The sequence below is a fragment of the Citrobacter sp. LST-B2 genome (assembly GCF_057983045.1).
Genome location: NZ_CP192598.1, coordinates 1,326,447 through 1,384,117, shown reverse-complemented (window position 1 = coordinate 1,384,117; position 57,671 = coordinate 1,326,447). Strand labels below are relative to the sequence as shown.

Genomic DNA, 57,671 nt, shown 5'->3' with positions numbered 1-57,671 from the left:
CTAGACATTCATTTTGAATATCCACAGGAATGCCTGATGCTGTGCCTTGAAAAAGACGATAGCTGTAAGTGTAAAATAACTGATAACCCTATATTAACTAACAGATATCTTGACTACCAAATACTGGAATACTCGCGATGATCATTAGTGCCAGCCGTCGCACCGATATACCCGCTTTCTACAGCGAGTGGTTAATGAACCGCATTCGCGAGGGTTTTTTGCTGACCCGCAATCCCTTTAACTATCACCAGATCTCTCGGGTGTCATTGCGGCCTGAAGATGTTGATGCGATCGTATTCTGGACACGCAACCCGACGAAACTGCTTCCCTATATCGATGAGCTCACTGACATCGGTCACCGTTTTTATTTCCAGTTTACCCTCACCGGGTACCCGCGCTTGATTGAGTCTAAAACCTTAAATCCGCATAAAGCACTCGACGTATTCAAACGACTGTCAGCAAAAGTTGGCGCTGAAAAAGTCATCTGGCGCTATGACCCTATTTTGTTTTCAAATCTCCTTCCGTTTGACGAACATATTCGCCTGTTCAGTAAAATCGCCACCGAATTAGAAGGCTATACCCGGCGCGTCGTGATTAGCTTCGCTGATTTCTATCAAAAAACAGAAAAAAACCTGAAGGCGATTGATTCGCTCATTTACAGCGATATCACACAGAACCAGCCACTCTGCTTAGCGCTGTCGCAAAAATTGGCGGATATTGCCCGGCAACATGGGCTGGATATTTACTCCTGTGCAGAAGAAGTCAATCTTACCGGGCAGGGTATTCAACACGGTAAGTGTATTGATGAGGCGCTTATTAATGACTTGTTTGGCTTATTAATACCCAACAGCAAAGATACAGGTCAACGTGAGGCCTGTGGATGTGTCAAAAGTATAGACATCGGTGCCTACAACACCTGCCTGCATGGATGTCAATATTGCTACGCGACTTACAATCAACATCAAGCCAACAGCAATTTCAAAAAGCATGATCCACAGAGTCCCTTTTTGTCAGGGGGCACAGAGGGGGTTGATCCGCTTCTGTTAGAACCGGTACGTTTCCAGCGAAATCTCTTTTGACATCGCAGGAAGCCTTAAAATCCAGCTACGCAACCGTTTTCCTTGGCGTTGTATCGTGCTATTCTCTGTGGCCTCAAAAGCAGCGTGTCCCGCACCACAGGAGTTTTCAGACGCATGTCTTCCCGCAATAATCCGGCGCGTGTCGCCATCGTGATGGGGTCCAAAAGCGACTGGGCTACCATGCAGTTCGCCGCCGAAATCTTTGAAATCCTGGATGTCCCACATCACGTAGAAGTGGTTTCTGCCCACCGCACCCCCGATAAACTGTTTAGCTTTGCCGAAAGCGCCGAAGAGAGCGGCTATCAGGTAATTATTGCTGGCGCAGGTGGCGCTGCCCATCTTCCAGGTATGATTGCGGCGAAAACGCTGGTGCCGGTATTGGGCGTTCCGGTACAAAGCGCGGCGCTGAGCGGCGTCGATAGCCTGTACTCGATCGTGCAGATGCCGCGCGGTATTCCGGTCGGTACACTGGCAATTGGTAAAGCGGGCGCGGCTAACGCGGCGCTGCTGGCGGCGCAGATTCTGGCGACGCATGATAAGGCATTGCATCAGCGCCTGAACGACTGGCGCAAGGCGCAAACGGATGAGGTGCTGGAGAATCCGGATCCGCGAGGTGCGGCATGAAACAGGTTTGCGTACTGGGCAACGGGCAGTTAGGCCGGATGCTCCGTCAGGCCGGTGAACCGCTGGGTATCGCCGTCTGGCCGGTGGGGCTGGATGCGGAACCGGCTGCCGTGCCTTTTCAGCAAAGCGTGATTACCGCAGAAATCGAGCGCTGGCCGGAAACCGCGTTAACACGTGAACTGGCGCGTCATCCGGCTTTCGTTAACCGTGATGTATTCCCAATTATTGCTGATCGCCTGACGCAAAAACAGCTTTTCGATAAGCTCGGCCTGGCGACCGCGCCATGGCAGTTGCTGACCGACAAAAGCGAATGGCCTGCTGTCTTTCACCGTTTAGGCGAACTGGCGATCGTGAAACGTCGTGTCGGTGGTTATGACGGTCGTGGTCAGTGGCGTTTACGCGCCAGTGAAACCGATCAACTGCCTGACGACAACTACGGCGAATGCATCGTTGAGCAAGGCATTAATTTCTCGGGTGAAGTGTCGCTCGTTGGCGCACGCGCGCATGACGGCAGCACGGTGTTCTACCCGCTGACGCGTAACCTGCATCAGGACGGTATTCTGCGCACCAGCGTCGCCTTCCCTCGAGCCGACGCGAAGCAACAAGCGCAGGCCGAAGCCATGCTTTCGGCCATCATGCAGGAACTGGGTTACGTTGGCGTGATGGCGATGGAGTGCTTTGTTACGCCGGAAGGTCTGCTGATCAACGAACTGGCCCCGCGCGTGCACAACAGCGGTCACTGGACGCAAAACGGCGCCAGCATCAGCCAGTTTGAGCTGCATCTGCGGGCGATTACCGGCCTACCGCTGCCGTCACCGGTGGTGGACAGTCCGTCGGTAATGGTGAATCTGATTGGCAGCGATCTGAACTACGACTGGCTGAAACTGCCGTTAGTGCATCTGCACTGGTACGACAAAGAGGTGCGTCCGGGGCGTAAAGTGGGTCATCTGAATCTGACCGACAGCGATACCGCGCGCCTGAGCGCCACGCTGGAAGCCCTCGCGCCGCTGCTGCCGCCGGAATACGCCAGCGGTATCCTCTGGGCGCAAACTCAGCTCAAGTAAGCCTAAAATGCGGGGAAGTTTAACTTATACTTCCCCGCCCTCTCGTTCCGCGCGTAAAATCCCGTCCATTGCTGTTTGTCTTCTTCAGGATTTCTCATGAACGATGGAACGGACTATCGCGCGATCCTTATCGCCGATACGCCCTTAATCGATGTCCGCGCGCCGGTTGAATTTCAGCAGGGTGCCATACCGGGCGCGATAAATTTACCCTTAATGAATGATGACGAGCGTGCCGCCGTGGGTACCTGCTATAAACGCCAGGGGCCAGAAGCTGCACTTGAGCTCGGTCATCAACTGGTCTGCGGCGAGATTCGCCAGCAGCGTCTGGCTGCCTGGCGCAAAGCCTGCCAGCAACACCCGCAGGGCTATCTCTGCTGCGCCCGGGGCGGTCAGCGTTCGCACATTGTCCAGCAGTGGCTACGTGAATCCGGCGTGGATTACCCGTTGATCAACGGTGGCTACAAAGCGCTACGCCAGGCCGCGATTGCCGCCACGGAAGAACAGGTCCAAAAACCGATCGTGCTGATTGGCGGCTGTACCGGCAATGGCAAAACGCAACTGGTGCAAAAGCAGGAAAACGGGGTAGATCTTGAGGGATTAGCCCACCATCGCGGCTCCTCTTTTGGGCGCACGCTGGAACCCCAGCTCAGTCAGGCCAGTTTTGAAAATCTGCTGGCGGTGACGCTGCTCAAAAAGCAGGCCACGCGCTGGGTGCTGGAAGATGAAGGCCGTATGATCGGCGCTAACCATCTGCCGGAATGCCTGCGCGAACGCATGACGCAGGCCGCTATCGCCGTGATTGACGATCCGTTCGGGCGCCGTCTTGAGCGCCTGCGGGAAGAGTATTTCGTGCGGATGCATCATGATTTCACCCATGCGTATGGCGAAGAGCCGGGATGGCAGGAATACAGCAATTATCTGCATCATGGGCTTTCTGCAATTCAACGGCGTCTGGGTTTGCAGCGGTTTAATGAGTTAACCGCCAGGCTGGACGTGGCGCTGGAGGCACAGCGTCAGACCGGCAGCACCGAAGTGCATTTCAGTTGGTTAGTGCCGCTGCTGGAAGAATATTACGATCCGATGTATCGCTATCAACTGGAAAAGAAAGCCGGACAGATTGTCTTTCGTGGAACATTTGAAGAGGTTGAGGCGTGGTTGCGCGGTTGAAAAACGCCGGAGGGTGATGATTTGTAGGCCCGGTAAGCGTTAGCGTCACCGGGCACAGCATCAGACTCAGAAGTCGTAACGCAGACGCACCAGGTTCATATCACCCAGGTTATCGGTGCTGGAGGTAAAGACGTGTTCGTAATCAACACGGAAACCATAATCCAGCTGGAAACTGATACCCACGCCGTTGTCGGTACGCAGGTAGTTGCGACCATTCACGTATTCAATACGGTCACCCATGAAGTACGGCTGAACGGATTTCAACGCATACTGGTTGATTGGGAATGTATAGCCCGCAAAGTATTCCAGACCCCACGCATCACCGGCAAAGTAGTCGTTAACAGACACTTTTTTGGTGGTCATAAAGTTCTGGTACCAGCCGCCGCCCAGTGAGAAGGCCCAGTTATCCGGGGTCCAGCTCAGGGCAGTACCCACGATGTTCTGATCGTACGTTTTGCTGCCGTTACCGCGCATTTCCGCACGGGTGTAGTTCCACGCCGTACCCCAGCTCAGATCGTCAGTAATGTGATAATCCGCACCCAGTGAACCACCGCCTTTACGCTTGTAGTTCAGGCCATTATTCGGGTTGTAGTCGTCGCTGAACAGATAAGATGCGTAGAGATCAACATCACCAACCGTTTTCTTATATTTCAGCATTTTGCGGGAACGGTAAGAACCATCATAGTCGCCGTTAATCCCGTTACCCGGTGCCTGACCAATCATGTCGTAGTCCCAGATATCGGTTTTCGCACCGACCACATCGTAGTAGATGCTGTTCTGTTGACCGAAGGTCAGCGTACCCCAGGTATCGCTCTTCAGACCGGTGTACAGCATACGACGCGTGGTGTCATGCGCGCCGTCAGCATAGTGATTGTCCCAGTTGAACTGCGCCGGAATGTTAACGCCCAGCTCGTAGAAGCTGATCCAACTGATGTCATCAAACAGATAGTAATCTGCCGCGAAGCGGAAACGGGTACCGCCGTCGAAGCCATTACGTTTATAGCCATTTGCGCCGTCATCGCCCGTCATGTTCTGGAACTGAGGACGAATACTCCCGCCAACGGTAAAGTTGAGACGGCTCAGCGGATTACCCGCCTGCGGATCTTGTTTCAGAACGGTGATTTCCGCCTGAGAGGCGAAAGACGTCAATGCCACTGCTGCGCCGATCGATGCCGCCAGCGCTGTTGTTTTTATAGTCATTATTTTTCCTTGATAGATTTCCTGCTAATTATTCAGCGCTTGAATATTAACTGGTATTAACACTGACGTGTTGGCGGGTTTTTAATGATTTGTGCCGTTAAATAGCGAGGGGTTATCAATTTATGCTACTAAGAAAGTACGCGCCAGCATAAAAACCGGCGCGCCATTATCACGGGATTAAACAGTAAACTGACGGAACAACGCTTTCCCTTTCAGCAGACGGACACCGAGCCAGCCCCCGCAAAGAGAAAGTAAAAGCGCGCCGCAAAGAGGCAGGACAATCCACAAGCGCCAGTCAGGTTCCCACGGGAAGTCAAACACCTGCGTTTGCAGCACCGCCAACGCGGTTTCCGCGCCGATGGACGCCACCAGCCCGGAGACCAGCCCCAGCATGGCAAATTCACACCACAGCGTAGTGCGCAGGAGTTTTTTGCCCGCGCCTAACGTACGCCAGACTACCAGTTCCTGATGGCGCTGGCGCATGCCGACCTGCACCTGCGCCAGTAGCAACAGCATGCCGCAGGCGGTTACCAGCACAACCATGACCTCCAGCGCCCGGCTAACCTGCTCCAGCACCTGCCCTACCTGCTTAAGGATCGCGCCGATGTCTAACAGGCTAATCGTCGGGAACTCACGATTAAGTTGCGTCAGCATGCCGTTGCCGTTTTCCCAGCGGAAGCTGGTCAGCCAGCTTTGCGGCTGACCATCCAGCGCGCCGGACGGAAAGATAAAGAAAAAGTTAGGGCGCAGGCTTTCCCAGTCGACCCGGCGCAAACTGGTCACCTTCGCACTGAACGCCTGAGTGTCACCCATAAAAGTGACGCTGTCGCCGAGTGAAACGTTCAACCGTTTTGCCAGCCCCTCTTCCATCGATACCTCGCCTTTTTCTGGCGGCCAGTTACCGGCGGTGATGGGGTTGTGATCCGGACGGGTATCCTGCCAGGTCAGATTCAGCTCACGATTCAGAGACTCATCTTGTCCCCCTTCTGTCGGCGTGTTGTTTATCGCCGTCAACCGCGCCCGCACGATCGGGTAGAACGCTTCCGGGATCACCTGATGCTCGGAGAGAAATGCCTTCACCTGCGGCACCTGCTCCGGGGCAATGTTGATCAGAAAATAATTGGGACTTTCCGGCGGAAGCTGCTGCTGCCAGCGATCCAGCAGATCACCGCGTAAAACCAGCAGCAGCGCCAGTAGCATAAACGACAGCGAAAACGCTGACAGCTGGCTCAGCGTCGACCACGGCTGACGTAGCAGGCGACTGACCGCGAGGCGCAGCGGCAACGACGACAGCGTCATCCCACGCAGAACGTTCAGCAGCATCCAGCCCAACACGCCGCACAGCAGCGCCAGCACGACCGCCCCCGCCAGCACCGCCCACAGCAACGGACTGCCGCCCATTAACCCGGCCAGTAACACCACCACCACCACGGTCACGATCGGCAAATAGAATTTCAGCGGCCAGACGTTGGCCGCCACGTCACGACGCAAGACGCGCAGCGGCTGGGTAGCTAATAACAAGCGATAGGGACGCAAACCGACCAGCAGCGAGATCACCGTCATGGTGCCCAACGCCCAGATCCACGGCCAGAAACTGGCAGGCGGCAGCGCGGCGGGCAGCACCGGTTTAAGCAGTACCATTAGCATCTTTTCGAATAACAGGCCGATCGCCCCGCCCGTCACGGCGGAAAGCGCCAGTACCATCAGCCACTGCCCGACAATCAGTTTTCGCAGTTGTGCCCTGCCCGCACCGAGCGTTTTCAGAATCGCCACCAGATCATAACGACTGCGACAGTAGTGATTCATCGCCACCGCCACGGCAGCGACGGCCAGCAGCAGTGTTAACAGTGCCGAAAGAAGAAGAAATTGTTGCGAACGCTCCAGGGATTTGCCTAGCGCGCCGTCGTCCTGTTCAAGTCCGTACCAGCGATGTTCCGGCTTCAGCTGCGGTAGTAGCCACTTTTCATAGCCGTCAAGCTGTTGCGGCGTGCCACCAAATTTATAGCGCCACGTGACGCGACTGCCGGGCTGCACGGCACCGGTTTTCGCAACATCCGCTGTATTCATTAACAGACGCGGCGCCATCTGGAAGGGGTTAAAGCCGGAGTCTGGCTCCTGCACCACTTCCCCAGCAATGCGCAGCGTGGCGTCGCCGACATCAATAGTGTCGCCGATTTTCAGGTTCAGCAACGCCATCAGTCGCGGCGCCAACAGTACCGTTCCCTGCTGTGGCTTGAGCCCCGGCGGATTGGTTTCCAGCTCGCCGTACATCGGATAGATGTCATCGACCGCTTTGACGTTCGCCAGCTGTGGCGTATCGCCAGCAAAGGTCATGGTGGCAAAGGTCAGTTGTTCTCCGACCTTCAGACCGCGCTGACGCGCATCGTCAATCCACGCCTGCGGCACCTCGCGTGAGCTGCGCAGTGCCCGGTCCCCCGCCATGAACTCGCGGCTTTGCTGACTTAACCCTTTTTCCATCCGGTCGCTGATGTTGCCCAGCGCCAACACGCAGGCCACCGCCAGACTCAGCGCCAGCCAGACAATCAACAGCGACGGCGAGCGCCATTCGCGCCAGAACCAGCGTGCGATCATGCCTCCTCCTGCAACTGTCCATTCACCAGGCGCAGTCGTCGGTTGCAGCGCGCCGCCAGTTGCGGATCGTGAGTCACCAGAATCAGCGTGGTGCCGTGTTCGCGGTTAAGCGAAAAGAGCAGATCGGCAATTTTTTCACCGGTCTGCCGGTCGAGGTTCCCCGTTGGTTCATCGGCAAACAGGACGTCCGGGCGACCATTAAAAGCGCGCGCCAACGCCACGCGCTGCTGCTCACCACCGGAAAGCTGCGCCGGAAGATGGTCCAGACGCTTGCCCAGACCCAGTTGTTCCAGCAGGGCTTTCGCTCCCGCTTTACTTTGTCCGCTGTTTTCGCCGCGCAGTAGTGCGGGAAGTTCGACGTTTTCCAGTGCATTCAGCGTGGGAATCAACATAAATGACTGAAAGACAAAACCGACATGCTGTGCACGCAGTTGAGCCCGGGCCTCTTCATCCATCTGATGCAACGGTTTCCCCACCAGATTGACGGCGCCGTCGGTGCCATCGTCCAGTCCGGCGAGGATCGCCAGCAGCGTAGATTTCCCCGAACCCGACTCGCCAATCAGCGCAATGGTCTCGGCGCGTTTGACAACCAGGTCAACTCCGGTAAGGATGGAAAGCTCGTGCTCCCCCTGACCGACGGACTTCTTAAGATGATGAACTTCAACAATGTTTTCCGCTGGCATTTGCCTTTCCTGTTCCTGATCCTGTTTACCTGTCGGGCCGCTGCGGCTGACACGTTGTTAATCCTCGGCGACAGCCTGAGCGCCGGGTACCGAATGTCCGCCAGTGCCGCCTGGCCTGCACTGCTCAACGACAAATGGCAGAGCAAAACCACCGTGGTGAACGCCAGCATCAGCGGCGACACCTCCCAGCAAGCGCTGGCGCGCCTGCCTGCGCTACTCAAACAGCATCAACCGCGCTGGGTGCTGGTTGAGCTGGGCGGCAACGACGGGCTACGCGGCTTTGCGCCGCAACAGACCGAACAAACGCTGCGTACCATCGTGCAGGACGTGAAGGCGGCGAACGCCGAGCCGTTGCTGATGCAAATTCGCCTGCCCGCAAACTATGGCCGTCGGTATAATGAAACCTTTAGCGCGCTCTATCCAAAGCTCGCCAAAGAATTTGATATTCCTCTGTTACCCTTTTTTATGGAAGAGGTCTATCTAAAACCGCAGTGGATGCAGGATGATGGTATTCACCCTAACCGCGATGCCCAGCCGTTTATCGCTGACTGGATGGCGAAGCAGCTGAGTCCTTTAGTAAAACACGAGTCTTAATTCAACGGAGATCCTGACAGGTAAAGTTATGCAAAAATCGGTCTTAATAACAGGATGTTCCAGCGGTATCGGCCTGGAAAGCGCGCTTGAGCTGAAGCGTCAGGGTTTTCAGGTTCTCGCCGGCTGCCGCAAACCCGACGATGTCACGCGCATGAATAATATGGGATTCACCGGCGTATTGATCGACCTCGACTCGCCTGAGAGCGTGGATCGCGCCGCTGACGAGGTGATCGCCCTGACCGATAACTGCTTATACGGGATCTTTAACAATGCCGGGTACGGCGTCTACGGTCCGCTGCCCACCATCAGCCGCGCGCAGATGGAGCAGCAATTCTCCGCCAATTTCTTTGGCGCTCATCAGCTCACGATGCGTCTGTTACCGGCCATGCTGCCGCACGGCGAAGGTCGGATCGTGATGACCTCCTCGGTGATGGGGCTTATCTCCACACCCGGACGCGGCGCCTACGCGGCCAGTAAATACGCGCTGGAAGCCTGGTCAGATGCGTTACGCATGGAGCTACGTCACAGCGGAATTAAGGTCAGCCTGATTGAACCCGGCCCTATTCGCACGCGCTTTACGGAAAACGTTAACCAGACCCAGAACGACAAACCGGTGGAAAACCCCGGTATTGCCGCACGTTTTACGCTCGATCCTGAAGCCGTCGTCGCCAAAGTGCGCCATGCTTTTATCAGCGATAAACCCAAACTCCGCTATCCCGTCACGCTGGTAACCTGGGCCGTCATGCTGCTCAAACGTCTGCTGCCGGGACGCCTGATGGACAAAATTTTGCACGGATGAGTTGAAGCGCACGCGTCAGCCCCCATGTAAAAAAGAAATCGACACAAGAGAGCGACTCCATGTCCACACAGAATATTGTCAACATTAACGAAGCGAACCTGCAGCAGACCTTAGAACTGTCGATGACCACGCCGGTCCTGTTCTACTTCTGGTCTGAACGCAGCCAGCACTGCCTGCAACTGACGCCGGTGCTGGAAAGCCTTGCCGCACAGTACAACGGTCAGTTCATTCTGGCGAAGCTCGACTGCGATGCCGAGCAGATGATTGCCTCTCAGTTCGGTCTGCGCGCTATTCCAACCGTCTATTTGTTCCAGAACGGTCAGCCGGTTGACGGCTTCCAGGGACCGCAGCCTGAAGAGGTGATTCGCGCCCTGCTCGACAAAGTGCTGCCGCGTGAAGAAGAGCTAAAAGCGCAACAGGCCATGCAGCTGATGCAGGAAGACAACTACATTGAAGCACTGCCGCTGTTGAAAGACGCCTGGCAGCTATCTAACCAGAGCAGTGAAATCGGCCTGCTACTGGCGGAAACGCAGATTGCCCTCAACCGCTCTGAAGATGCAGAAGCCGTGCTGAAAACCATTCCGCTTCAGGATCAGGACACCCGTTATCAGGGGCTGGTCGCGCAAATTGAACTGTTGAAACAGGCGGCGGATACGCCAGAGATTCAGCTACTGCAACAACAGGTGGCGGAAAATCCGCAGGACGCCGGACTGGCCGCACAGCTGGCGCTGCAACTGCATCAGGTGGGACGCAACGAAGAAGCACTGGAACTGCTGTTCAGTCATCTGAAAAAAGATCTTGCCGCCGCAGACGGTCAGGCACGTAAAACGTTCCAGGAAATTCTTGCCGCGCTGGGTACCGGCGACGCGCTGGCGTCGAAATATCGTCGTCAGCTCTACGCGCTGTTGTACTGATTTACGTTGCCCGATGGCGCTACGCTTATCGGGCCTACGCCAGTCGCTGGTTACGATTTCTTCAAACGCGTCACCACCAGTTGGTGGCGCGAGTTGTAAAACTTCCGATAGGTTAAATAGCAAGCAATGATGGTCGACAGGCTCGCCGTTGAGAGCAACATAAAGGTCACCATAATCTGATATTTAATCGCTTTGACCGGATCGATACCGGCAAAGATCAGCCCTGACATCATCCCCGGCAAACTCACCAGTCCGACCGTTTTCGCGGAGTCGATCGTTGGGATCAGCGAGGCGCGAATACTGTCGCGGATCAAGCCCGCAGACGCCATTTTCGGCGTGGCGCCAAGACTGAGTTTTTCCTGAATCTGCTGTTGTTCGCTGCTGAAACGCTGACCGAGATTGTTGTAGCACAATCCGACGGCCACCATCGCATTACCAGCGATCATCCCAGAAATGGGGATCACCTGCATCGGGATAAATTCAATCGACCCCGACAGCACCAGCACCGCCAGCGTTAACCCTGCCCCCGTCGTGATGGCAATAAACGAGGAAACAAACGCTTTATCAATATATTTACTGCGCTTCTGCGCGTTATACGCGGCGTTAAAACAGATGAATAACACCATCACTAACGTCAGGACAGCATGATTGACCGCGAAGATATATTTCAGGACATAGCCGACGATAATAAGTTGAACCACGGCGCGAGCGACGCTCCAGAGAATATCTTTCTCCAGCGCCAGTTTCTCTTTATGGCTTATCAGCATCGCCACCACCACCAGCATCATCGCTAATGCCAGTGACTCGTTAGTAATATTATGTTCATTCATTACGCGCTTCCTGCATTTCTCCGGCATGCGGCATCAGAGTGATTATTTCATCCGCATGATTAATTTCGTCTTTATCGTGAGTCACCCACAACACCCCTATCTGCTTATCGCGAGCATAGTGATGAATAATCTCATTCACATTGCGCTTATTGCTTTCATCCAGTGCGCTGGTGATTTCATCAAGCAGTAAAACCTGCGGCAAAAACTGTAAATTGCGGATCAGGGAAATGCGCTGTTTCTCTCCGCCGGAGAGCGCATTGATATTTTTCGCCAGAATCGACTCCGGCAGTTGAAAGCGGGCCAGGTCCGCCAGAAAAGCCCCAGGATCTGGACGCTGGTTACGGATTTGCCAGGGGAAGATCAGATTATCGTAGACCGTATCGCCAAACAGCGCGGGCGTCTGGGCGCAATACGAAACCTGTTGACGATAATGTTCCGGGTTGAGAGTAGCGATATCCTCTCCACCAAAGCGGATCTCACCGCTATTCGGACTGAGCAACGACGCAATAATCTTCAGTAAGGTACTTTTTCCGCAGCCGGAAGGGCCGGTGATTAATTTAAATTCACCTGGACGTAAGTCAAAACTGATGTTATTCAGAATTTTGATGGTCCCGACCTGGTAACCCACATTGTTTACCTGCAACAACCTGCTATTTTCACGCATTATCTATCCTGTTTTCGCGTTTTATCGCAAAATAGTGTATCCCTCTAATTAACAGGAGGGGAACTCTCTTTAATGAATCAGGTATAATTTCAAGAGTAACATCGCCAATCTCGACATCATGGACAGTTCAACAGGAGGTTTTTCAATGCTTATTGTTATTCCTATTCTCATTTTTGTCGCGCTGGTCATCGTCGGCGCCGGCGTGAAAATTGTTCCCCAGGGGTATCAGTGGACGGTAGAGCGATTTGGCCGCTATACCAAAACGCTGCAACCGGGCTTAAGCATCGTTGTGCCGTTCATGGACCGGATTGGACGCAAAATCAATATGATGGAGCAGGTGCTGGATATTCCCTCGCAGGAAGTGATCTCGAAAGATAACGCCAACGTCACCATTGATGCCGTCTGCTTTATTCAGGTGATTGACGCGCCGCGTGCGGCCTATGAGGTCAGCAATCTGGAACTGGCGATCATCAACCTCACTATGACCAACATCCGTACCGTTCTGGGGTCGATGGAGCTTGATGAAATGCTCTCCCAGCGTGACAGCATCAATACCCGACTGCTGCATATCGTCGATGAGGCCACCAATCCCTGGGGCATTAAAGTCACGCGTATCGAGATTCGCGATGTCCGCCCACCGGCTGAACTGATCTCCTCCATGAACGCCCAGATGAAAGCGGAACGTACTAAACGTGCGTATATTCTGGAAGCCGAAGGGGTGCGCCAGGCAGAAATCCTTAAGGCCGAAGGGGAAAAACAGTCGCAGATCCTGAAAGCTGAAGGGGAACGTCAATCCGCCTTCTTACAGGCAGAAGCCCGCGAACGTTCCGCTGAAGCGGAAGCTCGCGCGACCAAAATGGTGTCTGAAGCGATCGCCTCCGGTGATATTCAGGCGGTGAATTACTTTGTGGCGCAGAAATATACCGAAGCGCTACAGCAAATCGGCTCGTCCAGTAACAGTAAAGTGGTGATGATGCCACTGGATGCCAGCAGCCTGATGGGTTCCATTGCCGGGATCACTGAACTGATCAAGGACAGCGCCAGCGAACGGAATAAATAATGATCGAGATGATTGTGGGGCATCCCCATATTTTCTGGCTCAGCCTTGGCGGTCTGCTTCTGGCCGCTGAGATGTTGGGCGGCAACGGTTATCTGTTGTGGAGCGGCGTCGCGGCGGTCATTACCGGCATTCTGGTCTGGCTGTTGCCCGTCGACTGGGAATGGCAGGGTGTTATCTTTGCCGTCTTAACGCTGCTTGCCGCCTGGTTCTGGTGGAAGTGGATGGCGAAACGCGTTCGTGAACAAAAACCGGCAGACAGTCAGCTCAACCAGCGCGGCCAGCAACTGGTCGGCCGTCGGTTTGTCCTGGAGTCGTCTCTGGTCAATGGTCGTGGACACATGCGTGTTGGCGACAGTTCATGGCCGGTCAACGCCAGCGACGATCTGCCCGCCGGCACGCACGTTGAAGTGATTGCCGTTGAAGGCATCACGCTCTATATCAGACCCCTTACCCGATAAAACCGATGACAGGAATCGCATGATGGTCAGGAAGACGCCTCTGGCATTTAGCTTTTGTGCATTACTGGCGAGCGCCGCCCCTCAGGCATTCGCCTCGTTTGATATCGCAGACTGCACCTGGAGCGACGCGCGCTGTCTGCTAAAAGGCGCCCCTATTCTGACGCCCGATAATGATTCACGCGATAACCTGTTGCGTCTGCTGAGTGAGGCAAAGTCGTTTGCTGTGCCCGTTCAGTCGATGCCTGCGGATATCACCCGCTCACGCGATTTCTATTTTGCTTATCACCCGCAGTGGGATGACGATGATGTCCGCACGGACTCGCCTGCACAAACGCAGAATGCACCCAATACACTCGCCCAGCAGATGGCAACGCTGCAGGTAGCGGCGGTTGAATTCAACCACGACGGTGAGCAGGAAAACCGTTTTGTCTCCAATAATGCCGACAGCGTCAGTCAGTTTTTTGCCGCGCTACTGAGCGATGCTACGCTGACAGCAGAACAAAAGCAGGCGCTGGCGCAGGCACGTCTGGGACTCTATTCCGGGGCCAGCGCAGAGCAAATCACGGCCTCTCTCACTACGCTCCCGGCGGACTCACCTGCCCTGGCGTATAAAACCTATCTGATCGCCGCAGCCCATTTTTACGCGGGTGAATACGAAAGCGCGGCGCAGGCCTTCACGTCGCTGCTTAAGAGCGATCGCCCGTGGCTGGCGGAAACCGCGCAATATATGCTGATGCGCACAGCGCTGAACAAAAGCAGCCAGAACAGCGTCGGCGAATATGGCGATTTTGATATCGCGCGAATAAACCGTGAAGACGCCTTACTCGCGCAAAAAGAGGCGCAAACCTATCTCCAGCGCTGGCCTGAAGGCCGCTATGCCGATTCCGCACACGGCATGCTGCGTCGCATCCACTGGTATTTGCAGGACTGGGCGTCGCTTGCAGGATTGTATGAGCAGGCATTCCGGCAGGCCGCCGATGCGCAGACGCTGCGAAACCGGGTGATTGAATACGATAATGTCTATGGCAGGCAGTTTTACGATCAATCGGTACAGGAGGCGTTCGCCGACGCCCCTCTCGTCAGCTATACCGAGATGCTACGCGCCCTTCGTCTGAACAGCGACCAGAAGCCAACCCTGACGCAGGCTAACCTGGATGCCAGCAAACCGGTTTTTGAAAAAAGCGGAAAACTGCCGCTGTGGCGCGATCTGCAACTCAACCTGTGGCTGGCGACAGAAAACAATGCTGCGATTCTTCAGGCGGTTACCCCGGCGAAACAACTTCCGGCTCACGATATCCTCGCTTTCAGCGAACAGGTTCTCTACGGTAACGCGCTGATGGGTCAAAAGCAGTGGTCAGAAGCGCGTGATTTCTGGTCGACATTGCTGAAGCTGAGCCAGGATAACGAACAGCAGCAGTATGTGCAGGCAAAACTGGCGGCCACGCTGGTGTACAGTGGCGATACGGAGGCGGTTTTTGCCCCGGACAGCGCGGTCACCAACCTGCGTTATCGTTCCCGGGTACTGAAAACCGTGGCGACGCCTGAACAGTTGCGTCAGCAGGTCAGCCAGGGACCGAATAACGAAGAACGCACTATCGCGCTGCATACGCTGCTGGTGCGCGATCTCACAGAAAACCGCTTTAGCGACTGGCTGCAGGACCGCAAACTCGCCAGCGCCATCACACAGCCGGTGATAGGCGAAGCATTCGACGACGTCAATCTGAGCACGTTTGACTGGAACGGTGACGCCGCTGAAGTCGGTTACGTGTGCCGCAGCCTCAATGAGACCGTCGGCACGCTGAGCAAAAATCCCGATGATGCCCATGCGCTGAACTGTCTGGGTGAGTTCTTCCGCACGTCACAAACCCATGTCGATTTGTGGAAAGACAGCGCAGGGAATGGCGTGCTGGAGACCGCTATCGACCGCAAGCGTCCGGTTGGGCAGTATGATCGCCAGAGTTACTACCAGCAGGTCATCACCTCGCCAAAAGCCGAGCACGAAGACAGAAGTTACGCACTGTATCGCGCCATCATGTGTTACGCCCCGTCCGGCACGAATGAGTGTGGCGGAGAAGAGGTGGACAAACAGCAGCGCAAAGGCTGGTTCACGCAGTTGAAAACCCAGTATCCGGGCAGTCCGTGGGCGCAAAAACTCAAATACTACTGGTAATCGCGCTACTGGCGGGACAGGCGCAGGCGGATGAGACGGTTATCGCCCGTGAACATCCCGCCTTCTGGCTCTGGTCAGGGGTGAAAGCCAGCGATGAACTGAGAGGCGCCCAAACGGTCTATCTGCATCAGGGGGAAGTATTGATGCGGGCAAAGGGCGCGGAGTTTCAGCGTCTGGGGCTTCCCGTCAGCCGCCTGACGTTTCCGTCCATCTGGCTTACCGTGCGCTTTACCACGCTCGACGTTCCGGACGCGATTCCGGCACGCATCGTGCGGCTGATGCAGCGCTGGCAGGGGGCGGGAAATCAGGTGGTAGGGCTACAGGTCGATTTTGACGCCGCGACGCATCAACTCGCCGACTACGCCCGCTTTCTGCGGGTATTGCGCCAACAACTGCCACCCGATTTTGCTCTTGGGGTAACCGGATTGCTGGACTGGGCGAAAACCGGTGACATTGCAACGCTGAACGCGCTGCCAATCGATGAACTGGTAGTGCAGAGCTATCAGGGACGGCACACGGTGACGAATTATCAGGACTACCTGCCCGCCCTCTCCCGCTTGCGAATTCCCTTTAAGCTTGGTCTGGTACAGCACGGTAAGCGGGACAGCCAGGCGGAAGCGCAGTTACGCACATCCCCGTGGTATCGCGGCACGGTGGTCTTTATGCTTAATCCCGACGCGCGTTAAACCTGCGTCTTGTGGTGGCAACAGCCAGAAAGGTTATCAATAATAGGGCATTCCGCGCTGTCATCGCCCGGACACGACTCCGCCAGCGCAAGCAACTGTACGCGCATTGACTGTAATTCGCTGATATGGCGCTCAATTTCAGCCACTTTCTCCAGCGTCCGCTTTTTGACATCCGCGCTGTGACGCCCCGGATCGTTGAACAGATTTACCAGTTCACCGCACTCTTCAAGGTTGAATCCGACCTGGCGCGCCTGGCGCAGCAGCGTCAGTTCATTGAGATGCTGTTGCCCGTAGGTGCGATAACCGTTTTCACCACGCAGCGGCGGCGTGACCAGCCCTTTTTCTTCATAAAAGCGGATCGCTTTACTGGTTAAACCGGTTTTTTTTGCTACATCGCTGATATTCACACGTCCTCCGCACCTTAAGCTATGGCATGGTGTCATTATAACGTACTTGTGGCTGACACCACACACCCATCCAATAGATGCCAGTAACCTCCTGTCACTTCACAGGTCGCGGGCGTTACCACTGCCACTTTCACATTTCCGGAACCGTCGAACGTTCGTACTTCATAAACAGTGAAGAACATCGAAGCAGGCGTACCTTTTTCTGTAACAATTGCCTGTTATAAGTGATCGCTTTCGCAATTTTAACTCTTTTACTTGATCATTCTACGCGGGTAGATTTATTAATCTCCGGTAAAAATATAATATCTACTCGAGTAGAACGTGAAGAGCACAAGCCTGCGACGTATGTCGACAGATAACTTCAAGGAGTTCTTATGAACACGCATTCATCCTCTGTTCCCCTGACGGATAACCAACAAGCCGCTCAGGAGCGGCTGGAAACCCCCGAAGGACGCCGCGAATTTTGGCGAGCGACATTTTCCTGCTGGTTAGGCACCACGATGGAGTATGCCGATTTTGCCCTGTACGGCCTTGCCGCAGGCATTATCTTTGGCGATGTCTTTTTTCCGGAAGCGACACCTGTCATGGCGTTACTTTCCAGCTTTGCCGCCTATTCCGTTGGGTTTATTGCTCGCCCCATCGGTGCGCTTCTGTTCGGCTGGATAGGCGATAAACATGGTCGGAAGATTGTCATGGTTATCACGATTGGATTGATGGGCATGTCGACCATGTTAATAGGTTTGATCCCCAGCTACGCCCAGATTGGCGTCTGGGCGCCGGTATGCCTGGTTATCCTTCGATTTTCTCAGGGCCTGGGGGCCGGAGCGGAACTTTCAGGGGGTACCGTGATGCTCGGTGAATATGCTCCCGTTAAACGCCGTGGGCTGGTTTCCTCGATTATCGCGCTGGGCTCAAACAGCGGAACATTACTGGCTTCGTTGGTTTGGCTCATCGTCCTGCAAATGGACAAAGATGACTTATTAAGCTGGGGATGGCGTATTCCTTTTCTTTGCAGCATTCTTATCGCCGCTGCTGCGCTATTCATTCGTCGCCATATGCGTGAAACGCCCGTTTTTGAACGTCAAAAGGCCCTCCTGCAGGCCGAGCGAGAAAAGGTTCTTCGCGAGGGAAAAGCGCAGCAACAGCATGATACACGTAGCTTCTGGAAACGGACCCGTGCGTTCTGGACCATGGTCGGCTTACGCATTGGCGAGAATGGCCCCTCCTACCTGGCACAGGGATTTATCATTGGCTATGTCGCTAAAGTGCTGATGGTGGATAAATCAGTGCCGACCGTGGCGGTGTTTATCGCATCGGTTCTGGGATTTGCCATTATTCCTCTGGCGGGCTGGCTTTCCGATCGATTCGGCAGACGGATCGTCTATCGTTGGTTCTGCTTGTTACTGCTCCTGTATGCTTTTCCGGCATTCATGCTGCTGGATTCTCGTGAGCCATGGATTGTCATCCCAACGATCATTACCGGGATGGGAATCGCGTCACTGGGTATTTTTGGTGTTCAGGCTGCATGGGGCGTTGAGCTTTTCGGTGTCAAGAATCGTTATACCAAAATGGCATTTGCAAAAGAGCTCGGTTCGATTATGTCTGGCGGGACAGCGCCACTTATCGCCTCGGCATTGCTCTCGTTTTATGGGCACTGGTGGCCAATCGCTCTCTATTTCGCTCTGATGGCCACAATTGGACTGGTAACCACGTTCTTTGCACCAGAAACCCGTGGACGGGATCTTAACTTACCCGAGGATGCAATTTGAGGCCAGAGAACGTGAGATGCGCGTTCTTTACCAAAGATTTTTGGGTCATAACGCCTTATGCTGTCTGGAAAAAATCACTCTGAACGCAATCAGGTAGGTGCCTCGTGACTCAATCACATTCGCAACGCGTAACACGTTCTGACGTGGCAAAAGAAGCGGGAACGTCCGTCGCTGTCGTTAGTTACGTTATTAATAATGGTCCACGTCCCGTTGCCGAAGCGACCCGGCAACGTGTACTACAGGCCATTAAGAAAACCGGCTATCGACCCAATGGCATCGCGCGTGCGCTGGCTTCAGGGAGTACACAAACTTATGGGCTTGTCGCACCGGATATCTCGAACCCGTTTATCGCCTCTATGGCTCATGCTCTGCAACACGAAGCATTTGCTGATGGCAAAGTACTCCTGCTGGGTGATGCAGGCGACAGCAGCTGCCGTGAACGTGAACTGATTAATAATATGTTGCACCGCCAGGTTGACGGGCTGATCTACACCAGTGTGGATCGCCATCCTTATATCAATTTGATTCAGGAGAGCGGTACGCCCTGCGTTATGCTCGATCGCGTGGATCCTGGACTTAACGTCAGCGTTATCCAGGTTGATGAACAACAGGCGGCGATGCAGGTAACCCAACATCTGATTGATCACGGATACCGCGACATCGGCATCATCTGTGGCCCGCGTGAAATGCTGAATACTCAGGATCGTATCCGGGGCTGGCAGCAGGCGCTGGAAGCCTCATCGCTAATGGTCAATCCTTCATGGATTTTTTCGACCAACTATACCCGCGCCGGAGGTTACGAGGCGACAAAACGTATGCTGCAACGCCAGCCACCGCGCGCGTTGTTCGCGACGAATGAACAGCAGGCACTGGGTTGCTTACGCGCCCTGGCGGAACATGGGCTGCGCGTCCCTGACGATGTTGCACTGGTCTGTTTTAACGCAACACATGAATCGGCTTACAACGTCCCTTCTTTGACCGCCGTTCTGCAACCGGTCGATAAGATGGCCCGTGCGGCAATTGACATGCTGAAAAATTGGGATGGAGAGGTTCGCCGCGTTGAATTTGAGTTTTATTTACGAACAGGAGAATCGTGTGGCTGCCAGGGACATGAAGTACAACCCGAGACAACGTGAAAATACATCGATGCGTATCATAATTGACTGCGATCCAGGCAATGGCATTCCCGGCGCGAATATTGATGACGGTCTGGCGCTGGCGCTGGCGATTGCCGCTCCGCAAATCACTCTGGAGATGATCACCACTGTCGCAGGAAATACACCGGCAGACGTGGGATATGCCGTCGCTAAAGATCTCATTGCGCAATTGGATATTCCCGTTTCTGTTTACCGTGGAGCCTCGCGTGCGCTCCGGGAAGATCCGCTTCCCTGGCGTGAAAAACTGGATCAGGGTGTCGATCAGTTTGGCTTACGGCAACTCTGGTCGGAAGTTCCTGCCCCGGCATTGTGCCAGCAGGTGCCCCCCCATGCACCCGAGGCGATAGGTGAACTCATCTGTAATAACCCTGGTGAAATCACGTTGGTTGCTACCGGTCCACTCACCAATGTGGCCATTGCCCTGCAGCTTTACCCGCAGATTGTTCACGCGGTCAAAAATATCGTTGTTATGGGCGGCGTATTCAATGTGCCGGGCTACCTGAAAGATACCAATTTTGGTCTGGATCCTGAGGCGGCTCATGCGGTGCTTACCAGCGGCGCCCCCGTCACGCTGGTCCCGATGGATGTGACAACGAAAACTCAAATGCTTCACGCCGATTTGGATCGTCTGGCAAAAACAGAAAACGGGCTTAGCCGTTATCTGGCGCAAACCATTCGCCCGTGGATCACCTACTCGATGCAAACCCGCCATCTGCCCGGATGTTGGATCCATGATGCGTTAACCGTTGCCTGGTTACTGGACCCCTCTCTGGCAACAATGGAGGAAGATTACCTGGATGTCTCTCTGGAAGGCATCACGCGCGGTATGACCTGTCGCTATGGACGTGACACGTTGCGTCTCAATGTAGGGATCCCTGAACCAAAAGGTGCGCGGGTAAAAATTCTGCAGAGCATCGATAACCGGCGTCTTCTTTCGCTGATTGAGCACTATATCCATACCTACCGCGCCTAGCGTTACGGGTCAGAAAAGGAGACCTTTTTACGCTGTTTGAGGTGAGTTTTCCGGAGGAAATATGAATACGTTATCCTTCCTCTTATTCGGTGAAGGAGAATCTCTGTTAATTACGCTGGGCAAAATTTGCGTCGCTTTTATCCTCGGCGGGATCATCGGTCTTGAAAGAGAATCGAAAGGAAAGCCTGTCGGATTTAAAACGTGCGTCATTATTTCCGTCGCCAGCTGCGTTCTGACCATCGTCTCTATTCAGTCAGCAGAGTATTACGCGGAAATCTCGATGAATATACGTAGCGATCCGATGCGCCTGGCCGCACAAATTATCAGCGGCGTAGGCTTTCTCGGTGCAGGTGTTATCCTTCATCGCCATGACGACGCCATCTCCGGGCTGACAACCGCAGCCATTGTATGGGCTTCTGCGGGAGTGGGAATTACCAGTGGCGCCGGTTTTTATATGCATGCGCTTCTTGCCACAGGCTTGTTCCTGCTGGCCATAAAGCTCAGCTATTTTGTCATCTTTTTACAAACTAAAAATCAATTGCCCGGTAAAGTTAAGATTCGCATTATTCTTGACGAAAAATCAGGGCTACAAACGCTGGTGGAAAGTATTAATCAGCAAAAAAACATTATTGAAGCTATCACCATCCGCGATGTCAAAAAGGGGAAAATAGAGGTTAATCTTAAAGTCGTGATTAGAAAAAAAATGACCTTACCGGAACTTTACAACAACCTTTCCACCCTCGAACATGTCTGCGCCATCGCACTGGAACATTAAAAAAACAGGGTGAAAACAAATCCCTTGACCTTCCCCTTGCTGGAAGGTTTTCAAGTGGCGCAGCAACGTAAGATACTGCGCCAATTCAGCATTTTACAGACTTAACTAGCCCTCAAAACCCCCGTATTGCCTCCAGAGTGTGGACACAATGTGGACATTCCACTTAGGGGATTGTAGCTCACTGCATCCAGTAAATAGTGCAGTGTAGCGCAAAACCGCGCCCGCTAGCGCAGTTTTGCGCTGACAACGTACTGATGCCTGCACAACACAAGGCAAAAGGAAAAGCTTATTGCTCTGCTGTCTGCTCGTACTGCTTCTTGCGCACAGTGCTTCGACTCTCTACATACTTATACATAACAGGCGCAACTATACCCGCTGTAATCATGGCGCAAATTTGCCAAATATAATCGCCATAATTATATAAATAATGTTTTGATATTGTTTGAGTAATCCCATGTATCAAATAAAGAGAAAAGCTACATGTTCCAAGCATAGTAATGGGACGTGAAGTTAGCAATCCAAAGTAATCACACCCGCACTTAATTGTATAAAACACAATAAACATATAAAGTGGAGTCGTTGTGTTATAAGCATGCCTGGTAAAATACAAGGCTAAAAAAAGCAACAACACGCATATTAGATCTGACGGTCTTTTGTTGGTTTTTATTGTTGCAACCAAGAAACCCGCAAGAAAGTACATGATATAACTCAAGTATTGCTCATTACCAATGAGATACTTATAACCTAAGACAAGCACCATTAGAGAAACGACAAATACTTCCTTATACTTTATTTTTTTCATAATTAGATATATAAGTGGTATCGCAAAGTACAAGCGTAATTCCCACACCAATGTCCAAAAAACACCAGACGTGGCAATTTGGAGAGACATACCATTGATATTTGCTCCGGGGGCTTTGAAAATAAAAGGAAGTGAAGATATAAACCATTCCCAAACAGGAGTGTGTCCACCCACATTCATGATAAATGTTGTAATGTAGATAATAAACAACGTTGCAATTACTGGTGGGTATATCCTCATAAACCGTGAAATAGCGAAATCTTTAACATTGAATGATTCTGCAAGTGCTTTTCTGAAAAATAGAAATGCGGAAAGCATAAAAAAAACACCAACAGATAACTCACCGGTTAAATATATAGCTCTTTTAACATTACTTATAGTAATGTAATCAAGAGACCAATAGAAATCAGATTCCCCGCCAGCTCGCCAGTATAAATGAAAGACGGCAACCATGGCAGCACAAATTCCGCGCAAACCATCAAGTGCGGCATACTTATGCTTTTGCGGTTTAATACCCAGAGACTTCGATGTAATAAAAACGGTCACAATTAATATGCTAAGATAGAATCCGTATTCAAGTATATATTTCATTATTTTTCTTGTTTAATCTCATGACTTTTGTGGATATTAACATCTCTTTTATCAATGATGAATCATCACTGTCGTGACTTACGTGTCGGCTCACAGCGATGTCACAGAGAAGCTCGCTGCATAGCGAGGCTTTGTCATTGTAATGTGGACACTTTTGTCGAAGTGTAGACGCTATGTGGACACTGATTTTAAAATCCCTTTCAATCAGCAATTTAAACACTTGACCTTCCCCTTGCTGGAAGGTTTAACCTTTATCACAGTCAGTTAATCCCTGTAATAAAGGAGTGAAGAGATGTCTCACACTATCAACCTGACCCTGGACGGCCTGTCCTGCGGTCACTGCGTCAAACGCGTAAAAGAGAGTCTTGAACAATGCCCGGATGTTGAACAGGCTGAGGTTACCGTGACTGAAGCGCACGTCACCGGCACTGCCAGCGCCGAAGCGCTTATCGACACCATCAAACAAGCCGGTTACGGCGCAGAGTTAAGCCACCCAAAGGCTAAACCGCTGGCGGAGTCATCAATCCCGTCGGAAGCACTGGCAGCGGTCCCTCCTGAGCTTCCGGCAGCGACGGCTGAAGATGAGAGCCAACAGCTGCTGTTAAGCGGCATGAGCTGCGCCAGCTGTGTTTCCCAGGTACAAAATGCGCTGCAAAGCGTTCCCGGGGTCACGCAGGCACGGGTAAACCTCGCGGAACGTACTGCGCTGGTGATGGGCAGTGCGTCCGCCGCCGATTTAGTCCAGGCGGTGGAAAAAGCCGGCTATGGCGCGGAGGCGATTGAAGACGATCTCAAACGCCGTGAGCGCCAGCAGGAAACCGCCGTCGCGACAATGAAACGCTTCCGTTGGCAGGCGATTGTCGCCCTGCTGGTGGGTGTGCCGGTGATGGTCTGGGGGATGATGGGCGATAACATGATGGTGACCGCCGACAACCGCAGCCTGTGGCTGGCGATAGGTCTGGCGACGCTCGCCGTGATGGTTTTTGCAGGCGGCCATTTTTATCGCAGCGCGTGGAAGAGCCTGATGAACGGTACCGCCACGATGGACACCCTGGTGGCGCTGGGCACCGGCGTAGCCTGGTTGTACTCGATGAGCGTCAACCTGTGGCCGCAGTGGTTCCCGATGGAAGCGCGTCATCTTTATTATGAAGCCAGCGCGATGATCATTGGTCTGATTAACCTCGGACACATGCTGGAAGCCCGCGCGCGTCAGCGCTCGTCTAAGGCGCTGGAAAAATTACTCGATCTCACGCCGCCAACGGCGCGAGTGGTGACAGAAGACGGTGAAAAGAGCGTACCGCTGGCAGAGGTTCAACCGGGAATGCTGTTGCGTCTGACCACCGGCGACCGCGTACCGGTTGACGGTGAAATCACCCAGGGCGAAGCCTGGCTGGATGAGGCGATGCTTACCGGCGAACCTATCCCACAACAAAAAGGGGAAGGCGACAGTGTGCATGCCGGTACCGTTGTGCAGGATGGCAGCGTGTTGTTCCGCGCCAGCGCAGTCGGCAGCCATACGACGCTGTCGCGCATTATCCGTATGGTGCGCCAGGCCCAGAGCAGTAAGCCGGAAATCGGTCAGATGGCCGATAAGATTTCCGCCGTGTTTGTTCCGGTTGTGGTCGTGATTGCGCTGGTCAGCGCGGGTATCTGGTACTTCTTTGGCCCGGCGCCGCAAATTGTCTACACCCTGGTGATTGCAACCACAGTACTGATTATTGCCTGTCCGTGTGCGCTGGGGCTGGCAACACCAATGTCTATTATTTCCGGCGTGGGTCGTGCGGCTGAGTTTGGCGTACTGGTGCGTGATGCCGATGCGCTGCAGCGCGCCAGCACTCTGGATACCGTGGTCTTCGACAAAACCGGGACACTGACCGAAGGCAAACCCCAGGTGGTGGCGATTAAAACTGTAGGCGAGACTGATGAGGCGCAGGTGCTGCGTCTGGCGGCGGCGCTTGAGCAAGGCTCCAGCCACCCGCTGGCACGAGCGATTCTCGACAAAGCCGGTGATGGTGCACTGCCGCAGGTCAACGGTTTCCGCACCCTGCGTGGATTAGGCGTTAGCGGTGAAGCCGAAGGGCATACGCTGTTGTTGGGCAACCAGGCCCTGCTGAACGAGCAGCAGGTTGACACTCGCGAACTGGAAACCGAGATATCGGCCCAGGCTTCTCAGGGCGCTACGCCGGTGCTGCTGGCGATTGATGGTAAAGCGGCAGCGCTGCTGGCCGTGCGCGATCCGCTGCGTAGCGACAGCGTGGCCGCCCTTCAGCGACTGCACCGCGCCGGCTATCGTCTGGTGATGTTAACCGGCGATAACCCGACGACGGCTAACGCCATCGCCAAAGAGGCGGGAATTGATGAGGTGATTGCCGGCGTTCTGCCGGACGGTAAAGCCGATGCCATTAAACGTCTGCAAAGCCAGGGGCGTCAGGTGGCGATGGTCGGTGACGGCATCAATGATGCACCGGCGCTGGCGCAAGCCGATGTCGGGATCGCAATGAGCGGCGGCAGCGATGTGGCTATCGAAACCGCTGCAATTACCCTGATGCGTCATAGCCTGATGGGCGTGGCAGATGCACTGTCTATTTCCCGCGCAACGCTTCGAAACATGAAGCAAAACCTGCTTGGCGCATTCATCTACAACAGCATCGGTATTCCTGTTGCAGCCGGTATTCTGTGGCCGTTTACCGGTACGTTGCTGAACCCGGTGGTTGCCGGTGCGGCGATGGCGCTCTCGTCCATTACCGTGGTGAGCAACGCGAACCGACTGCTGCGCTTTAAACCGAAAGAGTAAGCGATGCCGGATGGCGTTTTAGCGCCGCCATCCGGCAATTCACACATTGCACACCCCTGGGCCACGCGTTAGCATGGGCTTCTGATTAGGGAGGTCGCATGGATCTGTTTTACCGGGTAAAAACATTCTTCGCTACGCTATCCGGCAATCGCTATACCTGGCCCGCCATTGATGTTTCGTTGCCCGGCAACCGCCATTTCCACCTGATTGGCAGTATTCATATGGGCAGTCGCGATATGTCCCCTCTCCCTGCCAGACTGCTCAAAAAGCTTAACAGCGCCGATGCACTAATTGTTGAGGCCGACGTCTCCGGCAATGACAGCCCTTTTGCCGATCTACCCGAATTTGCCGCACTGGAAGAGCGCATCAGCGAGGAGCAGTTGCGCAATCTGCATCGCGCGACCGATGAATTGGGGATCTCTCCGACGCTGTTTTCCACACAACCGCTGTGGCAAATCGCGATGGTGTTGCAGGCCACCCAGGCGCAACAGTTGGGATTACGCCCGGAATACGGTATTGATTATCAACTGTTGCAGGCCGCGAAAAAGGCAGAAAAACCGGTGATTGAACTGGAAGGTGCCGCCAGCCAGATTGCACTGTTGTGTGAACTGCCAGACAACGGCCTGGCACTGCTGGAGGACACACTAACGCACTGGCACACCAACGCCCGGCTACTGCAACAGATGATGAGCTGGTGGCTTGACTCCCCGCCGCAGGACAATCACCTGACGCTTCCCAACACCTTCAGTCAGTCGCTGTACGATGTGCTGATGCATCAACGCAATATCGCCTGGCGGGATCGTCTGGCGGCACTGCCTGCGGGTCGCTATGTGGTGGCCGTCGGCGCGCTGCACCTTTATGGAGAGGGAAATCTGCCGGAGCTGATGCGATAAAAAAAGTGGCCAATATTTCTATTGGCCCGTCAAAGAGGAATTTCATCATTATTATTATGCCGCCGCTTAATGCGACGGTGTATGTCGATTGTCGCTCAAACTCTGCATCCTGCCAACATAATTGCGCAAGATGGTACTATATTTCGAACATTCGTTAGAGATATGCTTGACTCGTCATTTGGTTTAGCCAGGAAAAATAGCTATGACACCCGCCGTTAAATTACTCGAAAAAAACAAAATTACGTTCAGGATCCATACCTACGACCACGATCCCGCCGAGACCAACTTCGGCGATGAGGTGGTGCGCAAGTTAGGGCTGAATGCCGATCAGGTGTACAAAACGCTGCTGGTGGCGGTGAATGGCGATATGAAACATCTGGCGGTTGCAGTCACGCCCGTGGCCGGACAACTGGATCTGAAAAAAGTCGCCAAAGCACTCGGCGCGAAAAAGGTCGATATGGCCGATCCGCTGGTTGCGCAACGCACGACCGGGTATCTGGTCGGCGGCATTAGCCCACTGGGACAAAAAAAACGTCTACCGACGCTGATTGATGCGCCAGCCCGGACGTTTGACACCATTTTTGTCTCTGGCGGCAAACGCGGGCTGGATATTGAACTGGCGGCGGTTGATTTAGCCGCGATTCTGGAGGCTGAATTCGCCGATATCGCCCGCCGGGATTAAGTGATTATAGAATGATGGCCTGATAGCGCGACGCTTATCAGGCCAGGAAACCGCACTAACCTGTAGGCCGGATAAGGTGCCCGCACCGCCATCCGGCACTCCGCCCTGTTACTGCCAGCTAACTTCCCCCTTCGGCTCATACGCACTGGCATCCAGCGGTGAGTTTTTCTGAATGTATTCCTTCAGCACTTCCGCATCAATAAACCCGGTGTTGACGTACCCCGGTTTGTTATCAATACGCGGATAGCCGTCGCCGCCGGTCGCGTTAAAGCTGAGCGTCGCCATACGGTAGGTTTTTGCCGGGTCAACCGGCTCGCCGTTGATTTTCAAATCGTTGAGCTTGCCCTCTTTTGCCACAAAGCTAACCCTGGCAAACTGCGGATAGGCGCCGGAGTCCGGTTTCATTTGCGCCACGGCCGTCAGATAATCCGTCACATCCTTACCGTTCATGTCGGCATATACGACAACGTTGCCGAATGGCTGAACCTTCAGCACGCTTTTATAGGTGATATCCCCGCCGTCAATCGAGTCACGAATGCCGCCGCCGCTCATGACGCCAAAATCGGCACCGGTGCGCGCCATTTGCGCAGCCAGAATCAAATGCCCCATGTTGGTTTGTACAAAACGGACCTTGCTGCGATCGCCTTCCAGTCGGTCATTCACCGCACCAATTTTCACATCCAGCTGCGCTTTTCCTTTATTCTGGAACGGTGACAACAGCGAGAGCATCTGCGCATTCTCCGCGATTTCCGGGGTGTAAAGTACGTGCTCACTTTTCCCGTCTTCCCAGGTCACTTTCTTCTTCAGGTTCACCGGAATCAGCTGATAGTTGACCATTTTCATCTCGCCGTTACGGAACTCAAAGTCCGCGCGACCCACGTATTTCCCCCACTCATGAGCCTGCACGATCCAGATACCATTCTGTTTGTCCGGTGCACACGGCGTACCGGGAACGTAATCCACCTGTTTCTTATTTTCCGCCGCCATGCACACCGGGTCCTGTGAGTGACCACCCACAATCATCGCCAGCGCGCCCTCTGGCAGACTGCGCGCCATTTCAACGTCGCCCGGTGCGTTCGATCCGTGGTTGCCGTTGTCGTAATGCCCCATATGAGTGGTGGCAATCATGACGTCCGGCTTTTCATTCATCTGCAATTCCTGAATCACCACCTTTGCCTCTTCCGCTGGTTTGCGAAATTCAATATCGGTGAAGAACTCAGGGTTACCGATTTTCGCCGTGTCGTCGGTGGTCAAACCGATCACCGCGATTTTCAAATCCTGGCGTTTAAAAATGGCCCAAGGTTTAAACAGGCGCTCGCCGGTACTTTTCTGGTAAATATTGGCTGAGAGAAACGGGAACTTCGCCCACTTCTCCTGCTGACGCAGGACAGTGAGCGGATTATCAAATTCGTGGTTACCGACCGCCATCGCGTCATAACCAATCAGGTTCATCCCGCGAAAGTCGGGCTCAGCATCCTGTAGATCCGATTCGGGTACGCCGGTATTGATATCACCGCCGGACAGCAGCAGGACGCTGCCCCCTTCGGCAGCCACCTCGCGACGAATCCCGTCCACCAGCGTTTTTTGCGCTGAGAGACCGTACTCGCCGTATTCGCTGCGCCAGAAATGGCCATGGTGATCGTTGGTATGCAGAATGGTGATTTTATAGGTTTTATCTTTTTCATAAGCCTGAGCAGGCTGACCTGCCAGCGTGAATGCGGCGAACAGTGCCAGCGCCACACCCCGTTTCAAAAATTTCATGTTTCTCTCCCTGATTCCTTCACTCGGCTGAAATTACAATTATCTGAAATAATAGTCGAATAAGTTTTCAGAATTGAGACTTCCTTCAAACCTCGTCCGCAGGTATGTTAGTCAGGTAATAATCACAATGACGATATTCCCCTGTGCGCAACATCATTCACGTTGCATCCGGGTAGCGTGAAGGATAAAGCGCATACATCGCAAATCAGACAGAAGTGACTTTCTATGGCAATGAGTGAACAAACCCAGCCAGCACCTGGTGCGTCCGCGCCAGTCGCTAAGGCACGCACGTCGTTCGGCATTTTAGGCGCGATCAGCCTTTCACATCTGCTTAACGATATGATTCAGTCGTTAATTCTGGCGATCTATCCGCTATTACAGTCCGAATTTTCACTGACCTTTATGCAGATAGGGATGATCACCCTGACCTTCCAGTTGGCCTCTTCGCTACTACAACCGGTGGTTGGCTACTGGACCGATAAGTACCCGATGCCGTGGTCGCTGCCGATTGGCATGTGCTTTACGCTAAGCGGTCTGGTGCTGTTGGCAATGGCCGGCAGTTTTGGCACCGTGCTGTTGGCTGCCGCGCTGGTCGGCACCGGTTCTTCGGTATTCCACCCGGAATCGTCCCGTGTGGCGCGTATGGCCTCAGGCGGACGCCACGGTCTTGCCCAGTCCATCTTCCAGGTGGGCGGTAACTTTGGTAGCTCCCTCGGTCCGTTGTTGGCGGCAGTGATTATCGCCCCTTACGGCAAAGGTAATGTGGCCTGGTTCGTTCTTGCGGCGCTGCTGGCCATTGTTGTGCTGGCGCAAATTAGCCGCTGGTATGCCGCGCAGCATCGAATGAGCAAGGGGAAACCAAAAGCAACGATTATCAATCCACTGCCGCGCAATAAGGTGGTGCTTGCGGTCAGCGTCCTGCTGATCCTGATTTTCTCGAAATACTTCTATATGGCGAGCATCAGCAGCTATTACACCTTTTATCTGATGCAAAAATTCGGATTATCGGTACAAAACGCGCAATTTCACCTCTTTGCTTTCCTGTTTGCGGTTGCTGCAGGAACGGTAATTGGCGGGCCTTTAGGCGATAAGATTGGCAGAAAATATGTCATTTGGGGCTCTATCCTCGGCGTCGCGCCGTTTACGTTGATTTTACCTTATGCCACTCTGCACTGGACCGGCATTTTAACGGTGATCATTGGTTTTATTCTCGCCTCGGCGTTTTCCGCCATTCTGGTGTATGCCCAGGAACTACTGCCGGGTCGTATCGGCATGGTTTCTGGTCTGTTTTTTGGTTTTGCCTTTGGGATGGGTGGCCTGGGAGCCGCGGTGTTAGGTCTGCTCGCTGACCATACCAGCATCGAGTTAGTCTATAAAATCTGTGCTTTCCTGCCACTTCTGGGGATCTTGACCATATTCCTACCTGATAACCGGCATAAAGCCTGAGTTTTTGCGGCTAAAGCTAAACTTTAGCCGCCCTCTCAGCCTGCTGCCATAAGCCTTTGCTCTGTCTACAACCCATTCGTTTTCCGATCCGTGCTTTTTTCAGCTCAAATTGCAGTTTTCTTCAAAATTCAATAATTATTCATAAACATAATAGTCAAAATTGTCATAAACTATTACCTGGAATTTTGGAAATCAGCTACCAAAGGAGACGGAATGCATCACGCCACCCCGCTTATCACCACCATTGTTGGCGGCCTTGTGCTCGCTTTTATACTCGGCATGCTTGCCAATAAACTGCGTATTTCTCCTCTGGTGGGATATCTGTTAGCGGGCGTTCTGGCCGGTCCTTTTACGCCAGGCTTTGTGGCTGATACCAAACTTGCGCCGGAGCTCGCTGAGCTTGGCGTTATTCTGCTGATGTTCGGCGTCGGTTTGCACTTTTCACTGAAGGATTTGATGGCGGTAAAGTCGATAGCCATTCCCGGCGCGATCGCCCAGATAGCCGTGGCGACGCTGTTGGGTATGGCCCTTTCCGCCATGCTGGGCTGGTCGCTGATGACCGGTATCGTCTTTGGTTTATGTCTTTCAACCGCCAGTACCGTGGTGCTGCTGCGCGCGCTTGAAGAACGACAACTGGTCGACAGTCAGCGAGGGCAGATTGCCATCGGCTGGCTGATTGTTGAAGATCTGGTAATGGTACTGACGCTGGTTCTGCTGCCAGCCGTCGCCGGAATGGTGGAAAAAGGTAACGTCGGCTTCGCCTCGCTGGCCGTCGACATGGGCATTACCATCGGTAAAGTTATCGCCTTTATCGCCATTATGATGCTGGTTGGCCGCCGTCTGGTACCGTGGATTATGGCGCGCAGCGCGGCAACCGGCTCCCGCGAACTGTTTACCCTTTCCGTACTGGCGCTGGCATTAGGTATCGCTTTCGGCGCGGTGGAACTGTTTGATGTCTCCTTCGCGCTGGGCGCGTTCTTTGCCGGGATGGTACTGAATGAATCGGAACTGAGCCACCGCGCGGCCCACGATACCCTGCCGCTGCGCGACGCGTTTGCCGTCCTGTTCTTTGTCTCCGTCGGTATGCTGTTTGATCCGCTGATTCTGATCCAACAACCGCTGGCCGTGCTGGCAACGCTTGCCATCATTATCTTTGGTAAGTCGGTCGCCGCCTTTTTCCTGGTGCGTCTGTTTGGCCACTCGCCGCGCACCGCACTGACCATCGCCGCCAGCCTGGCGCAGATTGGTGAATTCGCCTTTATTCTCGCCGGTCTGGGGATGGCGCTGAACCTGCTGCCGCAGGAAGGGCAAAATCTGGTGCTGGCAGGGGCGATTCTGTCGATTATGCTCAACCCGGTGCTGTTTGCTCTGCTGGAAAAATATCTGGCAAAAACCGAGACGCTGGAAGAACAAACGCTGGAAGAGGCTATCGAGGAAGAGAAACAAATTCCGGTGGATATCTGCAACCACGCGCTGCTGGTCGGTTTTGGCCGTGTCGGCAGTCTGCTCGGTGAAAAACTGATGGCGGCCGGGATGCCGTTAGTGGTTATCGAAACGTCGCGGACACGAGTGGATGAGCTACGCGAGCGCGGGATCCGCGCGGTGCTGGGGAATGCCGCCAATGAAGAGATTATGAATCTGGCGCATCTGGACTGCGCCCGCTGGCTAATCCTCACGATTCCTAACGGCTATGAGGCCGGTGAAATTGTTGCGTCTGCCCGCGAGAAATGCCCGAATATTGAGATTATTGCTCGTGCGCATTATGACGATGAGGTCGAGTACATTACCGAACGCGGCGCTAATCAGGTCGTGATGGGCGAGCGTGAAATCGCCCGTACGATGCTGGAATTGCTGGAAACACCCCCTGCGGGTGAAATCGTGACCGGGTGATCGTCGTGGCATCGGCTCGTTTGCCTGATGGCGCTTCGCTTATCAGGCCTACGTGATGACACAGATGATGGTTACGCCAGGCCGGATAGGACGTTTACGTCGCCATCCGGCATAATGACTTAACGATCCCAGTACGACTCTTCGAGGCTATCCTCACGCTCCGGCAGTCCACGCGTCAGACGCGGAGAGTGCTGGTTCAGTACCTGATAACTCACACGATTGGCATATTTACACACCTGAGCTAATGACGAATAGGTCAGCCAGGTGAACTTGTGCTTACTGGAATTCGGCACGTTCGAACGGTGATAGCTGTTGGCGGTAATATCGTGCAGCAGCGCCGCCAGCGCGCCGTCACCTGCGCCATTGGTGTTCATGATCTTTTCCGGACCGCCCATATACGGCGCGATATGGGAATAGACGCGCAGCGGATTGCGACAGTCTTTATGGCGCATCGCGCGGCTGAACTCATATTGGTTAAATTCGGCAATCGCCCCAGGCAACAACGGGTGTTGAGTTTTGCGTTTGGCTTCCTCTTCGGTAAAGCCCGCCATGTACAGCCCTACCGGTCCGGCGGTACACAACACCAGATCGACCCAGTCCAGCGCTTTATCAGATGCCAGCAGCGGATCGTTTTCACCGGTCAGCGCTTCGGCCTCTTCTTCATTCATTGCCAGGATTGAGACGTTCTCTTTCAGGAAACCCTGCCACCATTGCGGGTTATCGGCGATCACGAATTTGGTCCCAAGCGTCAGCACCACGGGCACATTGTGCTTTTTAGCGTACTCAATGGCCTTCATGGTGGCTTCCGGCATCGGCTCGCCTGGCTTGCAGCGTACCAGATAGGAGGTCAGCACCAGCGCCGATGCCCCGGCAATCACCGGTTCCGGAATGCTTTCCGCGCGCAGCTGGTTCATGTGCCCTGGGCTGATGGCGAAGGTACGCTCACCGGATTCGCCTATCAGGGTAAAGCAGCGGCCAATCGGCCCGTCAACGCCCTGCAGATAGTTGAGGTCGGTCCGGCTGGAGGTGTTACACAAATAGCGGTAAGCGTAGCTGCCAATTTCGATGTTGCTGCACATCACGCCCAGCAACACCGAACGGTCATCGGCCAGCACGGAGTAGTTGTGCATGGTGTTACCAATCGTGCCACCGGCAAACTGATGGGTGATCAGATTGTCACGCACCAGTTCCTGATACAGCGCTTCGGCCACATCGTCTTCAATCACCAGTGAATGCCCGGCACTCAGTCCATAACGTTGTACAAACGCGTCATCCACTTTCGCTTCAATATCGACCAGCGTTTGATCGATCCCCACCACCCATGCGGCGCTGGTTTCATTTTCAGGCTGGATTTGTTGCAGCAGTGGATCGCGTGCGTTGACAGGGAAATAGTGTTTGGATTTGCGTTTACCGGGAAATTTCATAGCTGTTTTTACAGGTGGATAACTGAGCGGTGCATGGTAGCACATTCCCCTCTGGACGACAGAGTTTCAATAACAGACGAACGGATCGCAGTTTCCACGACGGAAGCTTTTACAATGGGTCGATTTCACAAGGAGCGTTTTATGAAACCAGAGAATAAACTTCCCGTACTGGCCAGCATTTCAGACGAGATGCGCGCGGTGCTGAATGTCCGGCAGGACGATTTGCCTCCCTGGCCTGCCGCCGATGATGTGCCAGCGATGCGCCAACACTACATTCTTGAACGGCGCTTCTGGAACGCGGATGCACCGCAAATGCCAACGCGGGAATATGCCCTCCCCACGCCCTGGGGAGAGGTGACAACGCGCCTGTACAGCCCGACGCCAGACAGTCAGGCCACGCTGTTTTACCTGCATGGTGGCGGTTGTATTCTCGGTAATCTGGATACCCATGACCGAATCATGCGCCTGCTGGCAAGCTATACCCAGTGCACGGTAATCGGCGTCGACTATTCACTCTCACCTGAGGCGCGCTTTCCGCAGGCCATTGAAGAGACCATTGCCGCCTGCCAGTTCTTTTATCAGCAGGCGGACGACTATCAGTTGAATATGACGCACATTGGCTTTGCCGGTGATTCCGCTGGTGCGATGCTGTCACTCGCCAGCGCGCTGTGGCTGCGCGATAAGCACATATTTTGTGGAAAGGTGGCAGGCGTGCTGTTGTGGTATGGACTGTACGGCTTACAGGACTCAGCAAGTCGACGACTGATGGGCGGCGACTGGGACGGCCTCAGCCGCCAGGATTTGGAGATGTACGAAAAAATGTATCTGCGTAATGCCGACGATCGCGAGTCGCCGTACTATTGCCTGTTCAACAACGACCTGACGCGCGATGTGCCGCCCTGCTTTATCGCCGGTGCGGAGTTTGACCCACTGATCGACGACAGCCGTCTGCTCTTCGAGACGCTTCAGGCGCACCAACAGCCCTGCGAATACAAAATGTATCCCGGCACGCTGCACGCCTTTCTGCACTACTCACGCATGATGAAATCTGCCGATGACGCCTTACGCGATGGTGCGCGTTTCTTCACTCAGCAGATTAACGCTGCACGTTAGCGGTACGGGGCTGTCAGTTTCAGCATCATATCGATATGTTCCGGCGCGGCATTTAGCGCCGGAATATATTCATACTTTTTACCGCCCGCTTCGAGGAAGATCTCTTTATTCTGCACCGCAATTTCTTCCAGCGTCTCCAGACAATCCGCCGCGAAGCCCGGACACATCACCTGAATATGGCCCGTTCCCTTCTCGCCTAACATCTTCAGCGTTTCATCAGTGTAGGGCGTCAGCCACGGTTCACGACCAAAACGCGACTGGAAGGTCATCATTACTTTTTCTGGTGGCAGACCGAGCGCTGAGACCAGCTCACGGGTGGTATCACGACAGCGCTGCGGATAGTCGTCGCCTTCATCAGCAAAGCGCTGCGGAATGCCGTGGTAGGACAACAGCAGCAAATCCGGTTCGCCGTGTTCGGCGAACGAAGCCCGCGCACTGTTCGCCAGCGCGTCAATATAAGCGCGATCGTCGGCGTAATCGCGAATAAACGAAATGCCGGGAATACGACGTTTACGCGCCAGAATGCGCGCCAGCTCATCCCAGACCGCAGCAACCGTTGAGCAGGAATATTGCGGGTACAGCGGCAGCACGACGATATGATCCACGTGGTTCGCCAGCAGCTCGTCCACCGCGCTTTCCAGTGACGGCGAGCCATAGCTCATGCCCAGCGCGACGGGCGTGTCCGCCAGGCGCGCAGCAAGCGCCTGCTGCTGTTGACAGCTGTAGACCATTAACGGAGAGCCGCCTTCCATCCAGACAGACTGATAAAGCTTTGCCACACGCGGGGCGCGAAGCGGCAAAATCACGCCGCGCAGCAGCGGCCACCACAACACGCGGGGCGTATCGACAACGCGTGTATCGCTTAAGAATTGCCGGAGATAGCGTGTTACTGCCGCCGGAGTGGGGGCATCGGGAGTGCCAAGATTTGCCAGCAGGATACCGGTTTTCGTCTGACGCATTACCGCCTCTTATCGATTCAAATTGTTGATAATTGTAGCGGAAAAGTGAGTAAGAAGAACTAATTGCTGTGAGAGGTAAAACGAGAATTTGCCTGATGGCGCTACGCTTATCAGGCCTACGCGATAATGGCAGGCCTGATAAAAGGTTCACTACGCGAAAAACTTAACCGAGGATTTTTTCCAGCGCGGCGCGCACGTCAGCAACGGCCTGAGTCCCGTCAACTTTCGCGTATTGCGTGTTACCTGCTGCCGCTTCTTTCTGGTAGTAACCAATCAGCGGCGCCGTCATCTGATGGTATTCCACCAGACGCTTACGCACGGTCTCTTCCTGGTCGTCTTTACGGGTGGTCAGCTCTTCGCCGGTCACGTCGTCTTTACCTTCAACCTTAGGCGGGTTGAATTTGATGTGGTAAACGCGGCCAGACGCAGCGTGTACGCGACGACCAACGATACGGTCAACGATCAGCTCATCCGGTACGTCGAATTCGAGAACATAATCCACCACGATACCGGCTTCTTTCATGGCGTCAGCCTGCGGAATCGTGCGCGGGAAACCATCTAACAGAAAACCGTTACGGCAATCTTCCTGCGCGATACGCTCTTTTACCAGCGCGATCACCAGCTCATCCGTCACCAGCTTACCGGCGTCCATGATGTCTTTCGCTTGTTTGCCCAGCTCGGAGCCAGATTTCACGGCGGCACGCAGCATATCACCGGTGGAGATTTGCGGAATACCATACTTCTCCATGATGAACTGAGCCTGAGTTCCTTTACCCGCGCCCGGAGCGCCAAGCAGAATGATACGCATTACGAAAATCCCCTTAAAGGTTGTCGATATTTTTAAAAAAGCGCTAAACGATACCACCATCACGCATTTGTCTCAAGGAAGGTGCCAGCGCTGAAACGGTTAATGAGGGAAAATTTAGAAAAGAGAGGCGATTAAAAGAAATGCCGGATAGCAATCACGCTTATCCGGCATTCACATCGCGGTTATCAGGAAACCAGCAGTTGGTTCATGCGGCGGATGAACTGGTTTGGATCTTCGAGCGTGCCGCGCTCAGCAAACAACGCCTGATCCAGCAGAAGTTCAACCCACTCGTTGAATTGCGCTTCATCCTGGGTATCCGCCGTGCGTTTCACCAGCACGTGGTCCGGATTGAGTTCAAAGATGTATTTCACTTCCGGTACGTTCTGACCCGCTGCGGCAAACAGTTTCGCCATCTGGGTGCTCATTTCGTCCGCGTCGGTGGTGACAATCGCCGGCGTATCCGTCAGACGGTGCGTCAGACGTACGTCTTTCACCCGGTCGCCCAGCAGATTTTTCACGCGCTCAACAAACGGTGTCAGCGCTTTTTCCGCTTCTTTCGCGCTTTCATCAACCTCATCGGCCAGCTTGTCGATAGACTCGTCCGCTTTGGCGACGGACTGGAACGCCTTACCGTCAAACTCGGTGAGGTAGTTCATCATCCACTCGTCAATGCGATCGGAGAGCAACAGCACTTCGATGCCTTTCTTACGCAGCAGTTCCAGGTGCGGGCTGCTCTTCGCTGCCGCATAGCTGTCAGCGGTAATGTAGTAAATCTTCTCCTGCCCTTCTTTCATGCGAGAGACGTAGTCTTCCAGAGAGACGGTCTGCGCAGAAGAGTCGGTATGCGTCGACGCGAAACGCATCAGTTTGGCGATGGTTTCCTGGTTAGCATGATCTTCCGCCGGCCCTTCTTTCATCACCAGACCAAACTGCTGCCAGAACGTCTGGTATTTTTCCACATCCTCTTTCGCCAGTTTTTCCAGCATCTGCAGAACACGCTTAGTCAGTGCGCTACGCAGGTTGCGGGTGACGGTGCTGTCCTGCAGGATCTCACGAGAAACGTTCAGCGGCAGATCGTTGGAATCAATAAGCCCTCGCACGAAGCGCAAATAGTTCGGCATGAACTGCTCGGCGTCGTCCATGATAAAGACGCGCTGGACGTACAGCTTCAGGCCATGTTTGTGATCGCGGTTCCACATGTCCCACGGTGCCCGCGACGGGATGTACAGCAGACTGGTGTACTCCTGCTTCCCTTCTACGCGGTTGTGGCTCCAGGTCAGTGGATCGGTAAAATCGTGCGCGATATGCTTGTAAAACTCGTTGTACTCGTCATCTTTGATTTCCGACTTGTTACGGGTCCACAGCGCCTGCGCCTTGTTGATTTTCTCCCAGGTAACGACGGTTTCACCGTCTTTCTCTTCCTGTTTTTCTATCTCAACCGGCAGGGCGATATGGTCGGAATATTTGCTGATGATGGAACGTACGCGCCAGTCATCGAGGAACTCGTCTTCGCCTTCACGCAGATGCAGCGTGATTTCCGTTCCGCGATCGTCTTTGGTGATATCGGCAACGGTGTATTCACCTTCGCCCGCTGATTCCCAGAACACGCCGTTCTCCGGCTTGTCGCCTGCGGCACGAGTGCGGACTGTGACTTTATCCGCGACAATAAAGGCCGAATAGAAGCCTACGCCAAACTGACCAATCAGTTGGCTGTCTTTCGCCTGATCGGAGCCCATGGATTCAAGGAAGGATTTGGTCCCGGACTTCGCGATGGTCCCCAGATGATCGATCACGTCATCACGGTTCATCCCCACGCCGTTATCGGCGATGGTCAACGTACGCTTATCTTTATCGAAGGAGACGCGTACACGCAGTTCACCGTCGCCTTCATAGAGGTCCGGGTTCGACAGCGCGCGAAAACGCAGCTTGTCTGCCGCATCGGAGGCGTTAGAGATAAGCTCACGCAGGAAGATTTCTTTATTGGAATACAGAGAATGGATCATCAGATGCAGAAGCTGTTTTACTTCTGACTGAAAACCACGAGTTTCTTGTCCTTTCATGTAGATCTACCTCAACAATGCCATTTTCAATGGTAAAAACACGTTGAGGGTGAAATGGGGACAACCGGGGGGGATTTCAAGCGGAGGCCGCGAGCACAGCCTCCGTTTGTTCAGAATTTAATCTTGTGGCGTCCTGCCAGAGAATGCGACAGCGTGGTACCGTCCACCATCTCCAGTTCACCGCCGACCGGCACGCCGTGTGCGATACGGCTGGCGTCAACGCCATATTGCGCGCAGAGTTCAGCAATGTAGTTCGCCGTGGCTTCCCCTTCGACCGTCGGGTTGGTCGCGAGGATCACTTCACTGAGTTGCTCGCAGGACAGGCGCTGCTCAAGTCTGTCGAGACCGATATCATCTGGCCCGATGCCGTCGAGCGGCGACAAATGCCCCATCAGCACGAAGTAGCGCCCGGAAAACTGCCCGGTCTGTTCAATCGCATAGATATCCGCAGGACTCTCGACCACGCAAATCTGGCCGTTTTCCTGACGACGCGGATTTGAACAGATATTGCAAACCTCTTGCTCGGTGAAGGTGCGGCAATCGGCGCAGTGACCGATTTCCGACATCGCCCGGGTGAGCGCTTGCGCCAGACGCATCCCGCCGCTGCGGTCACGCTGAAGCAGCGTAAACGCCATGCGCTGCGCCGACTTCGGGCCAACGCCCGGCAGGCAGCGCAGTGCTTCCATAAGCTGAGTTAACAGCGGGCTGGTTTGCATCAGAACGGCATCTTAAAGCCTGGCGGCAGTTGCATACCGGAGGAGACAGAGGCCATTTTTTCTTTCTGGGTCTCTTCAATGCGACGGGCAGCATCGTTAAACGCAGCAGCAACCAGATCTTCCAGCATCTCTTTGTCATCTTCGAGCAGGCTTGGGTCGATCTCCACGCGACGGCAGTTATGCGCGCCGTTAATGGTCACTTTCACCAGACCCGCACCGGATTCACCGGTCACTTCCAGCTTCGCGATTTCTTCCTGCATCTGCTGCATTTTTTCCTGCATCTGCTGGGCCTGCTTCATCAGGTTACCCAGACCGCCTTTACCAAACATAGGCTTCTCTCTCAATCACGTTAAGGGATGACAATCATAAGCGTCGCTTACGATCAAATGGGGCGGATACTTTCTTCATCCAGATCCGCATCGAAGAACCGACGCAGGGTCTGGATGTTGTTATCCGCAACTATCGACTCACGCGCCTGCGCAAGTTTCTCTTCATAAATCGCCTGACGCCACTCCAGCGGCGTTCGCACCGCCGGATTATCATCTTCTACGATGGTCAGTTCAACCGTTGATCCCGCAAGCTGACTCAGTGCTTCCGCCAGCTTTTGCTGCGCACCGCTGGAATTCAGGTGACGCTGGCTGGAACGCAAATGCAGACAGACCGCATTATCGTTCTCTTCTTTCCAGGCGTTGAGCGCGACCTGCTCAACCAGTTTTGGCAGCGAAAGCTGGCTGACCTGCGCCGCCCACGGATCGCGTTCAATCGCTTCTGCGGCAAGCTTAGCTGCCAGTTCCGGTGTTTTCTCATGCTCCAGCGCTTTTTTCAGCGCCTTTGGTGTCGCCACCACCTCTTTCACTTCAGCAACCGGCGTGGTCGCCTTCCAGCGATAGGCCTCTTTCTTCGCCGGCGCCTGCTCGAGCGCAGACGGTGCAGGACGAGCCTGTACGCGTTCTGATACCGAAGCCAGTCTTTCCAGCGCAGCGTTATTCACCGGCCGCGCGCGGGGTGCGGCTGCCGGTTCACTCTTTTTTGCTTTGGTTGCTCCCTGCGCACGTTGCAGTTGGTTGCGCGCCGCCAGCACCTGACTGGTGGATTCCGGTAACGGTGCTGCCGGGGCCGGTTGCGCGGGTGCAGACTGCTGCGGCACCTGGGTCGGCGTCATTACCGCCGTTGGCGCGACAGGGGCAAATGATTGTCGCGGAACCTCGGGTTCTGGTAGCGGCATACGCGGATGAAACGCCAGCGCCCGCAGTAAGGTCATTTCAACGCCCATGCGTCTGTCTGGCGCGTACGGCAGTTCTTTACGGCCAATCAACAACGTCTGGTAATAAAGCTGAACGTCCGCCGGCGGCACGGTGCGCGCCAGTTCACGCATGCGCACTTCGATCGTCGCCATGTCGCCGCCGAGTGCGGCAGGAGACAACTGGACCAGCGCAATACGGTGCAGCAGACCAAGCATTTCGACCAGCAGTGCTTCCCACTCAATTCCCCGCGCTGCGGCCTCGTTGACCAGCGTCATCACCCGTTCACCGTCGGCAGCGATTACCGCCTCCACCAGCGACAGCGCCTGATCGTCATCCAGCGTGCCGAGCATCGCGCTCACCGCCTGGGTGGAAACCTGGCCATCACCGCTGGCTATCGCCTGATCGGTCAGACTCAGCGCGTCACGCAAACTGCCATCGGCCGCACGGGAAAGCAGTTGCAGTGCGCGCGGCTCGTGGGCTATCTGCTCTTCGTTAAGAATGTGTTCAAGCTGATGGCGGATCTGGTCGACATCCAGCGCCTTAAGATGGAACTGCAGGCAGCGGGACAGAATAGTCACCGGCAGCTTCTGCGGATCGGTTGTCGCCAGCAGGAATTTGACGTGCGACGGCGGCTCTTCAAGCGTTTTGAGCAGCGCGTTAAAACTGTGGCGAGACAGCATATGCACTTCGTCGATCAGATAAACTTTGAATCGACCGCGCGCCGGGGCGTACTGGACGTTATCCAGCAGATCCCGGGTGTCTTCAACTTTAGTGCGCGAGGCAGCATCGATCTCAATCAGATCGACAAATCGCCCCTGTTCGATTTCACGGCAGTTATCACACACGCCGCACGGCGTGGCGGTAATGCCGGTTTCGCAATTCAGTCCCTTTGCCAGCAGACGGGCAATGGAGGTTTTACCGACACCCCGGGTACCGGAAAAAAGATATGCATGGTGAATACGCCCTAACGACAAGCCGTTCGCCAGTGCGGTCAGCACATGTTCCTGGCCGACGACGTCAGCAAAGGTTTGTGGGCGCCATTTTCGGGCTAAAACCTGATAACTCATTGGCTGGCTCTGAAACGCTGGAAGGTGGATTCATAGGGGGGAATGCTAACACAACCTCACTAATTCAGCGAGGTCATGTCTTCAGCTAATACGTCAGGTGCTGTTGAGCCGATTAGTGCCCCGGGAAAGGAACCAGGCTATAACAGTTGATGCCCTGCTGCGCCAGACGCTGTTCGCCGCCGAGGTCAAACAGGTTGATGATGAACGCCGCATCGGTCACTTCGCCGCCCAGACGACGGATCAGTTTCACGGTCGCTTCAATCGTACCGCCGGTTGCCAGCAGATCGTCAACCACCAGCACTTTATCACCGGCGTGGATCGCATCAAGGTGGATTTCCAGTTGATCGGTGCCGTATTCCAGTTCGTAGCTTTCAGCGATCGTTTCACGCGGCAGCTTGCGCGGTTTACGCACCGGCACAAAGCCAACGCCCAGACCCAACGCTACCGGCGCGCCAAACAGAAAGCCGCGAGCTTCGGTACCGACAACTTTGGTGATGCCTGCATTTTTGTAACGCTCAACCAGCAATTCGATGCTGAGTGCGTAAGCTTTCGGATCTTCCAGTAAGCTGGTGACATCACGGAAAAGAATGCCCGGTTTCGGGTAGTCCTGAATGCTTTTAATGCTATTTTTGAGAAACTCAAGCTGCTGTGCAGTTGCGGTCATAAGTTTGTGCCTGATTAATACGGTGTTACTTCACGGCGCACTATACACTTCATCCTTCAAGCGGCCTCTTTATTGGCTGCATTAATTTGACCCAGTGCGCCTGTGCTCGAAAACGGTCGAATTTACTGGCTACCGCTCGCAATTGCAACCGCGATTATTATGCTTCAGTGCTTTTGTTGCTTTTCGTCAATCACAGGTATTCGCCACATAAATACCAGCAGGCAAGCCAGGATCACCAGCAGCAGGATCCGCACCCACCACATCGGGGTCAACCACAGCGATACGGCGAAGGTGATGAGGATCATTACGATCGCGCGGGGCTTAACGCCCGGCGGCATAGCCTTATATTTCTGCCAGAATCGCAAATAGCTGCCAAACCACGAGCGGTAGAGTAACCAGTTATGGAAACGCGGCGATGAGCGGGCAAAGCACCAGGCAGCCAGCAGGATAAACGGTGTCGTCGGCAATACAGGCAACACGACACCCAGCGTCCCCAATACAACCGCCAGCCAACCCGTGATGATTAAAAGGATTCGTTGCATAATAAAGGCATATCGCAAACCAGAACGTTACTTTAGCATAACAGTTATCATTTTCATCGGAGTGTTACAGTGAAAACCGCCATGCTGCTGCAAAAGCTGGAAGATCAGCTCGCCCTCCTGCGCCAACGCTGTGCGCCGGTGGCGCAGCATGCCACGATCAGCGCCCGTTTCGATCGCCATCTTTTTCAGACGCGTAGCACCCTGCTCCAGGCCTGTCTGGATGAAGCTGAAGGCCACCTTCAGGCGCTACGTCAGGCGGTTGAACAGCAGCAACTGCCGCAAGTGGCCTGGCTGGCGGAACATCTGGCGTCGCAACTGGAAGCAATCTCCCGCGAAACTGCCAGCTGGTCGCTGCGGGAGTGGGACAGCGCCTCGCCGGGTCTGGCACACTGGCAACGCAGACGCATCCAGCATCAGGAATTTGAGCGACGTTTGCAGGAAATGACCGCGCAGCGCAAAGCGCGGCTGGCTCAGGTCACCCGTCTGGACGAACAACAAACGCTGCAACGCGAAGTGGAAATCTATGAAGGTCGTCTGGCGCGCTGTCGAAAGGCGCTGGACAATATTGAACGTGTCCTGGCGCGTTTAACTCGCTAATCCCTGGAGACGCTATGTCACTTGAAAACGCCCCGGATGAGGTCAAACTGGCCGTCGATTTGATTGTATTGCTGGAAGAAAACCATGTCGCCCCGGATACCGTCTTGAAAGCGCTGGAAATGGTTAAACGGGACTATGAAAAAAAAGTGGCTCAAACTGCTGACAAACTTGATTGATTTTTGCCGGATGGCGCTGCGCTTATCAGGCCTACATTTCTGAGCGGGTATTGGAATTTACCCTGCGTTGTAGGCCGGATTAAGACGCAAGTGACGCCATCAGGCATGCGATCGTTTGATTAAACCGCAGGCGTCGGATCGTCGCCTTTGATCTCGCGTTTCACCTCTGTGACCTCATCGCCCTTCTCGTTGCGCAGATGCACTTCAAGCTGGTTAAAGGCGATATCAATGTTGTTTTCACGGCACAGACGATCGATTGATCGGTTCAGTTCATCAACCGTGTGGCTACGATCGCGAAGTTCACGCACGTACAGACGCAGTTCATGATCCAGGGTACTGGCGCCGAAGGTAGTGAAGAACACCGCCGGCTCAGGATCGTGCATCACCTTCGGATGCTCCATCGCAGCCTGAAGCAGGACTTTCTTCACTTTATCCAGATCCGAACCGTACGCCACGCCAATGCGGATCACCAGACGGGTGGTGGTATCAGACAACGACCAGTTGATCAGGCGCTCGGTTACAAACGCCTTGTTCGGGATGATCACCTCTTTGCGATCGAAATCGGTAATGGTGGTTGCGCGGATACGGATCTTGCTGACGGTACCAGAGAATGTGCCGATCGTCACCGTATCGCCAATCCGCACCGGACGTTCGAACAAAATGATCAAACCCGAGACAAAGTTACCGAAAATCTCCTGCAAGCCGAAACCGAGACCGACCGATAAGGCCGCCGCCAGCCATTGCAGTTTATCCCACGACACGCCGAGCGAACCGAAGACCGTCATCGCCCCGACGGCAATGATGATGTAGTTCAGGATCGTGGTGATGGCGTACGAGGCGCCCTGGCGCATTTTAAGACGCGACAGCACCAGCACTTCCAGCAGACCCGGCAGGTTACGGATCAACGCCCAGGCGACCATCGACGCGATAATGGCAAACAGCAGGCTGCCCATCGTCACGCTTTTCACTACCGCTGCGCCCGCTTCGGTGCCGTTGTAGTGCCAGAGCGTAATGCTGTCGAGATAGCTGAACACGGTGATCAGATCGGACCAAATCGCCCAGAACACCACCGCAAACAGTGAAATCATCAGCAGCATCGTAATGCGTAACGTTTGCTGGTTCACCTGCTCCAGCGCGATGGTGGGTTCTTCCTGTGGTTCCGCTCCTTCGGCCCCCTCTTTCACCAGATTCTGCCGACGCGCCAGTGCACGACGCCAGGCGATACGCCGCGCCGCGACGCTTAAACCGCGCAGCACCGTCTGATAGAGCAGGTTCCAGATGATGACCAGATAAACGGTTTCAATCCAGCGGCCCGACAGGCGCAGCGTGGTGTAAAAGTAGCCAGTTGCCGTCAGCACCATCAGCGCAATCGGGATGATAGACAGGATGGTGATCGTCACCAGGCGCAGGCCATGTGACTCTTTATCACGCCAGCTTTCGCGGCACATCGGCCAGACCAGAAACGCGATCAGCAGCAGGTTGAGGAAAATCATCGCCTGCCCCAGCACATCGTCCATCAGATGCAAGGGAGAAAGCTCTGCCACGACTGACCAGAAATGCAGCGGCAGTAGCGCCAGGCTGATGCGCACAATCTGGCGACGCCAGTGGCTGGTCAGTTGCGCAGGCATACCGAAATGGCGAATCGCCACCCCGTCTTTTTCGAGCACTTTCCAGCACAGCCCGAAAACCAGCCAGAAGATTGCCAGTTTTTTACTGAATGCCCACAGCAGATCGCTGATGTTTAACTGCATGGTCAGCAAAATCAGGCCGACCGCCAGAATCAGCAGACATACCGGCAGCGCACGAATCAGATCGATCAGAATCGCTTTCGGTGTGTTTAGCTGACTGTCATTGCGCAGCGATCCCACCGCGGCGGCGAGTTGCTGCTGCCAGGCTTTCAGCCACTTCAGACGCCAGCGAATCAACCCGGCAATGAGCAGTAGCGGCAACCCGGCCAGGAAGGCGATAAACACCGCTGGCCACGCTTTTTCCCAGTTCACCGTGATTTTCATCGACTTGAACTGATCTTTCAGCGACTGCGGGAAGGCTTTGATCCAGTCCCAGTCCATTGGCCGGTTGCTGTTTACCCAGAAGATTTGCTGGGTCAGGATCTCTTTCAGGCTTTTCGAGACACTCATTAACTGCTGCTGATTAATTTGCAGATTAATGGCCATCATGAGCTGATTACCCAGTTGCTTGTTCAACTGGTCCAGCAGTTCACGGCGCATATCGACAACCTGTAGCAGCGCATCGTGGACTTCGTCATTCACTTCGTTGCTGTGGCCTTCTTCCAGCTTAGCCACGAACGCATCGTTCTGGAACAACGCGTCACGCTGCTGGTTAATTTCGAACTGCTCCAGACGCAGGTCCGCAATGCGGTTGGTCATGTCCGAGAGTTCATCCGCCGACGGCAGCGTTTGCTGCTGTTGATAGAGAATACGCGACAGCAGCAGACTGCCCTTCAGCACCGCGATTTGTTCTTTGATATTGCGTTCAGATTGCAGCGCGCGGTCCAGCCAGTTTTTGACCCTAATGTTTTGCTGCATCAGCGAGTTGCCATTTTCCGTCGCGGTGATCAGGCGCTGGCTGAGCTGATGGTTGATTTCCAGCTCCTGTTTCACCAGTGGGTTGGCCTGGATCCGCGCAGTTTCATCCGGGGAAATGGCCTCCTGCGCCGTTTTTTCCGTTAAGGTCAGACGCTTGCTGTTGACCGCTTCCTGCAGTAGCTGTAACTGGTGCTCGAGCCGGTTGCTGTTTGCCGTAATATAGTCACGCTGCTTTTGCAGGGTGTCCTGCAACACCGTATTGCCTTCCAGGCTTTTACGTTGTTGATCGATCTGGGCGTTCAGTAACGTCTGCTGGGCCTGTAAAAGCACCTGCTGAGTCGGTCGTAACGCCGCTTCGCCCACGCTAGTGCCGTCCAGCCGGTTGCGAATCTGCTGAAGCTGCTGAGAAGCCGTATACATCGCATTTTGTACACGCTCGGGCTGCGTTTGCAGGGAAACGAGCTGGCTGTTATAGGTGGCGAGATCGTTTTGCGCGTTCTGCAAATCATCCAGAACCTGCGCCACGCGCAGTTCTAACTGGCGTAATGAAAGCGTACTGAGCGTCTTACGCGTTTCATCATCATTATCCACATCGCTGAGCGCACTCAGCGCCTCTGTCGCCTGACGCATTTTTTCTGGTGCCTGCGCCACGCGCTGACGGAGCTGGGTCGTCTCGTCTTTCACCCGCTCGATTTTCTCAAGCGTTGCAATGGTCTCGACGAGATCCTGCTGAACCAGTTTATCCTGCGCGGAGAGGTCTTTTTGCTTATTGAGCGTATCCAGTTGGCTTTGCACATCCGCCTTCGAGGGCAGATCGCTGTTTGACGATGCGCGAGCAAGCGCCAGAGACTGGCAGGATAGCATTAAGATGAAAACAGCCACCGTGATAAAAACTCGGTGCTGAGCACGTTTATAGAGCGGCAACATAGTCATGTGAATGAAGGTTTCTGAACCGAAAAGACGACCGAAAATAGTCAACGCGCAAGAATATCACGGCTCTGTCAGACAGAATAGCGGCAGCGAAACCGACCAGGATAATTCCTGGAGTAGCGTCAGGATACGGCGTCAGGCCCCGTCGACTGTAAGGTGGGACAAAATGTTAACATTTCCAGCAAAACGGCGACGTAATCCCGCGCTTCTTTTTTGAGATCAAACGATTGGGGGGCAAAAAGCCAGTTTTCCATCAGACCTGAAATCATGGCGCGCATCATCACCGCCGCCCGCCGCGTAATCAAATTTGCAGGCAACATTTTTGAATCAATACAATGATCTAAAGTTTGTTCAATCCGATCATAGCTTTCGAGACAGATGTTTCTTTGCGCCTGCTGAACTATAGTCATTTCTCCCACAAATTCACATTTGTGGAATATAATCTCCATCAATAAACGTCGCCGTTCTTCTGTCACGGTAGATTCAAGGAGATGAACGAGTATTTCTCTTAACACTGATAGTGGATCGTCGGGGAATTTTGCCTGATACTCAGTCTCAAGCTCACCAATACTGGATTCTGATAGTTCCCAGATTTCACTAAATAAATCCGACTTGTTTTTGAAATGCCAATAGATTGCACCGCGAGTTACGCCAGCGGCTTTTGCAATCTCCGCCAGCGAGGTGGAAGATACCCCTTGTTGCGAGAACAACCGTAGCGCTACATCCAGGATGTGTTGTCGTGTTTCCTGCGCTTGTTGTTTGGTTTTTCGTGCCATATGTCGGTGAATTTACAGGTGTTAGATTTACATACATTTATGGATGTATGTACCATAGCACGACGATAATATAAACGCAGCAATGGGTTTGTGGACTTTTGACCATTGATCAATTTGAAATCGGACACTCGAGGTTTACATATGAACAAAAACAGAGGGTTTACGCCTCTGGCGGTCGTTCTGATGCTCTCAGGCAGCTTAGCGCTTACAGGATGTGACGACAAACAGGCCCAACAAGGGGGCCAGCAGATGCCAGAAGTTGGGGTTGTGACGCTCAAAACCGAACCTCTACAGATCACAACTGAACTGCCGGGTCGCACCAGTGCTTTCCGTATTGCGGAAGTTCGTCCTCAGGTAAGCGGGATTATCCTGAAGCGTAATTTCGAGGAAGGTAGTGATATCGAAGCAGGAGTGTCTCTCTATCAGATTGATCCTGCGACGTATCAAGCCACTTATGAAAGCGCGAAAGGCGATCTGGCGAAAGCCCAGGCCGCTGCCAGCATCGCTCAGGTAACGGTTAACCGTTATAAAAAGCTGCTCGGCACGCAGTACATCAGCCAACAAGATTACGATCAGGCGCTGGCCGATGCGCAACAGGCGAATGCCGCTGTCGTTGCCGCGAAAGCCGCCGTTGAAACCGCGCGCATTAACCTGGCGTACACCAAAGTGACCTCTCCGATTAGCGGCCGTATTGGTAAATCTGCCGTGACGGAAGGCGCGCTGGTGCAAAACGGTCAGGCGACAGCGCTGGCAACCGTGCAGCAGCTCGATCCTATCTATGTTGACGTGACGCAGTCGAGCAACGACTTCCTGCGTCTGAAACAAGAACTGGCTAATGGAACGTTGAAGCAGGAAAACGGCAAGGCGAAAGTCGAGCTGGTGACCAGCGACGGCATCAAATTCCCGCAGACCGGTACACTTGAGTTTTCAGACGTGACCGTCGATCAGACCACCGGTTCTATCACCATCCGCGCCGTCTTCCCTAACCCGGATCACACCTTATTGCCGGGAATGTTTGTTCGCGCGCGTCTGGAAGAAGGAACCAACCCTACTGCGTTACTGGTGCCGCAACAAGGCGTGACCCGTACGCCGCGCGGCGATGCTACCGTGCTGGTTGTGGGTGCGGATGACAAAGTGGAAAACCGTCAAATCGTGGCCAGTCAGGCGATTGGCAACAAATGGCTGGTGACCAGTGGTCTGAAAGCAGGCGAACGCGTCATTATCAGTGGGCTGCAGAAAGTGCGTCCTGGTGCGCAGGTGAAAGCACAAGAGATTACCGCAGAGAACAACCAGCAAGCCGCTAGCGGTAGCCAGCCTGAGCAGTCTAAGTCTTAACTTAAACAGGAGCCGTTAAGACATGCCTAATTTCTTTATCGATCGCCCCATATTTGCATGGGTGATCGCCATCATCATCATGTTGGCAGGGGGGCTTGCGATCCTCAAGCTGCCGGTCGCGCAATATCCGACGATTGCGCCGCCCGCAGTGACGATCTCCGCAACCTACCCTGGCGCTGATGCCAAAACCGTGCAGGATACGGTCACGCAGGTTATCGAACAGAATATGAACGGTATCGATAACCTGATGTACATGTCCTCAAACAGTGACTCCACGGGTACCGTGCAGATCACCCTGACGTTTGAATCCGGTACGGATGCAGATATCGCGCAGGTTCAGGTGCAGAACAAACTGCAGCTGGCGATGCCGTTGCTGCCGCAGGAAGTACAACAACAGGGTGTGAGCGTTGAGAAGTCGTCCAGTAGCTTCCTGATGGTTGTCGGGGTTATCAATACCGACGGCACTATGACGCAGGAAGATATTTCGGATTACGTCGCCGCCAACATGAAAGACACCATCAGCCGTACTTCCGGCGTGGGTGACGTTCAGCTGTTTGGTTCGCAGTATGCGATGCGTATCTGGATGGACCCGACCGAACTCAACAAGTATCAGTTGACCCCGGTCGATGTCATTGCGGCTATCAAAGCGCAGAACGCCCAGGTAGCCGCCGGTCAGTTAGGCGGTACGCCGCCGGTGAAAGGCCAGCAGCTTAACGCATCGATTATTGCCCAGACCCGTCTGACATCAACCGACGAGTTCGGCAAAATCCTGCTGAAAGTGAACCAGGACGGCTCTCAGGTTCGCCTGCGTGACGTCGCGAAAATTGAACTGGGCGGCGAGAACTACGACATCATCGCGAAGTTCAACGGTAAACCGGCTTCCGGTCTGGGGATCAAACTGGCGACCGGCGCGAACGCGCTGGATACCGCCGCGGCGATCCGTGCCGAACTGGTGAAGATGGAACCTTTCTTCCCGTCAGGCCTGAAAATCGTTTACCCGTATGACACCACCCCGTTCGTGAAAATCTCTATTCACGAAGTGGTGAAAACGCTGGCGGAAGCGATCATCCTCGTGTTCCTCGTGATGTATCTGTTCCTGCAGAACTTCCGCGCGACGCTGATCCCGACTATTGCAGTACCGGTCGTTCTGTTGGGGACCTTTGCGGTGCTTGCCGCTTTTGGCTTCTCGATAAACACCCTGACGATGTTCGGGATGGTGCTCGCCATCGGCCTGTTGGTGGATGACGCCATCGTGGTGGTCGAGAACGTCGAACGTGTCATGTCCGAAGAGGGGCTACCGCCGAAAGAAGCCACGCGTAAATCCATGGGCCAGATTCAGGGTGCACTGGTGGGTATCGCGATGGTGCTGTCTGCGGTATTTATCCCGATGGCTTTCTTTGGCGGATCTACCGGTGCGATTTATCGTCAGTTCTCCATCACCATTGTGTCCGCAATGGCGCTGTCCGTACTGGTTGCGTTGATCCTGACGCCGGCGCTGTGCGCCACCATGCTTAAACCGGTTGCCAAAGGCGACCACGGTGAAGGCAAGAAAGGTTTCTTCGGCTGGTTTAACCGCATGTTCGATAAGAGCACGCACCATTACACCGACAGCGTGGGTAATATTCTGCGCAGCACCGGTCGTTATCTGCTGCTGTATCTGATCATCGTCGTCGGCATGGCGTTCCTGTTCGTCCGTCTGCCAAGCTCCTTCCTGCCGGACGAAGACCAGGGCGTATTCCTGAGCATGGCCCAGTTGCCTGCGGGGGCGACCCAGGAACGGACGCAGAAAGTGCTTGATGAGATGACCGACTACTTCCTTACCAAAGAGAAGAACAACGTTGAATCGGTGTTTGCGGTTAACGGCTTCGGCTTTGCAGGTCGTGGTCAGAACACCGGTATCGCGTTCGTCTCATTGAAAGACTGGGCTGACCGTCCGGGTGAAGAGAACAAGGTTGAAGCCATTACCCAACGCGCTTCTGCCGCCTTCTCGCAGATTAAAGACGCCATGGTATTCGCCTTTAACCTGCCCGCGATTGTGGAACTGGGAACCGCGACTGGTTTTGACTTCCAGTTGATTGACCAGGCGGGACTCGGTCACGAAAAACTGACCCAGGCGCGTAACCAGTTGTTCGGCGAAGTGGCAAAACATCCGGATCTGCTGGTCGGCGTTCGTCCGAACGGTCTGGAAGATACGCCGCAGTTCAAGATTGATATCGACCAGGAAAAAGCACAGGCGCTGGGTGTTTCCATTAGCGACATTAATACCACGCTGGGTGCCGCATGGGGCGGAAGCTATGTGAACGACTTTATCGATCGCGGTCGTGTGAAGAAAGTTTACGTCATGTCCGAAGCCAAATACCGTATGTTGCCGGAAGATATCGGTAACTGGTATGTGCGCGGCAGCGATGGTCAAATGGTGCCGTTCTCAGCCTTCTCGTCTTCACGCTGGGAGTACGGTTCACCGCGTCTGGAACGCTATAACGGTCTGCCTTCTATGGAGATCTTAGGTCAGGCGGCACCGGGTAAGAGTACCGGTGAAGCGATGGCAATGATGGAGCAGTTGGCCAGTAAGCTGCCATCCGGTATCGGCTACGACTGGACGGGGATGTCCTACCAGGAACGTCTGTCCGGTAACCAGGCCCCTGCCCTGTATGCCATCTCACTGATTGTCGTCTTCCTGTGTCTGGCGGCGTTGTATGAGAGCTGGTCGATTCCGTTCTCCGTTATGCTGGTGGTTCCGCTGGGGGTAATTGGTGCGCTGTTAGCGGCCACTTTCCGCGGTCTGACCAACGACGTTTACTTCCAGGTGGGCCTGCTCACCACCATTGGGTTGTCGGCGAAGAACGCGATACTGATCGTCGAATTCGCCAAAGATCTGATGGATAAAGAGGGCAAAGGCCTGATTGAAGCGACGCTGGATGCGGTTCGTATGCGTTTACGTCCGATCCTGATGACCTCTCTGGCGTTCATTCTGGGCGTTATGCCACTGGTTATCAGCTCCGGTGCCGGTTCCGGCGCGCAGAACGCCGTAGGTACCGGCGTTATGGGCGGGATGGTCACCGCAACGGTTCTGGCTATCTTCTTCGTCCCGGTTTTCTTTGTGGTGGTACGCCGCCGCTTCAGCCGGAAAAGTGAAGATATTGAACACAGCCATTCCGTAGAACATCGCTGATGCTCATCTGATAAAAGGCCGCGCAAGCGGCCTTTTTTTCGAATGAAATCAGCAAAAGGGCTTATTGATACCTTGTTGACTTTTGGTTGTAGATAATAAAGGTTATAATCCACGAGAGGATGAAGGCTATTTCTGGCCATTTGGCTTATGGCTTATTCCCTGCTTAACCACTCATTATTAAGACAATTCCTGGGGGCATCCGTTTCTGGTTTCGTGTCGGAGGTAAGCGATGAGGATGGAAAGAGAGGATAATCTGATGAATTTCAAAATAATCACGTAATTATCTCATTTCGGTATGGGTTGGCGACATGCTATAATGAGAAAAATCCACAAACCTTCACTTTCTCTCATATTACATTAATTGTAATTTTTCGTAATATAACGATGAAATCTTTTTTAGAGTAGATTATAGTTAAATCATCAAGCGTAGAAGGCAAGTACCAGGTCAGTTAGTTGTACCCATCCCGAAAGGTGTTCGGTTAGTTCAAGCCACTAAGAAGGGGATGCGTTATGGATGAATACTCACCCAAAAGACATGATATAGCGCAGCTTAAATTTCTTTGTGAAACGCTTTATCACGACTGTCTTGCAAACCTTGAAGAAAGCAATCATGGCTGGGTAAACGACCCAACCTCGGCGATCAACCTTCAACTCAACGAACTGATAGAGCATATTGCAACCTTCGCACTTAATTATAAAATTAAGTATAATGAGGATAATAAGCTGATTGAGCAGATTGATGAATATCTGGACGACACATTTATGTTGTTCAGCAGTTATGGCATTAATGCGCAGGATCTGCAGAAATGGCGGAAATCAGGTAATCGCTTGTTCCGCTGCTTTGTGAATGCCACCAGAGCTAACCCTGTTAGTTTGTCTTGTTAAAAATTATTACAATCATAGGTAAGATTTATGTCCGATAAACCATTAACTAAAACTGATTATTTGATGCGCTTGCGACGCTGTCAGACAATTGACACACTTGAACGCGTGATTGAGAAAAATAAATATGAATTATCTGACAATGAATTGGCTGTATTTTACTCAGCCGCCGATCACCGTCTTGCAGAATTGACGATGAATAAACTTTACGACAAGATCCCCTCCTCCGTCTGGAAATTCATTCGTTAATTTGATTACTGAATATCAGGAAATACGGATGTTTTCCTGGGGAACATTTATCTTATTTGCAATAACAATAGCATGGCTATTGTGACTTCTGTCACGGTATAGTTCAGGGATCGTTCCCTGATTAACGCAGACCCTCTACTGTATTGCCTCACCAGTGAACAGGCAGAGAGCGCAGAATGAGTGAAGAGAAGCGTAAAATGATAGCGGGTGAACGGTATCACCCGGCAGATGAGACTCTGCGCCATGACCGATTGCAGGCGCGTCGGTTCGTTCACCGCTACAATCACACCGCCCCGGATGAAAAGGCCGAACGCCAGGCTATTCTCCACGCCCTGTTAGGTCAGTGCGACCGCCCCTACATCGAGCCTTCATTTCGCTGTGACTACGGTTACAATATCTTCCTGGGTAAAGACTTCTACGCCAACTTCGACTGCGTCATGCTCGACGTCTGCCCCATTATTATTGGTGATAACTGCATGCTGGCTCCCGGCGTTCATATCTATACCGCCACGCATCCGCTGGATGCGACAGAACGCAATAGCGGACTGGAGTTCGGCAAACCCGTCACGATTGGCAATAATGTCTGGATTGGTGGGCGTGCGGTCATTAATCCCGGCGTCAGCATTGGTGACAATGTGGTGGTTGCCTCCGGCGCCGTAGTGACCAAAAGCGTACCCGCCAACGTCGTGGTGGGAGGTAATCCAGCACGGATTATTAAAACACTGTAAATAGAATTGTAACTGTTATGCTAAATTGTGGTTAATCTGTTACTTTTTTCAGGCTTATCGCCCACTTAAAATAGGGCGTTCCCCTGTAAGTTGCGAAATCACGAAGGCAAAAAATGACAGAAATACAACGCCTGCTCACTGAAACCATCGACGATCTGAATGTTCGTGAGAAGCGCGATAATAAGCCCCGCTTTAGCATCAGCTTTATTCGTAAACATCCAGGCCTGTTTATCGGGATGTATGTTGCGTGGTTTGCCACGCTGGCGGTCATGCTGCAATCAGAAACGCTGGTTGACTCCGTCTGGCTGCTGGTGGTGCTGTTTGTCATCCTCAACGGTTTTTTCTTTTTTGATGTCGCCCCGCGCTATCGCTATGAAGATATCGACGTACTGGATTTCAGGGTGTGTTACAACGGCGAGTGGTACAACACCCGGTTTGTGCCCCCTACACTGATTAGCACCATCCTTCACTCCCCGGACGTTGACGATGAACGTAAAGCGCAATTACAGAAGATGCTGACGCGTAAAGGCGAACTGTCGTTTTACGATATATTCACTCTTGCCCGCGCAGAAGCCACACCATAGCCAATTGGTATTGCCGGATAGACTTTCCCTCTATCCGGCCCTTTTCTCTCTAACGTCGTTTTTTCCTTCCCTGTACCGCTTTGAAACGCGGGTTGCTCTTACAAATCACATATAAACGCCCTTTCCGCTTTACGATCTGACAGTCGGGATGGCGCTGCTTTGCGCTACGTAATGAATTCAAGACCTGCATGATATCCTCATCAGCGTTGATATTATGTTATAGTATAACATTACTTTATCGCTGAACGCATGACAGTTCAATCCTTTCCGCATTAACGCGCGTTCTTTTGCATTGAAGACGGCGAAAAGTCGGACTCCCCACAAAAAATTCTGCAGATTAACGACATCATTTACAGGGCTTTTTTCCCGATCGGATATACTTTCTCTACAATGCGTTATTAAGGATATTTGCGTGAGAACACGACATCTGGTCAGTCTGGTAACAGGAGTGCTTATCCTCGCCGTATTGGTTCCGGTCGGTTTGAGTGTCTGGCTCGCTCATCGCCAGGTCGAAAAGAAATTCATCGAGGAGCTGGATACCTACTCATCGCGCGTCTCTGAACGTACTGAACGCGTGGTGGCCCAGGCAAAACAGGCATTACAGCAGATTAACGCCGTGAACAGCGCACCGTGCTCGCGTGAACACTTACTGGCGATGCGGAGACTTTCCTTCAGCTATCGCTATGTCCAGGAAGTACTGTATCTGCGAAACAACATACCACGCTGTTCCTCTCTGGAGCAGGAAAGTTATACCTCGGCCTTCCCGCCGCCCATGAAAATCACTAACGATGGCTACCGCGCCTGGTTTACCGCGCATAACGATCTGGGGATCGAGCGTTACATGGCAGCACTGGGCTATGGCGACTATATCGTGATGATTGATCCCGCCTCTTTTATCGACGTGGTTCCTTTTGGCGCCTGGCAGATCGATGTCGCGATTATTGGCGTAAAACGCAATACCGTCATTGCCAGCAGCAGCGCGCTCGCACCGAATATTCTGCAATTTACTCAGGAAACCACGCCTCGCCACATGGAAAGTCATGGCATTATTTATGAGATTCGCCCTTTCCCGGAGATGGGCATTACCATTGTCAGTTGGGCGTCGACCCTCCCACTACAAAAAATCTGGTACCGACAGGCGCTGATCTGGGTTCCCGCCGGCACTCTGATCGGTCTGCTGGCCGCCGCCTTTATTTTGCGCATTCTGCGCCGTCTCCAGTCACCTCATCACCGATTGCAGGATGCCATCAATAACCGCGATATTAAGGTCCATTATCAGCCTATTGTGTCACTCAGCACCGGCAAAATCGTAGGGGCGGAAGCGCTGGCGCGCTGGCCGCAAACTGACGGCAGCGACCTGTCGCCCGACATTTTCATCACCCTGGCCGAAGAGACTGGTCTTACCGAACCTCTCACCCGCTTAATCATTGAAACGGTATTTGAGGATATGGGGAAATGGCTGAAGCAGCATCCCGAACAGCATATTTCCATTAATATTGAAGCGGCGGATCTCGCCTCTGAAAAGCTCCCGACGTTGCTCAGTAAACGGCTTAACCGGTATCAGCTTGCCCCCTCACAGATTGCGCTGGAACTGACGGAACGGGGATTTGCCGATCCGAAAACCAGTTCGCCCATTGTCGCCCGCTATCGTAAGGCGGGGCATGCTATCTATATTGATGATTTTGGCACCGGCTATTCCAGTCTTAGTTATTTGCAGAATCTGGACGTAGATATCCTGAAAATCGACAAATCGTTTGTCGATGCGCTCGAATATAAAAACGTGACGCCGCATATCATCGAAATGGCCAAAACGCTGAAGCTGAAAATGGTGGCGGAAGGAATTGAAACGGCTAATCAGGAAGACTGGTTGCGCCAGCACGGCGTCCATTATGGGCAGGGCTGGCTTTACAGCAAAGCGCTGCCCAAAGAAGCATTTATTCTGTGGGCGGAAAAACGCTTATAACGCAAAGATGGCTGGCGGCACGCCGCACAGCCAGTCACGCTAGTCGTCGATAATGGGGGAGAATCCGCCGTAAATCATGCGTTTACCATCAAACGGCATCGACTCACTGAACGCTTTCATGCGCGGATCGTTCATCATCTTCTGATTCGCCGCATCCCGCACTTCTTTCGACGGGTATTCAATCCAACTGAATACCACTTCTTCGTGCTCCTCGGCTTTCACCGCCATACGAAAATCGGTGAGTTTGCCATCGGGCACATCCTCGGCCCAACATTCCACAATGCGGAGCGCGCCAAATTCCTTGAACAGCGGTGCTGCTTTTGCCGCCATCGCCTTATAAGCCTCCTTGTTTTCGGCAGGTACGGCAAGGACAAATCCATCCACGTACTTCATGAGAAAAACCTCCGAAGTCCACCGCGCGACAAGCCTATTCCAGCCGCGTCAGTCGTGAATAAGTTTAGTCGCCCTCTCCTGTCTACGCCGTCTGAATCCGCGCCCTGGGTTTGTAGCGAAACCACGGCAGGCAGATCTGGATCAGCGGCCCAATCGCCAGCGCATACAGCACGGTTCCGACGCCAAGCGTACCGCCGAGCAGCCAACCGCTCAGTAAAA

The 57,671-nt window shown here is 53.7% G+C and carries 53 protein-coding genes and 1 other annotated feature (2 of these 54 cut by a window edge); of the genes, 31 read left to right on the top strand and 22 right to left on the bottom strand.

Going from position 1 to position 57,671, the window contains the following annotated elements:
- From ACQ0PY_RS06530 to mnmH, 5 genes are all read left to right on the top strand, one after another.
- Positions 1–141: the 3' end of a hypothetical protein gene (locus tag ACQ0PY_RS06530; protein ID WP_150547064.1), read on the top strand. 696 nt of this gene lie to the left of the window's left edge; only the last 141 of its 837 coding nucleotides appear in the window; its start codon lies beyond the left edge, outside the window; its stop codon occupies positions 139–141.
- Positions 138–1,079 carry a DUF1848 domain-containing protein gene (locus ACQ0PY_RS06525; protein WP_044256710.1) on the top strand — a complete coding sequence of 314 codons (942 nt, stop codon included), beginning with the start codon at positions 138–140 and terminating at the stop codon, positions 1,077–1,079. Before ACQ0PY_RS06530 ends, ACQ0PY_RS06525 begins: the two co-directional genes overlap by 4 nt.
- Positions 1,080–1,193: 114 nt before the next feature.
- Positions 1,194–1,703 carry a 5-(carboxyamino)imidazole ribonucleotide mutase gene (gene purE, locus ACQ0PY_RS06520; RefSeq protein ID WP_109739967.1) on the top strand — a complete coding sequence of 170 codons (510 nt, stop codon included), beginning with the start codon at positions 1,194–1,196 and terminating at the stop codon, positions 1,701–1,703.
- Positions 1,700–2,767 carry a 5-(carboxyamino)imidazole ribonucleotide synthase gene (gene purK, locus ACQ0PY_RS06515; protein WP_044256713.1) on the top strand — a complete coding sequence of 356 codons (1,068 nt, stop codon included), beginning with the start codon at positions 1,700–1,702 and terminating at the stop codon, positions 2,765–2,767. The genes purE and purK overlap by 4 nt, the downstream gene beginning before the upstream one ends.
- Before the next feature lie 96 nt (positions 2,768–2,863).
- On the top strand, positions 2,864–3,934 hold the full coding sequence (gene mnmH, locus ACQ0PY_RS06510) for a tRNA 2-selenouridine(34) synthase MnmH (RefSeq protein WP_109739966.1): 1,071 nt from the start codon (positions 2,864–2,866) through the stop codon (positions 3,932–3,934).
- Between the two features lie 66 nt (positions 3,935–4,000).
- On the opposite strand, the gene ACQ0PY_RS06505 is transcribed toward mnmH, so the two are convergent.
- The 3 genes from ACQ0PY_RS06505 to ybbA form a co-directional block, all read right to left on the bottom strand.
- Complete coding sequence (locus tag ACQ0PY_RS06505; RefSeq protein ID WP_109739965.1) at positions 4,001–5,134, bottom strand: porin; 1,134 nt, start codon at positions 5,132–5,134, stop codon at positions 4,001–4,003.
- 177 nt (positions 5,135–5,311) lie between these two features.
- A complete protein-coding gene (ybbP, locus tag ACQ0PY_RS06500) occupies positions 5,312–7,726 on the bottom strand; it encodes a putative ABC transporter permease subunit YbbP (RefSeq protein WP_044265283.1) in 2,415 nt (804 codons plus the stop codon).
- Entirely contained in the window at positions 7,723–8,409 is a 687-nt protein-coding gene (gene ybbA, locus ACQ0PY_RS06495) for a putative ABC transporter ATP-binding protein YbbA (protein WP_044259018.1), read from the bottom strand. Before ybbA ends, ybbP begins: the two co-directional genes overlap by 4 nt.
- On the opposite strand from ybbA, the gene tesA reads away from it, so the two are divergent.
- The 3 genes from tesA to ACQ0PY_RS06480 are packed head-to-tail and all read left to right on the top strand — an operon-like array spanning position 8,377 to position 10,716.
- Positions 8,377–9,003 (top strand): multifunctional acyl-CoA thioesterase I/protease I/lysophospholipase L1, encoded by a 627-nt coding sequence (gene tesA / locus ACQ0PY_RS06490; protein ID WP_125339513.1) that lies wholly within the window; start codon positions 8,377–8,379, stop codon positions 9,001–9,003. The genes ybbA and tesA overlap by 33 nt on opposite strands.
- A 28-nt stretch (positions 9,004–9,031) precedes the next feature.
- Entirely contained in the window at positions 9,032–9,802 is a 771-nt protein-coding gene (gene ybbO / locus ACQ0PY_RS06485; protein ID WP_043001525.1) for an NADP(+)-dependent aldehyde reductase, read from the top strand.
- A gap of 59 nt (positions 9,803–9,861) precedes the next feature.
- Positions 9,862–10,716 carry a co-chaperone YbbN gene (locus tag ACQ0PY_RS06480; protein WP_043001526.1) on the top strand — a complete coding sequence of 285 codons (855 nt, stop codon included), beginning with the start codon at positions 9,862–9,864 and terminating at the stop codon, positions 10,714–10,716.
- A 50-nt stretch (positions 10,717–10,766) separates the two neighbouring features.
- Here the strand turns inward: ACQ0PY_RS06480 and fetB are convergent, their stop codons facing one another.
- Both fetB and fetA read right to left on the bottom strand, forming a co-directional pair.
- Positions 10,767–11,546 (bottom strand): iron efflux ABC transporter permease subunit FetB, encoded by a 780-nt coding sequence (gene fetB, locus ACQ0PY_RS06475; protein ID WP_043001527.1) that lies wholly within the window; start codon positions 11,544–11,546, stop codon positions 10,767–10,769.
- On the bottom strand, positions 11,539–12,210 hold the full coding sequence (fetA, locus tag ACQ0PY_RS06470) for an iron efflux ABC transporter ATP-binding subunit FetA (RefSeq protein WP_044258908.1): 672 nt from the start codon (positions 12,208–12,210) through the stop codon (positions 11,539–11,541). Before fetA ends, fetB begins: the two co-directional genes overlap by 8 nt.
- Positions 12,211–12,355: 145 nt before the next feature.
- Between fetA and ACQ0PY_RS06465 the strand changes: the two genes are divergently transcribed.
- The 4 genes from ACQ0PY_RS06465 to ACQ0PY_RS06450 are packed head-to-tail and all read left to right on the top strand — an operon-like array spanning position 12,356 to position 16,584.
- Positions 12,356–13,270 (top strand): SPFH domain-containing protein, encoded by a 915-nt coding sequence (locus tag ACQ0PY_RS06465; protein WP_043001529.1) that lies wholly within the window; start codon positions 12,356–12,358, stop codon positions 13,268–13,270.
- On the top strand, positions 13,270–13,728 hold the full coding sequence (locus tag ACQ0PY_RS06460; protein ID WP_043001530.1) for an NfeD family protein: 459 nt from the start codon (positions 13,270–13,272) through the stop codon (positions 13,726–13,728). Before ACQ0PY_RS06465 ends, ACQ0PY_RS06460 begins: the two co-directional genes overlap by 1 nt.
- A 22-nt stretch (positions 13,729–13,750) precedes the next feature.
- Entirely contained in the window at positions 13,751–15,898 is a 2,148-nt protein-coding gene (locus ACQ0PY_RS06455; protein WP_109739964.1) for a PA5441 family protein, read from the top strand.
- Positions 15,868–16,584: a DUF3142 domain-containing protein gene (locus tag ACQ0PY_RS06450; protein ID WP_044265281.1), complete on the top strand. Its 717-nt coding sequence runs from the start codon at positions 15,868–15,870 to the stop codon at positions 16,582–16,584. Before ACQ0PY_RS06455 ends, ACQ0PY_RS06450 begins: the two co-directional genes overlap by 31 nt.
- On the opposite strand, the gene cueR is transcribed toward ACQ0PY_RS06450, so the two are convergent.
- Positions 16,581–16,991, bottom strand: coding sequence for a Cu(I)-responsive transcriptional regulator (cueR, locus tag ACQ0PY_RS06445; protein WP_109739963.1), 411 nt, complete (start codon positions 16,989–16,991; stop codon positions 16,581–16,583). The two genes, ACQ0PY_RS06450 and cueR, sit on opposite strands and share 4 nt — an antisense overlap.
- Positions 16,992–17,365: 374 nt before the next feature.
- On the opposite strand from cueR, the gene ACQ0PY_RS06440 reads away from it, so the two are divergent.
- The 4 genes from ACQ0PY_RS06440 (at position 17,366) to ACQ0PY_RS06425 (ending at position 21,665) form a co-directional block, all read left to right on the top strand.
- Positions 17,366–18,760 (top strand): MFS transporter, encoded by a 1,395-nt coding sequence (locus ACQ0PY_RS06440; RefSeq protein WP_109739962.1) that lies wholly within the window; start codon positions 17,366–17,368, stop codon positions 18,758–18,760.
- A 104-nt stretch (positions 18,761–18,864) separates the two neighbouring features.
- Positions 18,865–19,896, top strand: a complete 1,032-nt coding sequence (locus tag ACQ0PY_RS06435) for a LacI family DNA-binding transcriptional regulator (RefSeq protein ID WP_044327899.1) — start codon at positions 18,865–18,867, stop codon at positions 19,894–19,896.
- 10 nt (positions 19,897–19,906) lie between these two features.
- A complete protein-coding gene (locus ACQ0PY_RS06430; RefSeq protein ID WP_224788340.1) occupies positions 19,907–20,890 on the top strand; it encodes a nucleoside hydrolase in 984 nt (327 codons plus the stop codon).
- Between the two features lie 61 nt (positions 20,891–20,951).
- Positions 20,952–21,665, top strand: coding sequence for an MgtC/SapB family protein (locus ACQ0PY_RS06425; RefSeq protein ID WP_043001536.1), 714 nt, complete (start codon positions 20,952–20,954; stop codon positions 21,663–21,665).
- Between the two features lie 286 nt (positions 21,666–21,951).
- On the opposite strand, the gene ACQ0PY_RS06420 is transcribed toward ACQ0PY_RS06425, so the two are convergent.
- A complete protein-coding gene (locus tag ACQ0PY_RS06420) occupies positions 21,952–23,058 on the bottom strand; it encodes an acyltransferase family protein (RefSeq protein WP_043001537.1) in 1,107 nt (368 codons plus the stop codon).
- A 292-nt stretch (positions 23,059–23,350) separates the two neighbouring features.
- On the opposite strand from ACQ0PY_RS06420, the gene copA reads away from it, so the two are divergent.
- From copA to ybaK, 3 genes are all read left to right on the top strand, one after another.
- Complete coding sequence (copA, locus tag ACQ0PY_RS06415) at positions 23,351–25,852, top strand: copper-exporting P-type ATPase CopA (RefSeq protein WP_109739960.1); 2,502 nt, start codon at positions 23,351–23,353, stop codon at positions 25,850–25,852.
- Positions 25,853–25,950: 98 nt separating this feature from the next.
- The gene (locus ACQ0PY_RS06410; protein WP_044258922.1) at positions 25,951–26,745 is read left to right on the top strand and encodes a TraB/GumN family protein; all 795 of its coding nucleotides are present in this window, start codon (positions 25,951–25,953) and stop codon (positions 26,743–26,745) included.
- Positions 26,746–26,947: 202 nt separating this feature from the next.
- Positions 26,948–27,427: a Cys-tRNA(Pro)/Cys-tRNA(Cys) deacylase YbaK gene (gene ybaK, locus ACQ0PY_RS06405; RefSeq protein ID WP_043001540.1), complete on the top strand. Its 480-nt coding sequence runs from the start codon at positions 26,948–26,950 to the stop codon at positions 27,425–27,427.
- A 108-nt stretch (positions 27,428–27,535) separates the two neighbouring features.
- Here ybaK and ushA read toward each other — a convergent pair whose 3' ends face one another.
- Positions 27,536–29,188: a bifunctional UDP-sugar hydrolase/5'-nucleotidase UshA gene (gene ushA / locus ACQ0PY_RS06400; protein ID WP_109739959.1), complete on the bottom strand. Its 1,653-nt coding sequence runs from the start codon at positions 29,186–29,188 to the stop codon at positions 27,536–27,538.
- Positions 29,189–29,413: 225 nt separating this feature from the next.
- Here ushA and fsr point away from each other — a divergent pair, with 225 nt between their 5' ends.
- Positions 29,414–30,634 carry a fosmidomycin MFS transporter gene (gene fsr / locus ACQ0PY_RS06395; RefSeq protein ID WP_043001542.1) on the top strand — a complete coding sequence of 407 codons (1,221 nt, stop codon included), beginning with the start codon at positions 29,414–29,416 and terminating at the stop codon, positions 30,632–30,634.
- 213 nt (positions 30,635–30,847) lie between these two features.
- The gene (ybaL, locus tag ACQ0PY_RS06390; RefSeq protein WP_043001543.1) at positions 30,848–32,524 is read left to right on the top strand and encodes a YbaL family putative K(+) efflux transporter; all 1,677 of its coding nucleotides are present in this window, start codon (positions 30,848–30,850) and stop codon (positions 32,522–32,524) included.
- Between the two features lie 119 nt (positions 32,525–32,643).
- Here ybaL and gsk read toward each other — a convergent pair whose 3' ends face one another.
- Positions 32,644–33,948, bottom strand: coding sequence for an inosine/guanosine kinase (gene gsk / locus ACQ0PY_RS06385; protein WP_061070456.1), 1,305 nt, complete (start codon positions 33,946–33,948; stop codon positions 32,644–32,646).
- 141 nt (positions 33,949–34,089) lie between these two features.
- Between gsk and aes the strand changes: the two genes are divergently transcribed.
- Entirely contained in the window at positions 34,090–35,061 is a 972-nt protein-coding gene (gene aes, locus ACQ0PY_RS06380; protein WP_109739958.1) for an acetyl esterase, read from the top strand.
- Here aes and hemH read toward each other — a convergent pair.
- From hemH to ACQ0PY_RS06340, 8 genes are all read right to left on the bottom strand, one after another.
- Positions 35,058–36,020 (bottom strand): ferrochelatase, encoded by a 963-nt coding sequence (hemH, locus tag ACQ0PY_RS06375; protein WP_109739957.1) that lies wholly within the window; start codon positions 36,018–36,020, stop codon positions 35,058–35,060. The genes aes and hemH overlap by 4 nt on opposite strands.
- A 163-nt stretch (positions 36,021–36,183) precedes the next feature.
- Positions 36,184–36,828 (bottom strand): adenylate kinase, encoded by a 645-nt coding sequence (gene adk, locus ACQ0PY_RS06370; RefSeq protein ID WP_043001547.1) that lies wholly within the window; start codon positions 36,826–36,828, stop codon positions 36,184–36,186.
- Between the two features lie 185 nt (positions 36,829–37,013).
- Complete coding sequence (htpG, locus tag ACQ0PY_RS06365; protein ID WP_044258926.1) at positions 37,014–38,888, bottom strand: molecular chaperone HtpG; 1,875 nt, start codon at positions 38,886–38,888, stop codon at positions 37,014–37,016.
- Between the two features lie 110 nt (positions 38,889–38,998).
- Positions 38,999–39,604, bottom strand: coding sequence for a recombination mediator RecR (gene recR / locus ACQ0PY_RS06360; protein ID WP_043001549.1), 606 nt, complete (start codon positions 39,602–39,604; stop codon positions 38,999–39,001).
- Entirely contained in the window at positions 39,604–39,933 is a 330-nt protein-coding gene (locus ACQ0PY_RS06355) for a YbaB/EbfC family nucleoid-associated protein (protein ID WP_001515903.1), read from the bottom strand. Before ACQ0PY_RS06355 ends, recR begins: the two co-directional genes overlap by 1 nt.
- A 53-nt stretch (positions 39,934–39,986) precedes the next feature.
- Entirely contained in the window at positions 39,987–41,915 is a 1,929-nt protein-coding gene (gene dnaX, locus ACQ0PY_RS06350; protein WP_044258928.1) for a DNA polymerase III subunit gamma/tau, read from the bottom strand.
- Positions 40,590–40,654: a sequence feature (DnaX frameshifting element), on the bottom strand. (Overlaps the previous gene by 65 nt.)
- 112 nt (positions 41,916–42,027) lie before the next feature.
- On the bottom strand, positions 42,028–42,579 hold the full coding sequence (apt, locus tag ACQ0PY_RS06345) for an adenine phosphoribosyltransferase (RefSeq protein ID WP_043001551.1): 552 nt from the start codon (positions 42,577–42,579) through the stop codon (positions 42,028–42,030).
- A 164-nt stretch (positions 42,580–42,743) separates the two neighbouring features.
- Complete coding sequence (locus tag ACQ0PY_RS06340; protein WP_043001552.1) at positions 42,744–43,121, bottom strand: DUF454 family protein; 378 nt, start codon at positions 43,119–43,121, stop codon at positions 42,744–42,746.
- Positions 43,122–43,190: 69 nt separating this feature from the next.
- On the opposite strand from ACQ0PY_RS06340, the gene priC reads away from it, so the two are divergent.
- Both priC and rsmS read left to right on the top strand, forming a co-directional pair.
- Positions 43,191–43,718 (top strand): primosomal replication protein N'', encoded by a 528-nt coding sequence (gene priC, locus ACQ0PY_RS06335; protein WP_043001553.1) that lies wholly within the window; start codon positions 43,191–43,193, stop codon positions 43,716–43,718.
- Positions 43,719–43,732: 14 nt separating this feature from the next.
- On the top strand, positions 43,733–43,894 hold the full coding sequence (gene rsmS / locus ACQ0PY_RS06330) for a pleiotropic regulatory protein RsmS (RefSeq protein WP_043001554.1): 162 nt from the start codon (positions 43,733–43,735) through the stop codon (positions 43,892–43,894).
- 119 nt (positions 43,895–44,013) lie between these two features.
- On the opposite strand, the gene mscK is transcribed toward rsmS, so the two are convergent.
- Positions 44,014–47,373, bottom strand: a complete 3,360-nt coding sequence (gene mscK / locus ACQ0PY_RS06325; RefSeq protein WP_044258930.1) for a mechanosensitive channel MscK — start codon at positions 47,371–47,373, stop codon at positions 44,014–44,016.
- Between the two features lie 119 nt (positions 47,374–47,492).
- Positions 47,493–48,146, bottom strand: coding sequence for a multidrug efflux transporter transcriptional repressor AcrR (gene acrR / locus ACQ0PY_RS06320; protein WP_109739955.1), 654 nt, complete (start codon positions 48,144–48,146; stop codon positions 47,493–47,495).
- A gap of 141 nt (positions 48,147–48,287) precedes the next feature.
- On the opposite strand from acrR, the gene acrA reads away from it, so the two are divergent.
- From acrA to ACQ0PY_RS06290, 6 genes are all read left to right on the top strand, one after another.
- Positions 48,288–49,481, top strand: coding sequence for a multidrug efflux RND transporter periplasmic adaptor subunit AcrA (gene acrA, locus ACQ0PY_RS06315; protein ID WP_043001556.1), 1,194 nt, complete (start codon positions 48,288–48,290; stop codon positions 49,479–49,481).
- Between the two features lie 22 nt (positions 49,482–49,503).
- Positions 49,504–52,653 carry an efflux RND transporter permease AcrB gene (gene acrB / locus ACQ0PY_RS06310; RefSeq protein WP_043001557.1) on the top strand — a complete coding sequence of 1,050 codons (3,150 nt, stop codon included), beginning with the start codon at positions 49,504–49,506 and terminating at the stop codon, positions 52,651–52,653.
- Positions 52,654–53,163: 510 nt separating this feature from the next.
- The gene (gene tomB, locus ACQ0PY_RS06305) at positions 53,164–53,538 is read left to right on the top strand and encodes an Hha toxicity modulator TomB (protein ID WP_042324455.1); all 375 of its coding nucleotides are present in this window, start codon (positions 53,164–53,166) and stop codon (positions 53,536–53,538) included.
- Between the two features lie 27 nt (positions 53,539–53,565).
- Positions 53,566–53,784 carry an HHA domain-containing protein gene (locus ACQ0PY_RS06300; RefSeq protein WP_001280991.1) on the top strand — a complete coding sequence of 73 codons (219 nt, stop codon included), beginning with the start codon at positions 53,566–53,568 and terminating at the stop codon, positions 53,782–53,784.
- A gap of 176 nt (positions 53,785–53,960) precedes the next feature.
- Complete coding sequence (gene maa / locus ACQ0PY_RS06295) at positions 53,961–54,512, top strand: maltose O-acetyltransferase (protein WP_044258934.1); 552 nt, start codon at positions 53,961–53,963, stop codon at positions 54,510–54,512.
- Between the two features lie 113 nt (positions 54,513–54,625).
- Positions 54,626–55,096, top strand: coding sequence for a YlaC family protein (locus ACQ0PY_RS06290; protein ID WP_043001559.1), 471 nt, complete (start codon positions 54,626–54,628; stop codon positions 55,094–55,096).
- Positions 55,097–55,145: 49 nt separating this feature from the next.
- On the opposite strand, the gene ykgO is transcribed toward ACQ0PY_RS06290, so the two are convergent.
- Positions 55,146–55,286, bottom strand: a complete 141-nt coding sequence (ykgO, locus tag ACQ0PY_RS06285) for a type B 50S ribosomal protein L36 (RefSeq protein WP_003859006.1) — start codon at positions 55,284–55,286, stop codon at positions 55,146–55,148.
- A gap of 222 nt (positions 55,287–55,508) precedes the next feature.
- Between ykgO and ACQ0PY_RS06280 the strand changes: the two genes are divergently transcribed.
- Positions 55,509–57,059, top strand: a complete 1,551-nt coding sequence (locus ACQ0PY_RS06280) for an EAL domain-containing protein (protein WP_109739954.1) — start codon at positions 55,509–55,511, stop codon at positions 57,057–57,059.
- 39 nt (positions 57,060–57,098) lie between these two features.
- On the opposite strand, the gene ACQ0PY_RS06275 is transcribed toward ACQ0PY_RS06280, so the two are convergent.
- Together ACQ0PY_RS06275 and yczE are read right to left on the bottom strand one after the other, a co-directional pair.
- Entirely contained in the window at positions 57,099–57,452 is a 354-nt protein-coding gene (locus tag ACQ0PY_RS06275) for a DUF1428 domain-containing protein (RefSeq protein WP_043001561.1), read from the bottom strand.
- Positions 57,453–57,534: 82 nt separating this feature from the next.
- Positions 57,535–57,671: the final stretch of a membrane protein YczE gene (gene yczE / locus ACQ0PY_RS06270; RefSeq protein WP_044258943.1), read on the bottom strand. Its footprint extends 460 nt past the window's final position; 137 of the gene's 597 nt are visible here — the last part of the coding sequence; the start codon falls outside the window, past its right edge; its stop codon occupies positions 57,535–57,537.

Coding starts and splice junctions, on each gene's coding strand:
- ACQ0PY_RS06290 (WP_043001559.1), top strand. CDS start 54,626: ATGACAGAAATACAACGCCTGCTCACTGAAACCATCGACGATCTGAAT.
- ACQ0PY_RS06460 (WP_043001530.1), top strand. CDS start 13,270: ATGATCGAGATGATTGTGGGGCATCCCCATATTTTCTGGCTCAGCCTT.
- recR (WP_043001549.1), bottom strand. CDS start 39,604: ATGCAAACCAGCCCGCTGTTAACTCAGCTTATGGAAGCACTGCGCTGC.
- ACQ0PY_RS06340 (WP_043001552.1), bottom strand. CDS start 43,121: ATGCAACGAATCCTTTTAATCATCACGGGTTGGCTGGCGGTTGTATTG.
- mnmH (WP_109739966.1), top strand. CDS start 2,864: ATGAACGATGGAACGGACTATCGCGCGATCCTTATCGCCGATACGCCC.
- maa (WP_044258934.1), top strand. CDS start 53,961: ATGAGTGAAGAGAAGCGTAAAATGATAGCGGGTGAACGGTATCACCCG.
- fetA (WP_044258908.1), bottom strand. CDS start 12,210: ATGCGTGAAAATAGCAGGTTGTTGCAGGTAAACAATGTGGGTTACCAG.
- ybbO (WP_043001525.1), top strand. CDS start 9,032: ATGCAAAAATCGGTCTTAATAACAGGATGTTCCAGCGGTATCGGCCTG.
- gsk (WP_061070456.1), bottom strand. CDS start 33,948: ATGAAATTTCCCGGTAAACGCAAATCCAAACACTATTTCCCTGTCAAC.
- tesA (WP_125339513.1), top strand. CDS start 8,377: ATGATGAACTTCAACAATGTTTTCCGCTGGCATTTGCCTTTCCTGTTC.
- copA (WP_109739960.1), top strand. CDS start 23,351: ATGTCTCACACTATCAACCTGACCCTGGACGGCCTGTCCTGCGGTCAC.
- ybaL (WP_043001543.1), top strand. CDS start 30,848: ATGCATCACGCCACCCCGCTTATCACCACCATTGTTGGCGGCCTTGTG.
- ushA (WP_109739959.1), bottom strand. CDS start 29,188: ATGAAATTTTTGAAACGGGGTGTGGCGCTGGCACTGTTCGCCGCATTC.
- ACQ0PY_RS06410 (WP_044258922.1), top strand. CDS start 25,951: ATGGATCTGTTTTACCGGGTAAAAACATTCTTCGCTACGCTATCCGGC.
- ACQ0PY_RS06480 (WP_043001526.1), top strand. CDS start 9,862: ATGTCCACACAGAATATTGTCAACATTAACGAAGCGAACCTGCAGCAG.
- ybaK (WP_043001540.1), top strand. CDS start 26,948: ATGACACCCGCCGTTAAATTACTCGAAAAAAACAAAATTACGTTCAGG.
- ykgO (WP_003859006.1), bottom strand. CDS start 55,286: ATGCAGGTCTTGAATTCATTACGTAGCGCAAAGCAGCGCCATCCCGAC.
- purK (WP_044256713.1), top strand. CDS start 1,700: ATGAAACAGGTTTGCGTACTGGGCAACGGGCAGTTAGGCCGGATGCTC.
- ACQ0PY_RS06275 (WP_043001561.1), bottom strand. CDS start 57,452: ATGAAGTACGTGGATGGATTTGTCCTTGCCGTACCTGCCGAAAACAAG.
- rsmS (WP_043001554.1), top strand. CDS start 43,733: ATGTCACTTGAAAACGCCCCGGATGAGGTCAAACTGGCCGTCGATTTG.
- tomB (WP_042324455.1), top strand. CDS start 53,164: ATGGATGAATACTCACCCAAAAGACATGATATAGCGCAGCTTAAATTT.
- htpG (WP_044258926.1), bottom strand. CDS start 38,888: ATGAAAGGACAAGAAACTCGTGGTTTTCAGTCAGAAGTAAAACAGCTT.
- acrA (WP_043001556.1), top strand. CDS start 48,288: ATGAACAAAAACAGAGGGTTTACGCCTCTGGCGGTCGTTCTGATGCTC.
- ACQ0PY_RS06425 (WP_043001536.1), top strand. CDS start 20,952: ATGAATACGTTATCCTTCCTCTTATTCGGTGAAGGAGAATCTCTGTTA.
- ybbP (WP_044265283.1), bottom strand. CDS start 7,726: ATGATCGCACGCTGGTTCTGGCGCGAATGGCGCTCGCCGTCGCTGTTG.
- ACQ0PY_RS06525 (WP_044256710.1), top strand. CDS start 138: ATGATCATTAGTGCCAGCCGTCGCACCGATATACCCGCTTTCTACAGC.
- ACQ0PY_RS06455 (WP_109739964.1), top strand. CDS start 13,751: ATGGTCAGGAAGACGCCTCTGGCATTTAGCTTTTGTGCATTACTGGCG.
- acrR (WP_109739955.1), bottom strand. CDS start 48,146: ATGGCACGAAAAACCAAACAACAAGCGCAGGAAACACGACAACACATC.
- hemH (WP_109739957.1), bottom strand. CDS start 36,020: ATGCGTCAGACGAAAACCGGTATCCTGCTGGCAAATCTTGGCACTCCC.
- mscK (WP_044258930.1), bottom strand. CDS start 47,373: ATGACTATGTTGCCGCTCTATAAACGTGCTCAGCACCGAGTTTTTATC.
- purE (WP_109739967.1), top strand. CDS start 1,194: ATGTCTTCCCGCAATAATCCGGCGCGTGTCGCCATCGTGATGGGGTCC.
- adk (WP_043001547.1), bottom strand. CDS start 36,828: ATGCGTATCATTCTGCTTGGCGCTCCGGGCGCGGGTAAAGGAACTCAG.
- ACQ0PY_RS06505 (WP_109739965.1), bottom strand. CDS start 5,134: ATGACTATAAAAACAACAGCGCTGGCGGCATCGATCGGCGCAGCAGTG.
- ACQ0PY_RS06355 (WP_001515903.1), bottom strand. CDS start 39,933: ATGTTTGGTAAAGGCGGTCTGGGTAACCTGATGAAGCAGGCCCAGCAG.
- ACQ0PY_RS06465 (WP_043001529.1), top strand. CDS start 12,356: ATGCTTATTGTTATTCCTATTCTCATTTTTGTCGCGCTGGTCATCGTC.
- acrB (WP_043001557.1), top strand. CDS start 49,504: ATGCCTAATTTCTTTATCGATCGCCCCATATTTGCATGGGTGATCGCC.
- ybbA (WP_044259018.1), bottom strand. CDS start 8,409: ATGCCAGCGGAAAACATTGTTGAAGTTCATCATCTTAAGAAGTCCGTC.
- ACQ0PY_RS06440 (WP_109739962.1), top strand. CDS start 17,366: ATGAACACGCATTCATCCTCTGTTCCCCTGACGGATAACCAACAAGCC.
- fetB (WP_043001527.1), bottom strand. CDS start 11,546: ATGAATGAACATAATATTACTAACGAGTCACTGGCATTAGCGATGATG.
- ACQ0PY_RS06420 (WP_043001537.1), bottom strand. CDS start 23,058: ATGAAATATATACTTGAATACGGATTCTATCTTAGCATATTAATTGTG.
- dnaX (WP_044258928.1), bottom strand. CDS start 41,915: ATGAGTTATCAGGTTTTAGCCCGAAAATGGCGCCCACAAACCTTTGCT.
- ACQ0PY_RS06430 (WP_224788340.1), top strand. CDS start 19,907: ATGCGTATCATAATTGACTGCGATCCAGGCAATGGCATTCCCGGCGCG.
- ACQ0PY_RS06300 (WP_001280991.1), top strand. CDS start 53,566: ATGTCCGATAAACCATTAACTAAAACTGATTATTTGATGCGCTTGCGA.
- aes (WP_109739958.1), top strand. CDS start 34,090: ATGAAACCAGAGAATAAACTTCCCGTACTGGCCAGCATTTCAGACGAG.
- fsr (WP_043001542.1), top strand. CDS start 29,414: ATGGCAATGAGTGAACAAACCCAGCCAGCACCTGGTGCGTCCGCGCCA.
- apt (WP_043001551.1), bottom strand. CDS start 42,579: ATGACCGCAACTGCACAGCAGCTTGAGTTTCTCAAAAATAGCATTAAA.